The organism is Parvimonas sp. M20 (assembly GCF_035282425.1).
GTDB lineage: Bacteria > Bacillota > Clostridia > Tissierellales > Peptoniphilaceae > Parvimonas.
The window spans coordinates 1-57,671 of the sequence record NZ_JAYKBQ010000006.1 but is presented as its reverse complement, the minus strand read 5'-3'; the positions used below and the strand labels follow the sequence as shown (position 1 = coordinate 57,671).

The 57,671-nt window shown below is 27.5% G+C and carries 51 protein-coding genes and 1 riboswitch; of the genes, 6 read left to right on the top strand and 45 right to left on the bottom strand.

Annotated elements, in window-relative coordinates:
- Nucleotides 1-194: 194 nt before the first annotated feature.
- From VJI93_RS04225 to secA, 9 genes are all read right to left on the bottom strand, one after another.
- A complete protein-coding gene (locus VJI93_RS04225; protein WP_323999700.1) occupies nucleotides 195-1,682 on the bottom strand; it encodes an InlB B-repeat-containing protein in 1,488 nt (495 codons plus the stop codon).
- A gap of 174 nt (nucleotides 1,683-1,856) precedes the next feature.
- The gene (locus tag VJI93_RS04220) at nucleotides 1,857-1,994 is read right to left on the bottom strand and encodes a hypothetical protein (protein WP_323999699.1); all 138 of its coding nucleotides are present in this window, start codon (nucleotides 1,992-1,994) and stop codon (nucleotides 1,857-1,859) included.
- A gap of 449 nt (nucleotides 1,995-2,443) precedes the next feature.
- Nucleotides 2,444-5,590 carry a DEAD/DEAH box helicase gene (locus VJI93_RS04215; RefSeq protein ID WP_323999698.1) on the bottom strand — a complete coding sequence of 1,049 codons (3,147 nt, stop codon included), beginning with the start codon at nucleotides 5,588-5,590 and terminating at the stop codon, nucleotides 2,444-2,446.
- Between the two features lie 453 nt (nucleotides 5,591-6,043).
- A complete protein-coding gene (locus VJI93_RS04210; protein ID WP_323999697.1) occupies nucleotides 6,044-7,159 on the bottom strand; it encodes a hypothetical protein in 1,116 nt (371 codons plus the stop codon).
- A 104-nt stretch (nucleotides 7,160-7,263) separates the two neighbouring features.
- Nucleotides 7,264-7,647 carry a hypothetical protein gene (locus tag VJI93_RS04205; RefSeq protein WP_323999696.1) on the bottom strand — a complete coding sequence of 128 codons (384 nt, stop codon included), beginning with the start codon at nucleotides 7,645-7,647 and terminating at the stop codon, nucleotides 7,264-7,266.
- Between the two features lie 232 nt (nucleotides 7,648-7,879).
- Nucleotides 7,880-8,188: a nucleotidyltransferase domain-containing protein gene (locus VJI93_RS04200; RefSeq protein ID WP_323999695.1), complete on the bottom strand. Its 309-nt coding sequence runs from the start codon at nucleotides 8,186-8,188 to the stop codon at nucleotides 7,880-7,882.
- Nucleotides 8,169-9,305 (bottom strand): HNH endonuclease signature motif containing protein, encoded by a 1,137-nt coding sequence (locus VJI93_RS04195; protein WP_323999694.1) that lies wholly within the window; start codon nucleotides 9,303-9,305, stop codon nucleotides 8,169-8,171. Before VJI93_RS04195 ends, VJI93_RS04200 begins: the two co-directional genes overlap by 20 nt.
- 306 nt (nucleotides 9,306-9,611) lie before the next feature.
- Nucleotides 9,612-10,967 (bottom strand): 23S rRNA (uracil(1939)-C(5))-methyltransferase RlmD, encoded by a 1,356-nt coding sequence (gene rlmD / locus VJI93_RS04190; RefSeq protein ID WP_323999693.1) that lies wholly within the window; start codon nucleotides 10,965-10,967, stop codon nucleotides 9,612-9,614.
- A gap of 59 nt (nucleotides 10,968-11,026) precedes the next feature.
- Nucleotides 11,027-13,747 (bottom strand): preprotein translocase subunit SecA, encoded by a 2,721-nt coding sequence (secA, locus tag VJI93_RS04185; RefSeq protein ID WP_323999692.1) that lies wholly within the window; start codon nucleotides 13,745-13,747, stop codon nucleotides 11,027-11,029.
- A 192-nt stretch (nucleotides 13,748-13,939) separates the two neighbouring features.
- Nucleotides 13,940-14,031: riboswitch (THF riboswitch) on the top strand.
- A gap of 25 nt (nucleotides 14,032-14,056) precedes the next feature.
- Here secA and VJI93_RS04180 point away from each other — a divergent pair.
- Nucleotides 14,057-14,587, top strand: a complete 531-nt coding sequence (locus VJI93_RS04180; protein WP_323999691.1) for a folate family ECF transporter S component — start codon at nucleotides 14,057-14,059, stop codon at nucleotides 14,585-14,587.
- A 671-nt stretch (nucleotides 14,588-15,258) separates the two neighbouring features.
- Nucleotides 15,259-16,470, top strand: a complete 1,212-nt coding sequence (locus VJI93_RS04175) for an arginine deiminase (protein WP_323999690.1) — start codon at nucleotides 15,259-15,261, stop codon at nucleotides 16,468-16,470.
- 288 nt (nucleotides 16,471-16,758) lie between these two features.
- Here the strand turns inward: VJI93_RS04175 and ileS are convergent, their stop codons facing one another.
- Nucleotides 16,759-19,854: an isoleucine--tRNA ligase gene (gene ileS, locus VJI93_RS04170; RefSeq protein ID WP_323999689.1), complete on the bottom strand. Its 3,096-nt coding sequence runs from the start codon at nucleotides 19,852-19,854 to the stop codon at nucleotides 16,759-16,761.
- 524 nt (nucleotides 19,855-20,378) lie between these two features.
- On the opposite strand from ileS, the gene VJI93_RS04165 reads away from it, so the two are divergent.
- The gene (locus VJI93_RS04165) at nucleotides 20,379-20,855 is read left to right on the top strand and encodes a glutathione peroxidase (RefSeq protein ID WP_323999688.1); all 477 of its coding nucleotides are present in this window, start codon (nucleotides 20,379-20,381) and stop codon (nucleotides 20,853-20,855) included.
- 42 nt (nucleotides 20,856-20,897) lie between these two features.
- On the opposite strand, the gene VJI93_RS04160 is transcribed toward VJI93_RS04165, so the two are convergent.
- The 9 genes from VJI93_RS04160 to VJI93_RS04120 all read right to left on the bottom strand — a co-directional run bounded on the left by VJI93_RS04160 (nucleotide 20,898) and on the right by VJI93_RS04120 (nucleotide 27,943).
- Nucleotides 20,898-21,665, bottom strand: coding sequence for a hypothetical protein (locus tag VJI93_RS04160; protein ID WP_323999687.1), 768 nt, complete (start codon nucleotides 21,663-21,665; stop codon nucleotides 20,898-20,900).
- A complete protein-coding gene (locus tag VJI93_RS04155; protein WP_323999686.1) occupies nucleotides 21,662-22,576 on the bottom strand; it encodes an ABC transporter ATP-binding protein in 915 nt (304 codons plus the stop codon). Before VJI93_RS04155 ends, VJI93_RS04160 begins: the two co-directional genes overlap by 4 nt.
- Nucleotides 22,576-22,773 carry a PLD nuclease N-terminal domain-containing protein gene (locus tag VJI93_RS04150; protein WP_009448946.1) on the bottom strand — a complete coding sequence of 66 codons (198 nt, stop codon included), beginning with the start codon at nucleotides 22,771-22,773 and terminating at the stop codon, nucleotides 22,576-22,578. Before VJI93_RS04150 ends, VJI93_RS04155 begins: the two co-directional genes overlap by 1 nt.
- A gap of 9 nt (nucleotides 22,774-22,782) precedes the next feature.
- Complete coding sequence (locus VJI93_RS04145; RefSeq protein WP_323999685.1) at nucleotides 22,783-24,138, bottom strand: PH domain-containing protein; 1,356 nt, start codon at nucleotides 24,136-24,138, stop codon at nucleotides 22,783-22,785.
- A 1-nt stretch (nucleotide 24,139) separates the two neighbouring features.
- The gene (locus tag VJI93_RS04140) at nucleotides 24,140-24,490 is read right to left on the bottom strand and encodes a GntR family transcriptional regulator (RefSeq protein WP_323999684.1); all 351 of its coding nucleotides are present in this window, start codon (nucleotides 24,488-24,490) and stop codon (nucleotides 24,140-24,142) included.
- Nucleotides 24,491-24,602: 112 nt separating this feature from the next.
- Complete coding sequence (locus tag VJI93_RS04135; protein WP_323999683.1) at nucleotides 24,603-25,493, bottom strand: CPBP family intramembrane glutamic endopeptidase; 891 nt, start codon at nucleotides 25,491-25,493, stop codon at nucleotides 24,603-24,605.
- Between the two features lie 24 nt (nucleotides 25,494-25,517).
- Nucleotides 25,518-26,132, bottom strand: a complete 615-nt coding sequence (locus tag VJI93_RS04130) for a CPBP family intramembrane glutamic endopeptidase (protein ID WP_323999682.1) — start codon at nucleotides 26,130-26,132, stop codon at nucleotides 25,518-25,520.
- A 286-nt stretch (nucleotides 26,133-26,418) separates the two neighbouring features.
- A complete protein-coding gene (locus VJI93_RS04125; RefSeq protein ID WP_323999681.1) occupies nucleotides 26,419-27,816 on the bottom strand; it encodes a L,D-transpeptidase family protein in 1,398 nt (465 codons plus the stop codon).
- Nucleotides 27,806-27,943 (bottom strand): hypothetical protein, encoded by a 138-nt coding sequence (locus VJI93_RS04120; protein ID WP_324009211.1) that lies wholly within the window; start codon nucleotides 27,941-27,943, stop codon nucleotides 27,806-27,808. Before VJI93_RS04120 ends, VJI93_RS04125 begins: the two co-directional genes overlap by 11 nt.
- A gap of 97 nt (nucleotides 27,944-28,040) precedes the next feature.
- Here VJI93_RS04120 and VJI93_RS04115 point away from each other — a divergent pair, with 97 nt between their 5' ends.
- Nucleotides 28,041-28,847 carry a pyruvate, water dikinase regulatory protein gene (locus VJI93_RS04115; RefSeq protein WP_323999680.1) on the top strand — a complete coding sequence of 269 codons (807 nt, stop codon included), beginning with the start codon at nucleotides 28,041-28,043 and terminating at the stop codon, nucleotides 28,845-28,847.
- A 12-nt stretch (nucleotides 28,848-28,859) separates the two neighbouring features.
- Nucleotides 28,860-31,484 (top strand): pyruvate, phosphate dikinase, encoded by a 2,625-nt coding sequence (ppdK, locus tag VJI93_RS04110; RefSeq protein ID WP_323999679.1) that lies wholly within the window; start codon nucleotides 28,860-28,862, stop codon nucleotides 31,482-31,484.
- Between the two features lie 77 nt (nucleotides 31,485-31,561).
- On the opposite strand, the gene VJI93_RS04105 is transcribed toward ppdK, so the two are convergent.
- The 20 genes from VJI93_RS04105 to VJI93_RS04010 all read right to left on the bottom strand — a co-directional run bounded on the left by VJI93_RS04105 (nucleotide 31,562) and on the right by VJI93_RS04010 (nucleotide 50,228).
- Nucleotides 31,562-32,572 (bottom strand): hypothetical protein, encoded by a 1,011-nt coding sequence (locus VJI93_RS04105; protein WP_323999678.1) that lies wholly within the window; start codon nucleotides 32,570-32,572, stop codon nucleotides 31,562-31,564.
- Between the two features lie 50 nt (nucleotides 32,573-32,622).
- Nucleotides 32,623-32,877: a TfoX/Sxy family protein gene (locus VJI93_RS04100; RefSeq protein WP_442953994.1), complete on the bottom strand. Its 255-nt coding sequence runs from the start codon at nucleotides 32,875-32,877 to the stop codon at nucleotides 32,623-32,625.
- Between the two features lie 15 nt (nucleotides 32,878-32,892).
- Nucleotides 32,893-33,576: an HAD family hydrolase gene (locus VJI93_RS04095; RefSeq protein ID WP_029949239.1), complete on the bottom strand. Its 684-nt coding sequence runs from the start codon at nucleotides 33,574-33,576 to the stop codon at nucleotides 32,893-32,895.
- 208 nt (nucleotides 33,577-33,784) lie between these two features.
- The gene (locus tag VJI93_RS04090; protein ID WP_324009210.1) at nucleotides 33,785-33,961 is read right to left on the bottom strand and encodes a hypothetical protein; all 177 of its coding nucleotides are present in this window, start codon (nucleotides 33,959-33,961) and stop codon (nucleotides 33,785-33,787) included.
- A gap of 84 nt (nucleotides 33,962-34,045) precedes the next feature.
- Complete coding sequence (locus VJI93_RS04085; protein WP_323999677.1) at nucleotides 34,046-34,966, bottom strand: pseudouridine-5'-phosphate glycosidase; 921 nt, start codon at nucleotides 34,964-34,966, stop codon at nucleotides 34,046-34,048.
- A complete protein-coding gene (locus VJI93_RS04080; protein ID WP_323999676.1) occupies nucleotides 34,938-36,056 on the bottom strand; it encodes a carbohydrate kinase in 1,119 nt (372 codons plus the stop codon). The genes VJI93_RS04085 and VJI93_RS04080 overlap by 29 nt, the downstream gene beginning before the upstream one ends.
- A gap of 679 nt (nucleotides 36,057-36,735) precedes the next feature.
- Nucleotides 36,736-36,915, bottom strand: a complete 180-nt coding sequence (gene rpsU / locus VJI93_RS04075) for a 30S ribosomal protein S21 (RefSeq protein WP_004832359.1) — start codon at nucleotides 36,913-36,915, stop codon at nucleotides 36,736-36,738.
- A 147-nt stretch (nucleotides 36,916-37,062) separates the two neighbouring features.
- Nucleotides 37,063-37,404 (bottom strand): histidine triad nucleotide-binding protein, encoded by a 342-nt coding sequence (locus tag VJI93_RS04070; RefSeq protein ID WP_323999675.1) that lies wholly within the window; start codon nucleotides 37,402-37,404, stop codon nucleotides 37,063-37,065.
- Nucleotides 37,405-37,547: 143 nt separating this feature from the next.
- Nucleotides 37,548-38,927, bottom strand: a complete 1,380-nt coding sequence (locus VJI93_RS04065; protein WP_323999674.1) for an ATP-binding protein — start codon at nucleotides 38,925-38,927, stop codon at nucleotides 37,548-37,550.
- A gap of 104 nt (nucleotides 38,928-39,031) precedes the next feature.
- On the bottom strand, nucleotides 39,032-39,544 hold the full coding sequence (locus tag VJI93_RS04060) for a cysteine hydrolase family protein (RefSeq protein WP_323999673.1): 513 nt from the start codon (nucleotides 39,542-39,544) through the stop codon (nucleotides 39,032-39,034).
- A 67-nt stretch (nucleotides 39,545-39,611) separates the two neighbouring features.
- Nucleotides 39,612-40,943, bottom strand: coding sequence for an MATE family efflux transporter (locus VJI93_RS04055; protein WP_323999672.1), 1,332 nt, complete (start codon nucleotides 40,941-40,943; stop codon nucleotides 39,612-39,614).
- A complete protein-coding gene (topA, locus tag VJI93_RS04050; protein WP_323999671.1) occupies nucleotides 40,933-43,026 on the bottom strand; it encodes a type I DNA topoisomerase in 2,094 nt (697 codons plus the stop codon). Before topA ends, VJI93_RS04055 begins: the two co-directional genes overlap by 11 nt.
- A gap of 10 nt (nucleotides 43,027-43,036) precedes the next feature.
- Entirely contained in the window at nucleotides 43,037-43,480 is a 444-nt protein-coding gene (locus VJI93_RS04045) for a GNAT family N-acetyltransferase (protein WP_323999670.1), read from the bottom strand.
- Nucleotides 43,481-43,608: 128 nt separating this feature from the next.
- On the bottom strand, nucleotides 43,609-44,145 hold the full coding sequence (locus tag VJI93_RS04040) for a flavin reductase family protein (protein ID WP_323999669.1): 537 nt from the start codon (nucleotides 44,143-44,145) through the stop codon (nucleotides 43,609-43,611).
- 9 nt (nucleotides 44,146-44,154) lie between these two features.
- The gene (thyA, locus tag VJI93_RS04035; RefSeq protein WP_323999668.1) at nucleotides 44,155-44,985 is read right to left on the bottom strand and encodes a thymidylate synthase; all 831 of its coding nucleotides are present in this window, start codon (nucleotides 44,983-44,985) and stop codon (nucleotides 44,155-44,157) included.
- 126 nt (nucleotides 44,986-45,111) lie between these two features.
- A complete protein-coding gene (locus tag VJI93_RS04030) occupies nucleotides 45,112-46,209 on the bottom strand; it encodes an ABC transporter permease (RefSeq protein WP_323999667.1) in 1,098 nt (365 codons plus the stop codon).
- 1 nt (nucleotide 46,210) lies between these two features.
- Complete coding sequence (locus tag VJI93_RS04025; protein WP_323999665.1) at nucleotides 46,211-47,368, bottom strand: ABC transporter permease; 1,158 nt, start codon at nucleotides 47,366-47,368, stop codon at nucleotides 46,211-46,213.
- Between the two features lie 9 nt (nucleotides 47,369-47,377).
- On the bottom strand, nucleotides 47,378-48,316 hold the full coding sequence (locus tag VJI93_RS04020; RefSeq protein ID WP_323999664.1) for an ABC transporter ATP-binding protein: 939 nt from the start codon (nucleotides 48,314-48,316) through the stop codon (nucleotides 47,378-47,380).
- 149 nt (nucleotides 48,317-48,465) lie between these two features.
- Nucleotides 48,466-49,104, bottom strand: coding sequence for a response regulator transcription factor (locus tag VJI93_RS04015; RefSeq protein WP_323999663.1), 639 nt, complete (start codon nucleotides 49,102-49,104; stop codon nucleotides 48,466-48,468).
- Nucleotides 49,104-50,228 (bottom strand): sensor histidine kinase, encoded by a 1,125-nt coding sequence (locus VJI93_RS04010; protein WP_323999662.1) that lies wholly within the window; start codon nucleotides 50,226-50,228, stop codon nucleotides 49,104-49,106. Before VJI93_RS04010 ends, VJI93_RS04015 begins: the two co-directional genes overlap by 1 nt.
- A gap of 190 nt (nucleotides 50,229-50,418) precedes the next feature.
- On the opposite strand from VJI93_RS04010, the gene VJI93_RS04005 reads away from it, so the two are divergent.
- Nucleotides 50,419-50,664, top strand: coding sequence for a type B 50S ribosomal protein L31 (locus tag VJI93_RS04005; protein WP_323999660.1), 246 nt, complete (start codon nucleotides 50,419-50,421; stop codon nucleotides 50,662-50,664).
- An 893-nt stretch (nucleotides 50,665-51,557) separates the two neighbouring features.
- Here the strand turns inward: VJI93_RS04005 and VJI93_RS04000 are convergent.
- The 6 genes from VJI93_RS04000 to VJI93_RS03975 all read right to left on the bottom strand — a co-directional run bounded on the left by VJI93_RS04000 (nucleotide 51,558) and on the right by VJI93_RS03975 (nucleotide 57,441).
- Nucleotides 51,558-51,788: a hypothetical protein gene (locus tag VJI93_RS04000; RefSeq protein WP_323999658.1), complete on the bottom strand. Its 231-nt coding sequence runs from the start codon at nucleotides 51,786-51,788 to the stop codon at nucleotides 51,558-51,560.
- Nucleotides 51,769-53,523 (bottom strand): ABC transporter ATP-binding protein, encoded by a 1,755-nt coding sequence (locus VJI93_RS03995; RefSeq protein ID WP_323999656.1) that lies wholly within the window; start codon nucleotides 53,521-53,523, stop codon nucleotides 51,769-51,771. Before VJI93_RS03995 ends, VJI93_RS04000 begins: the two co-directional genes overlap by 20 nt.
- The gene (locus tag VJI93_RS03990) at nucleotides 53,513-55,273 is read right to left on the bottom strand and encodes an ABC transporter ATP-binding protein (RefSeq protein ID WP_324009209.1); all 1,761 of its coding nucleotides are present in this window, start codon (nucleotides 55,271-55,273) and stop codon (nucleotides 53,513-53,515) included. Before VJI93_RS03990 ends, VJI93_RS03995 begins: the two co-directional genes overlap by 11 nt.
- 44 nt (nucleotides 55,274-55,317) lie before the next feature.
- Complete coding sequence (locus tag VJI93_RS03985; RefSeq protein ID WP_323999652.1) at nucleotides 55,318-56,337, bottom strand: LacI family DNA-binding transcriptional regulator; 1,020 nt, start codon at nucleotides 56,335-56,337, stop codon at nucleotides 55,318-55,320.
- Between the two features lie 228 nt (nucleotides 56,338-56,565).
- Nucleotides 56,566-57,129, bottom strand: coding sequence for a hypothetical protein (locus tag VJI93_RS03980; protein WP_323999649.1), 564 nt, complete (start codon nucleotides 57,127-57,129; stop codon nucleotides 56,566-56,568).
- A 60-nt stretch (nucleotides 57,130-57,189) separates the two neighbouring features.
- Entirely contained in the window at nucleotides 57,190-57,441 is a 252-nt protein-coding gene (locus tag VJI93_RS03975) for a hypothetical protein (RefSeq protein ID WP_323999646.1), read from the bottom strand.
- Nucleotides 57,442-57,671: the final 230 nt, after the last annotated feature.

The window sequence follows — 57,671 nt, the reverse complement described above, 5'->3', positions numbered from 1 at the left end:
AATTTACATCCCAACTTTCATATTTCCAAAATAAACATTATTTTTATTAATTTCTACAGCAAAATTATAATAACTATAACCTGAAATAGGTATTTTTTAGAAAATTTTTATGTATAAAAAAGTTAGGGATTACTTTTTAAATTTTACTCCCCAAACCTTAATTAATGAACCATATATTTAGGTTATATCTAAAATTAATTTTCTTTTTTTCTTCTAGTACCTACTGCAATAAGTGCCATTCCTGATAATGTTGCATATAGGATTATATTTGAATTATTACCTGTTTTTGGTAATTTTTTCTCAAAATTGTTATCAGGTTTGGGAGTAGGTTTGTTTTTTTCAACAACTGTAACAACAGCTTTCTTTGTTACACTGGCTCCATCTTTATCAATTACTTTAAACGTAACAGTATATTTACCTATTTTATCCTTATTAAAACCACCATTATCAATAAGTTTTACATTTTTAGTTAAATCACCATCTTCTTTATCTTTAGCGGATACAACAAGGCTCATTAAATCAATTTTTTCACCTTTTTTGATAGTTTTATCTTTAACTTCAAGTGTAGGTGATTCATTCATAGGAGATATACTCTTATCGTAAATAGCATACACAGTTGTATCTTCATTTACAACAGTTGTACCTGTAAATTTCATACCTTTTCCATCAGCAGATGTATTCCATTCTTTAAATGTATATCCTGCTTTACTTGGATTTTCAGGCATAGACTGATCAGTTAAATTATCCATATCAATCGATTTGCCATTTTCTACATTGATTGTTGCATGTGTTGCACTCTCGTTCATGAAAGTTACCTTATTATGATTTACTCTGAATGTATAAGTAATCAAATTAGGTTTATTAACATCGCCTGCTTCATCTTTTCCATCTACAGATTGTTTAGCTGCATAAACAATAGCTTGACGAAAGAAATAATGCTTATTATCCTTTTGAATAGCTGAATCATCTTTATTAAAAATAACATTATTATCAGTAGTAAAGATATTTTCGTGTGCACCATAAGCATATCCTGTAACTGTATTATTTTTGTTGATTTCAACATCAGAAGTTACTTGTAATCCGTCTACACTTAGTGTTGCTGATTTAACTTTTTGAATCTTTTTGTATAATTCCTTTAATGTCTCATAAGTATGTGGTGCCTTTAGTCTTGCCTTTACAACAATTCTTCTGCCACCATTTTCTTTTGTAACAGATAAATCATCAAAACTATCAATACCTGACAATTTATATTTAGTTGTATCCAGAGATTCTAAACCTTTTGGTAAATCTAAAACAAACACTAATTCAGCATCGGATTGTGTAATTGCAGTTTCAGGCATATTATTTTTCATCATATAATACGCTGGAAATTCTGAATTAATTATAGCAATAAGTGAGGTGTTTTTAACCTTTCTAAACATTGATAAATCCACATGAAAATCTAAATTGATTTTATCACCGATGCGATGATTAGAAACAGCTGTACTGGAAAGACCCCTTTCTTTGATATCTGCACGCACATTATAATCAGTTGTTTTTTCTGTTAAGAGATCATTGGCATAATCAAAGTTATATGGATTCCACTGTTTGCCACCCTTCCAACGATTAAGTTCAGGATCTTTGGGCTCCTTATGTGGATAATCTTTAGCATATGTAGCTAAATATTGAGTTATAAATTCCATAATTTCTTTTTCCGCTTCTTTATCTGAAGCAATACCAGCGTTTGGAAAGAAAGGAACTAAAGAATACTCATTTAGTCGATTAGCCCATTTTACACAACTACTTGCAAAATAATCCTTTAAATAAGATGGTATAACCCCTCTATGAGTTGAATCTTTATACCAACTTAACTCAGCTCAATAATTGTCCTTTGTTAGTTTCTTTTCTTTATCAGACATTTCTTCAGCCAATACTTTTGTAGCACCGGCAAATACACTGAATACCATTAGTAGAGCCATCATTAAACCAATGGATTTTTTAACTAACTTTTTCATTGTTTTAATCCTCCTTGTTTTTTATAAAAAATCTGTAAAAATACATACCTATCCATCAGGTAAATACTCTTACTAAATTATGTATAATATTTATTATAATATTTGAAATTTCTACTATTTGTCAATTATTTTTACATGCCTTTACAAATGTAGTATAACAAATAAATACTTCTATTACCAGTGATAAATGTCGTGCTTTTTATATAAATTTTTATTTGCTCCAACTATTCTAAACATCAATCATAACTATTGTTATAATACAGAAAAGGGAATTCTGATAAGTCATCTACTTATATAAAATCCCCTATTTTTAAGCTTTTTATGCAGTTTTAAATTTTAAGTTTAAACAATAATGCCACAGTTCTACAACACATCAAGACAACAAATCTGTAATCATAATTATCTTAAGCTATATACTTGTATCTTTTTTTAAAGAGAATTACTTAATTCTAATTAGTTTGATTTTTTGTTTCTACACTATTAAACTTTTTCAGAATACTATAAGTCTGATTAATCACATCACTATTTATATTCATAAACAAACTTAAATCTCCTATAATATAGAATTCTTCTTTTGCTCTCGTTACAGCTACATTCATAATATTTGGATTGGTTGAACTCATCGCCCATCTTGCTGCCCCTCGACTTTTTTCATCACAACCTAATACTAAAAATACTATATCTGCCTCTTTACCTTGAAAAGTGTGAACTGTTCCAATATTAGTAGGCTTTCCGTCATTACCATATCGTGTAAATCCAATTTCTTTTAATTCATGAGATAAATGATATGCTACATTTCTAAAAGGAGAAATTACATAAACAACATCTGTCACAGATTTATTTCTAATATCCGGATTACGCTTTATCATCTCAAGTATTTTTTCTTTAAGAAAATGACCTTGCTCTTTAACATATTTATCTGATGCACTACCAGTAATATCATACCAAAGAGCTTTCCCTAAAACATCCGTACTTTGTACCATATTCCCACCATAAGAAATCGCATTTGATATATCAAACATTGGATTTTTACATCTTCTGTGCACCCAAAGAGGTATTCCAATCCATTCATCGTCATTCTTGTAAAAACCATATTTACTAATATCATCCACAAGAGTCTGAACCGAAGCAGAATCGGATAAATATTTGTTGGATACTCCATAATGTTTTCCTATCATACTTAATATTGATGAATCTAATGTAAGTACTGGTTTAATCTGAGCAGGATCTCCTACTACCATTATTTTCTTACTTCTGAAAATTGAGCCGACAATGGATTGAGGAAGTGCCTGTCCAGCCTCGTCCACAAACAAATAGCCTAAAGATTCTGTTTCAATATTAGCAAACATCCTTGAAAAACTTGCAAAAGTTGAACCAATAATTGGTATTACCATATTTATCCAATTCCACGCTTCAGTAATAACCTGTTTATTATCTATATATTGCTTTTGCCTATTCCAAATGAGGAAACCAGCTTTAATACTTTTTCGATTTTCATACAAAAATTGTTTTCTAACTTTTAATGAATCAATAAAAAGTTTTGACTGTAATTTTCTATACTCTTCATCAAACCATGGATTACTTGGTTGAAGTGAATCATAATCAATATACATATTAAGTTCATTTATAGAATATTTCTGTAATTCAGATGAAATATTTTTGATTTTATCACCAAGCTCTTGAATTTCTTTTATTTCTAATTGAATAATTTTCTCATTCTCTTTTTTCTTAACAGACACTTTTTGTTCATTTTCTTTAAGTGCTTTTTCTATATTTCTTTTCTCTTTTTCTAAACTAGCTTGTTCTAAATCTAACTCGTTTTTCTTGTTCAATAATTCCATTAATTGCTCAGAAAAAGGATACAATCGCTTTTTATATTCTTTTCTTGCTTTAAATCTAAGAAAAAATGGTTTTTGCAATTCCAACGCTTTGATTGATTGTTCAACATTATCTGTCTCTTTGATATTTTTTTCAATGTCGAAAATACATATACTAATCTGCTCTTCTATTTCAGCTAAATTCTGTTTTAATAAAACTTCATCAGCATCATTTTTCTCAACAATAGTTTTAAGTTCTTCTCCAAATTTTACTTTCTTCTCCTCGTGATTTTTACGCTTGGTTTCAACTTGTTCTCGTAATTTCAAAAGATTTACATATTTATCTGCAATATGCTGTCTTTCATTTTTATATTCACATACTTGCTTATATCTTTTTAAAAAATCATCATAAACTTTGTTATTTGGTTCATATTCCTTATTCAAATAGTCATAAACATGTTTTATTGCAGTAATGATTCCTTCTATATTGTCCTTCTTTCCACCTTCTAGCGAAAGTAGTCCCCAAAACTTTTCATCCGCACATTGTTCAGATTTTAGTATTTCAACTGGCTTACCATCTTTATTTTTTCTCCATTCTGTTGAATTTTTTGAATTTGATATTCTCCAAAAATAATCTGCCTTTCTTAATTCATCAACGAAAGAGTTATCTATCTTGCTAATAAGAGAAAACTCATTTACTATGTTCTGAACTGCACCATTATTAGAACTTGCAACAACAATTTCCTTATCTGCTATTGAACTAGGCATCACACCAATATATGCTTTATCATAGTATTTCAACTTATCATTTTTACTAATCTCTTTATTTGCTAATTTAGTTATTTCATATGCCTGTTCAACAAGTAATTCCGCAAATATATCTTTCAATAATGTAGTTTTTCCAGTTCCCGGAGGTCCGTTTACACTTCTCATTTTCTCATTATCATATCCTTTTGCCAAATTTACAGCAATCTGTTGCATCAATGAGAGTGAATTTTCGATATCACTTGGATAACGTGCAACTGGGTAATTTTTAGGCTGTAAAATATCTTCAAAGGTACTTGGATTAAAAGTTGAAGTATCTGCCTTACTATTAAGATTTACTCTTTCCTTATTCTCACCCAACAAATATGAATCTAAATTTTTTGTTTTAATACTCTTTGCTTTTTCTAAATCGTCAACAAAAAAAGAATGTAAATTAATAGCATCTGTTTCCAAATTGCTCAATACTTTCATCCTGCTATCTTCAATCTGAATCGAATATTTTTTTAAAAGTTTTACAAAAGCTTTGTTAAAAAATTCAATATAATCTTCTTCCTCAGGACAAGCAAAAATACTATTTATATATTCCTTATTTTTCTTTTCAAAATTTAAAAATTCGTTCTCTTTGGGAATACTTCCATTTTTTAAAATGTAATAACTCGCAGTAAAAAAAGTCATCTCTTCTACAAATTTCAGTTCCTTATCAAAATATATTGCAAAAGAGAATTTATCTCCTACTGATATTTCTTCATATGTTTCTGGAAGATTGTATTTATCTCTAAGTAATGTAACGACTTTTTTAAATGGAAAAATATTGAAATACAAAGCAACACCACATTTTTGACAGTTTTGTAATCTTTTTCTTTGTATTTGTATTTCAGAGTAAAACATTGAATAATAGTTGTAATCCTCTGAAATTTCAATTTGTTTTAAATCCTTATCATTAAGCTTAATATCACCCTCGGATAGATGCTCAACCATAATCCATGCTTCTAATATTTTTTCCTTTTTGTCCATTGTCTCTTCCCTCACTATACTCACAATTATCGTTTAGATTATATCCTCCTAAGTAATGTATGATATTTTCCCATTGTTTTCAAACTGCTAAAGTAGAAAAATCAAAAATTCCATCATATTACTCCCAATGATTTAATATATAATGACTATCCCCAAAAACTCACAATATATAACCAATTTAAAGTGAACGTTATTCCACTTTTTAAACTCTTATGTGTTTTTAGTCAACTCCCTTTTAAAAGTTAAGAGTGTAATACTCTGTACGACAATCATTTACAGAAGTTCCATGCCATTCTAATATACCTTTAGATTCAAGATTTTTAAGTAATTTTACGGGATGTACTACCTTTTTCAATAAGCTCTGTAGCTTTTTTAGTTGTTATTTTTTCTTTCAAAAAATTAATTGATTTCTCCATTAATCTCCTCTTTTCTATCCTTACAAACCAAAATTTGTTAAATAAATTTATGTCTAACACAATCAACCATAAAGCAAGAATACTCAGGATATAACTTTAATTTTCCCTCAGGTATTGAAGCTCCACTCTTTATTTTAGAAATCATTTCTTCAAAGTTCCTTTTATCCTCTTCCCAACTAGCAATAGTTTCCTGTTTCTCTTTTTCACTCTCATAATCTTCATCAGCGATAGCTTCATTTATAGCTTCTTCAAAATACTTTCGATTCTTTTCTTCAAGACTAAAAAATCTTTCCTTTTGATTTTTTAACCATAGAACATAAAAATACTCTTCCCACTCTGCGATATAATAGTACTCAACACAATCTCCACAAAGATTTAAAAATATATCATATTCTTCAAGAGCATAATAGACATCAATAATTTGATCTTCTGAAATATCATCTGTATTAAAATCATAATTAACATCTTGTCCAGCTTTTACTTTCTCTACATAAAAAATTGCTTTATTCTTATTTCCAAGATACACTTCACAATAAGCTAAACATAGTAACAGACGCATTCTATCTGGATAAATTTCGAGTAAGTTTAAAAATATTTCCTTTGCTTTTTCATATTGTTTCAGTTCAAATAAAGATACAGCAAAATTGAAAGAAGTTACATAACTTTCTTCCATTTCTCTTGCTGTCTTGAAATAATTATGACTTAATAATAAATTTTTTTCATCTTTAGAATATTCAAACTCACTAAAATAATACAGACCAAGACCCGTATAAGTTTCTACAAATGGAGAATCTAAATCTTTAGATTTGTTCAAATATATTAAACTGTCCTTAGAAAAATCCTCCCAAAAAGCGAGATTGGTATAAATTCTGGCTTTATCATTATCACTTAAAAAACTTTCAAACTCATTTAAAAAGCAAACAAGAAATTCAACATAATCAAAATTTTCATTTCTAAGTTCCACACAAACAGAAGCAAGAGTACAAACAACATCAACATTTGATGGAGATTCACTTTGCTTTTCTAAAAGATAGCTTTTCATTCTTTCAAGATATTCTTTTGAACTTTCAAAATCTGCTAAAAAAGATTTATTATATCTATTTTCATATTCAGTTTTTAATTTGTGCCAGTGTGATTTAATTTCTGTTAACATTTTTAATACCTTTATTTATAATTATATTTACTTTTTAGTTTTACACTTACTAATCATATATCTATTTTAGTATTTATCATTGAAGTTCAACAATAAGAAAATTCTTAATTGTTATTATTACCTTTAGCAACTTCTAACCAATTTTTAAACTTCCAAAGAAGCGGTGGTGTATCTATATCACTTTTTTCTCGTATTTTTTCTCTAATATCATATTGATACTTAAGATACTCATCATAATTGTCCCATCTACTCCAACTAACTTTCGTTGGTCTTTTAATCTTTAGTTCATCTTTAACTGCTTTAAAAATATAATTGTCAATAGGTATATGCAACCACTTAAGAACATTTTCAAATGAATACTCTTCAATCTCAAGCATATATAAGTACTTGATTGTCATATTAAGCCATTTCTGTGCTTGACCATAGGTAAATTGTATTTTTTCTTCGTTATATTCATCAGTTTTTTTAAATATTTTTACTTTTTTCAATTATATTATTACATAATCTGCGATGCAATTTTTGCATTACTCATATTAGCATCTCCTTTTTCTATAAATATTTTTATATAGTCAACTATAGTCAACCTGTACTTAACTGTTTTGTACTGTTGTCACTATTTTTTAATACCTCTTTTACCTCTGGTACTTATTAACCCCTCACTAATAATGCCACTGTTTCAACATGTTAATGTTTTTCCAAACTTACAACTATTACCCACATTCATTTTATGCAAACATATTTTTTATCTAGCTTATTTATAAAACCAATCTCTTTTTCTTCTTCAAAACTTAGTGCAGTTATATCTACAGGGTAGAATGTTTTTTGTTCTATAAACGCTTTAATTATATTAATATTTCTTTGAATATCAAAAGAGAAGTCTGAATATAATAATAAAATGTCAATATCATTTGAGTATTTGTCTTTTCTTAATATGGAGCCAAAAATATAAACTTTTTCAAACTCACAAAATTGCTTAGTATTTTTCTTAATGAAATTAATTACTTCTATTTTATTTAATTTTATTGACATATCTATAAAACTCGTCCATTGTAAGTAATTCAACGTTAAAATCTTCCGATAAATCTAGTGCTTCTTTCGATATACAACATGTTCCATTCCAATTATGCAAATTTACAATTACACATCTAGGCTTGGGCGCCATTCTATATAAAAATTCCTTACTTAAACAGTATTCATATACAAAGACTATGTTAACATCATTTATTTTAATTTCTCTTAATATATTCTGATTACTATATTCAAATGATATATTTCTAGAGTTTAAATATTTTAATGCAAAATTTAAACTTTCAAATCTGACTCCCACTTTCTCAAAGCAATTATAATCATAATACAACTGCCTTACCCTAGGAGTATCATCCATAAATATCTTTTCTCTATTTTTCAGTAATATATATGGTTTGTCTATTCCTAAAACAACTTCTTCTAGTATATCTTTATCTCTAAATGTTTTTAACAGTTTTTCTAAAGATTCAGTAGACGGGAGTATATGATCACTTATCGGCACAATTCCAAAAATAGAATTTATTTTTTGGGGAAAAAGCACTTCTCTAATTTTTTCTTCATCACATCGAGTATTTTTAAATTCTTTAACATGAGTTATGAATTTTTTAATAACTTCTAAATTTGAATATTCTTTAACTGGATGCTCTTGAAATAAATTAAGATTATTATCAAATAACAATTTTAGTTTTTCGTTATTTGATAATATTATAGGTTCAAATTTATTCCATAAATATTTATTATTACCTAAGTAGTAGTTATCATATATACTATGATTTTCCTTTAATATAGGTACAACTTTTTCCCTAAGTTTATCAAAAGAACTAAATTTGATAGAAAAAAATTCTTCTAAATCTTTTCTTCTATCTTTTTTCCATTTTTTAACAGTATCCTCACTAATAAAACCTGTCTTGTCAAACGTTTTATGACAATTCGGGCATAATATTATTAAATTTTCAAATGAATTGTCTTCTGTTTCATAATATGCACCAATATGAGCTTTTTCAATGATATCATTATCGTTTATAAATAATTCTGCTTGACAGTCTGGATTCATACATCGTCCCATGGATTCAGCCCATAATCTACGTTTTACATTTTCAGAAATTGGTTTTCTCCTCATTTTCTAACCTCCAAATTGTTTATATAGAAATTTGTAGCCAAAAATTCTTATTAAATCATCTTAAAATACTTTAATACATCCATCAATTGGACACTGTGAAACTTTCTGATTCTCGTTCTTTGAAATATTATAGTATTCCCTAACTTTTAAATCGAATTTTCTCTTAACCTGTGCAATATACAGTGTAGTCACCTTAAATCTATACTTTTCCAAAACATAATTTTGAATTTGTTTATAAGTAGCCTTACTCTCCACACTTGTTAAGTCCGTCTCATCAATTGGAATCTCTATACTAATGTACCTTCTTCAATCAAGTTTGGAAAGCAACACGATACTCTCGCAATGGACTGTTCTTGGGAATTGATTAAAGATTTTTAATGTTTTTAGTTTGTAGCCATTTTCAAGTAGAATTTGAACGTCTCTTTTTTGTGTTTTTGGATTGCAGGAAATGTAGACCATTGTTTTTGCACCACAGGAGATTATTTTTTCCAATGCTTTTTGGTTTATTCCATCTCTTGGTGGATCTACGATGATTACATCTACCATTTCTTTTCTGTTTTCAATTTCTTCTAGCACATCTCCAGCTATGAAGGTGCAATTTGTTAGTCCGTTTTCTTTGGCTGATTTGTTTGCACTTTCGACTGCCTCTTCTACAATTTCAATTCCATAGACTGCTTTTGCTTTTCTTGCTACAATTTGTCCTATTGTTCCAGTTCCTGAATATAGGTCAAAGACTACTTTGTTTTCTATGTCTCCACAGAGTTCAATTGCTTTTGAGTATAGATTTATTGCTCCGAATACATTTGGTTGGAAAAATGAAAATGGTGTTACTTTAAATTCCAAATCAAATATTTTTTCTGTTATGTATTCTTTTCCAAAAATTATATTTATTTTTTCCGGAACAACTGCATCTGCAAGTGAGTCATTTTCAGTATGCACGATAGATTTTATATTTCCCTCTAGTTTCAATCCTAAAAGCATATCTACAAAACTCTTTCTATCAAATTCACTTTGTGTTGTTGTTACGATATTCACCATTATTTCACCAGTTGTCAATGCATAACGAATGATTAAATGTCTTAACAGCCCTTCGTGAGTTCTCTTTTTTACAAATGGAAGATTTTTTTCTCTTACAAAGTCGATAATTGCATTTCTTATTATTTCAAAATCTCTATGTACTAAATTACATTCTTTCGTATCTATAACTTCGTAAAATCTATTCTTCTTATGCATTCCAAGCATTATTGGACTGTCTTTATACATATCTGCAAAAGTGTATTCCATTTTGTTTCTATATGCTGTTTTTAAAGGGCTTTCAAATATTTCAGGTTCTTCTGAATACACATCTTCAAAAAGTTCCTTTATCTGTCTTTGTTTTAGTTTAAGTTCATATTCATAAGGAACACTTTGATAGCTACAACCTCCACATTCCAAATAGTTTGGACAAGTTGGATTAGTTTCAAGCGGACTTTTTTCTAAGATTTCCAAAAGTTTAGATTCCATATGTTTTTCTCTTTTTCTTCCAACGACTACAGAAACTTTTTGTCCTTCAATTCCACCTTTAAAATTTACTTTCTTATCTTCAAAAGTAAATTCGGACATATTTGGATAATTGACTTTTTCAATTATTCCCTCTATATATTTTTTCTTTCTTCTTCCCATATATTACCTTTCTATTAGCAGAAAAGAGCGAAATAACTTCACTCTTTCCCCTAACTTATCTATTTATTTCTTCCACAACATTTTTTATATTTTTTACCACTTCCACAAGGGCATGGATCATTTCTTCCAACTTCTTTTCCTTTAACATAAGTAGTTTGTTCGTCTTGAACATTTGTTGAAACTTCTACTGCAGCTCTTTCTCTTTCGATTTCAGCTCCGGCAGGTTGGATGTTGAATAATCCCTTTAGAACATCTGCTTTGATTGATTCGTTCATTTCGTTAAACATTTCAAAGCCTTCCGCTCCATATGCTCTTACAGGGTCTTGTTGCCCATAAGATCTTATGCCTATACCTTGTCTTAATTGATCCATAGCATCTATATGATCCATCCATTTTCTGTCAACAACCATAAGCATAATTACTCTTTCGATTTCTCTCATTTGTTCTTCGCCGATTTGTTCTTCTTTTTCAGCATAGAATCTTTGAGAAACATCTATTATATAGCCTTTTAATGCCTCTTTACTTAATCCTTTCATTTCTTCAAAATTCAAAAGATTGTGAGGTAAGTATGCATTTTCAATTTCCAACTTCAAATCATTTAATTCAATATTTTTTCCATTAGAATATTGTTCAACAGTTGAATCTATGAATTCAATCAACATTTCTTGAATGGTATCTTTCATATCTTCGCCGTCAAGAACCGCACGTCTTTCTTTATAAATTACGTTTCTTTGAACATTCATAACGTCATCGTATTTTAATACATTCTTTCTGATACCAAAGTTATTAGCTTCAACTCTTTCTTGAGATCTTTCTATTCCTCTTGTAACAGACTTAAATTCCAATACTTCATCTGGATCATAATTTCTATTCATAGCAAATCTTTGAATAGCTTCTCCACCGAATAGACGCATTAGGTTATCAGAAAGAGAAACGAAAAATCTTGATTCACCAGGGTCTCCTTGACGACCAGAACGTCCTCTTAACTGATTATCGATACGTCTTGATTCATGTCTTTCAGTACCAACGATGAAAAGTCCGCCTGCTTCAATAACTTTTTTAGCATTTTCATCAGTTTGAGCTTTATATTTTTCATATAATTTTTTAAACTCTTCTCTAGCTGTTAAAATTTCTTCATCATCAGTTTCCCAGAAAGCATCTAAATTATCTATAACATATTGAGGTGTTCCCTTTTTCTTCATTTCATGTTTAGCCATAAAGTCAGGATTACCACCTAAAAGAATGTCGGTACCACGGCCTGCCATGTTTGTTGCAATTGTTACCTTACCATAAACCCCTGCTTGAGCTACTATTTCGGCTTCTCTTGCATGGAATTTGGCATTCAATACATCATGTTCTATTCTTTTTTTCTTAAGCATTGCACTTAATAATTCAGAAATTTCAATTGAGATTGTACCAACAAGTACAGGTTGTCCCGTTTCGTGAATTCTTTCAATTTCTTCAACAATTGCTTTAAATTTTGCTTCTTCAGTTAGATAAACTCTATCATGATGATCTATTCTTATAACCGGTCTGTTTGTAGGAATTTCAATAACATCCATATGATAAATTTCATTAAATTCATCTTCTTCAGTCTTTGCTGTTCCTGTCATACCAGAAAGTTTTTCATACATTCTGAAGTAATTTTGGTAAGTAATTGTTGCAAGAGTTCTAGATTCAGACTTGATTTCAACACCTTCTTTGGCTTCAATAGCTTGGTGTAGCCCTTCACTATATCTTCTACCTTCCATAATACGTCCAGTAAATTCATCTACGATTAGGATTTCTCCATCTTCACTTACAACATAATCAACATCTCTTTGCATTGTGTTGTTCGCTTTTAATGCTTGGTTTATATGATGTGCTACTTCCATATTAACTGGGTCTGAAAGATTTACAAGTCCAAAGAATTCTTCAGCCTTATCAGTACCGATTTCAGTTAAGTTTGCAGTTTTGTGTTTTTCATTAACTACAAAATCAACAGTTTCTTCTCTAAGTTCTCTATTGTAAAAATCTTCATTTTCTTCACTTGGATCTGCAATTCTTCCTTCTAAACTTTTTACAAATCTATCTGCAAGTGCATATAAATCAGTTGATTGGTCTCCTTCACCTGAAATAATAAGTGGAGTTCTAGCTTCATCGATTAAGATGGAGTCAACTTCGTCGACGATAGCATAATTAAGTCCTCTTTGAACTAGTTCTTCTTTGTAAACAACCATATTATCTCTTAGGTAGTCGAAACCGAATTCTGAGTTTGTTCCATAAGTTATATCACAACTATAATTTTCACGTCTTTCATCATTTGAAAGTCCATGCAAAATACAACCTACTTTTAAGCCTAAAAATTCGTGGATTTTACCCATCCACTCTTTATCTCTCTTTGCAAGGTAATCATTTACTGTTACTATATGAACACCCTTGCCTGTAAGAGCATTTAAATATGAAGGTAAAGTCGCAACCAAAGTTTTTCCTTCACCTGTTTTCATTTCGGCAATTCTTCCTTCATGAAGAACAACCCCACCGATTAACTGTACTCTATAATGTTTCATACCTAAAACTCTGTGAGCAGCTTCTCTAACTGTTGCAAAAGCTTCAGGTAAAATATCATCTAAAGTTTCTCCATTTGCTAATCTAGTTTTAAATATTTCTGTATTATTTCTAAGTTCATCATCTGTTAATTTTGAATATTTTTCTTCGTAAGACATTATTTTATCTACGATTGGATTTATCTTTTTAACTCTTTTTGTGGAAGAATTAAAAATATTACTTAAAAATCCCATAACTCACCTCTATCTAAAATATATATTTTCTCACGTTTAATATTTTACCATAAATACTCAAAATTTACAAATTATCACAGAAAAAATAAGAAAAAATTTTTTTATCTTTTTAAAGTTAATTCTTGACTTTATTTTAAAAATCTTATAAAATAATTTTGTATTCGTGTGATACCAATAGTAGCCTATTTTTTAGGCAGAGTAGGAAACTTGCATTAAGTGTTACAAGATGGGATGTTGCTTGTAAACGAAGAGATTTCTCGTGGTTAGTTTTCGCATCCACTGTTGGCATTGATTTTTGAAAGGAGAAAAATGAAAAAAAATAGGTTTACAACCACACAATTAGCTATCGCAGGGCTTATGATAGCTTTAACAGTTATTTTGTCTTATCAAAATATTTATTTATTCCCACCTAGAAGTGGAAGAATAACACTTAGATTTATACCAATGCTATTCTCTGGTATATTATTAGGACCTACACTTGGAACTATAATCGGTGGTGCCTCTGATCCATTGATTTATTTTATGACTTTAGGTTCCCCTGGAATGTATTTTCCGGGATATATGTTTACAAATATGATAATGGGATTTTTCCCAGGACTTATACTTGGAAAAAACATTGAAAAAGAAAGTAAACTTTCTATAACTTTAAAAGTTGCACTTATTTGTATTCTTTCTTTTGGTGTTACAATATTTTTAGACAGCTTTTGGTTGTCTGTAACAAGAGGTAAAGGATTTTGGTACTATGTTATTTCAAGATCAGTTCCAAATTTAATTCAAATGGGAATTACATTTGTTGCACTTTTAGTCTTAGCTACAAGAATTAAAAAAACATATAGATAAAAAATTTAATAAAGAAAAATCACATACACGAATTAACAACTGACTGCAGTAGTAGTCAGTTTTTTTGTGAGTAGAAATGTGTCTATGACACATTTTACTTTTGTTTACTTGTAAACAAAAGTATGAGATCTCCATAGTCGATTGTATCCAAATCAAGATTTGGACAATCTTTGCGTCAGACCTACTATAGATTATTTACAAGCAATAGTATTTCTGAAAGAAATTCTAAAATATTTTTTATGTATCTTCGATACATTTACTTTTGCTAAAGCAAAAGTATGAGATCTCTCCACTCCGTTTCACTTTGGTCGAGATGACGTGTAAGGAGCTTTACTATGCTAAGTATTTTGACGTGAATTAGTTAATTCTCTTTACAAGTAAATAATCTAAGTTAGAGCTAGATTCGCTACACTCAGCTTCGCTTCGTTTCGCTATGCTCAACTCCGGTCGAGATGACGTGTTTGGGGAATTACTTTGCTAATTGTTTTCATGCAAAAAAATTTACTTTTATTTGCAAAAAATATATTTGATTTATTCCTGAAATTTATCAAAAAATACAATGTGAAGAAAGTAAAACTTCGTGTTTATATCTGTCAATATATCTATAAAAATGTATTGTCTTTAGATATTTTATTTGTTATAATATAGCTAGTAAGTTTAAGGAGGGAGCTATGAAAATTAATGTAAATTCTGAAATTGGAAAATTAAAATCAGTTTTGCTTCACAGACCTCATAAAGAACTTTTAAACTTAACGCCTTATTTACTTGATGAACTTCTTTTTGATGAAATTCCTTTTTTGGATAATGCACAAAAAGAACATGATATGTTTGCAAACATTTTTAGACAAAATGGATGTGAAGTGTTCTATCTTGAAGATTTGTGTGCTGAAAGTCTTTATGATGATGGTATAAGAACTGCTTTTATTGAAGAATTTTTAGATAATGCGGATGTTCATGTAGAAAATGAAAAAAGATCATTAAAAGAATATTTATTTTCCATCAAAGAGAATAAAGAATTAGTTTTAAAAATGATGGAAGGTGTTAGAAAGAACGAAGTAGATTTGAAAGAACCTTCAACTTTAAGCGAACTTATTTCAAAGAATGATTTTTTCATTTCAAAACCACTTCCTAATTTGTACTTCACAAGAGATCCTTTTTCATTCATTAAAGACGGAGTAAGTCTTCATACAATGTGGTCCGTTACAAGAAGAAGAGAAACTCTTTTTGGAAAACAAATATTTGAACATCATAAAGAATTTAAAGGAATTAAAAAATGGTATGATAGAACAGATATTCCTTCAATTGAAGGCGGAGATATTTTAGTTTTATCTGAAGATGTTGTTGCCATCGGTGTTTCTCAACGTTCAACACCAATGGCTATTGAAACTATTGCAAAAAGGCTTCTTGAAGATGAAAATGGAGTAAAAACCGTACTAGCTTTGGTAATTCCAAACAACAGAGCTTTTATGCATCTTGATACTGTTTTAACTTCAGTTGATAGAGATTTATTCACTCTACACCCTGAAATTGAAAAGACATTAGAAATTTATTCACTAAAATTAGTTGGTGGAAAAGTAAAAGTTGAAGCTGAATCAACTGATATAGAAGTTGTATTGAAAAAATATCTACATGTTGATAAAATTGACTTTATCCGCGAAGGAAAAGGTGGACTTTTAGATACGCATAGAGAACAATGGTCTGACGGATATAATACTTTAGCTATCGCACCTAGAGAAGCTATCGTTTATGATAGAAATACTATTACAAATCAATTACTTGAAGAAAAAGGAGTAAAACTTCATAAGATTGATTCAGGTGAATTGTCTAGAGGACGTGGAGGTCCAAGATGTATGAGTATGCCTCTATTTAGAGAAAACTTATAAGATTATAAAAGATTTTAATTAAAGCACAGAATTTCTGTGCTTCAGACTGATGACAAAGTGTCAATGAGCAATTGTTGACACTTTTTTAACGGAGAAAAAGAAAATAAGTAGTATAATAATTAGACTATAGTCAAATAATTTAATAAAAACAAAAATACATAAAAAAAGCACAGACAAAAGTTATAGTTTGTCTATGCTCTGAAGCACAGAATTTCTGTGCTTTTTCTATGCCATATTTTAGTACAAAAAAACAACGGATTTTTACCCGTTGTTTTTCAATGTTTTTTATTAAACTCTTTCTACAAATAATTTTCCAACTTCTCCGTTGAAATCAACTTCTTCCGTATCCAAATTGTCAACAAAAGCCAATTCAACACCTAAAGTTTCTTTCATTATAAATTGTTTGTAGTTTTCAACCGCTTTTTTCAATCTTTCTGAACAAGCACATTTTATTCTAATTTCATCAAGAACATCAAAATCAGCGGATTTTCTCATTTGTTGTATCTTTGAAATTACTTCTCTTGCAAAACCTTCGTCTAGCAATTCGTCAGTTAAAGTTGTATCTAAAATTACGAAAAGATTATTTTCCATTGTAACGTCAAAGCCTTCTTTTGCACTAACTTTTACGTCAACATATTCTTTTAAGATTTCAGTTTCTTCTCCATTTAGATTTACAAATACGGAACCTTTTTCAAGTTTTTCTATAAATTCTTTTGGATTTGTTTCATTTAAGAATTTTCCAAATTCTTTAATTTTAGCTCCTAAAATTTTACCACAAACTTTAAAATCCGGTTTTAACATATAGTTCATAAATCCTGATAAATCTTTTTCGAATACAACATTTTTAACATTAAGTTCTTCCATAATCAATTCTTCCAAGTCGCCTATTTTTTCTTTTAAAGCAAAATCAACAACTATTTCAGAAAGTGGTTGTCTAACTTTAATCTTAACTTTTTCACGACTTGCACGACCTATTGTTACAAGATTTCTAACAATTTCCATTTTTTCTTCCAACGCTTCATCAATTAGACTTTCATCACATTCTGGAATGAAATCTAAATGAACACTTTTTTTGTCAGTTAAATTATGATACATTTCTTCTGCAACAAAAGGAGTTATTGGAGCAATAATCTTTGAAATTCCAAGTAAAATTTCATAAGTTGTATTGTAAACAGCTTTTTTATCGTCATCAACTTCTGTATTCCAAAATCTTCTTCTATTTCTTCTGATATACCAATTTGATAAATCTTCAATTACAAAATCGGAAATTGCACGAACAACCTTTGTAACTTCAAATTTATCCATATTTTCACTATACATTTTCAAAAGATTATTGAAACGTGACAATATCCATCTGTCTATTTCAGGTCTCTTATCATAATCTACAAAAAACTCTCTTGGATCTATCTCATCAGTTCCAGAATAAAGTTGGAAGAAATTGTAAGTATTCTTGTAAGATCTAAAGAATTTACTTTCTATTTCTCTTAAACCTTCAACGTCAAATCTAGTTGGAATCCAAGGTGGTGAAACATAAAGTGAATAAAATCTCACCGCGTCTGCTCCGTATTTATCAAATAATTCTATCGGATCAATTGTATTCCCACGAGATTTACTCATTTTCTTGCCGTCTTTATCCAAAATTAAATCATTTACCAAAACATTTTTATATGGAGATTTTCCAGTTATTAATGTTGAAATTGCAAGTAATGAATAGAACCATCCACGAGTTTGGTCAATTCCTTCACTAATGAAATCTGCAGGAAATAATTCTCCAAAGTTTTCCTTGTTTTCAAAAGGATAATGATGTTGTGCAAAAGGCATCGATCCAGAGTCAAACCAAACGTCAATAACGTCTTTTTCTCTTGTCATTGTGCCACCACATTTTTCACATTTCAAATGAACATTATCTACATATGGTCTGTGTAATTCTATATTTTCGTCAATTTCTTCAATACTTCTTTCAGCCAATTCTTTTCTTGAGCCTACACTTGTGCAATGACCACAATCACATTTCCAAACATTGAAAGGAGTTCCCCAATATCTTGAACGGCTGATTGCCCAGTCATTTAAGTTTTCAAGCCAGTTTCCAAATCTCTTTTCCCCAACAAAATCAGGATAGAAATTTACAGCCTTTGCATTTTCAATTAATTTATCTTTATATTTAGTAACTTCAATATACCAAGATGGCTTTGAATAATAAATTAAAGGTGTATGACATCTCCAACAATGTGGATAATTATGTTCAACCTTTTGTTTTTTCAATGCCTTATTATTTTCAAAAAGATATGTGATAATATCAGCGTCACATTCCATAACTGGTCTACCTTCATATCTTGTAGTGCTGAATTTTCCTTCTTCATTAACAGGATTAATCAAAGGAAGATTGTATCTTCTTCCTGTTTGATAGTCATCTTCTCCAAAGGCTGGAGCAGTATGAACAATACCAGTACCGTCTTCTACTGTTACATAATCAGCAAGAGTTACAAAAAAGGCTTTTTGTTTTGTTTCAATTTCAGGAATAAGTTGTTCATATTCCCAATATTCCATATCTTTTCCTAAGAATTTTTCAACAACTTCATAATCTTCACCTAAAACTTTAGTGGCTAGATTTTCAGCTAAATAGAAAACTTCATCTTTATATTTTACCTTTACATAAGTTACATTAGGATTAACAGTCAAGGCAACATTTGAAGGAAGAGTCCAAGGTGTTGTTGTCCAAGCAATAAAATAAGCATCTTCATCTTTCTTCTTAAATTTTGCATAAACTGTTGTAGTCTTAATCATTTCATAACCTTGAGCCACTTCGTGAGATGCAAGCCCTGTTCCACAACGTGGACAATATGGTAAAATTTTTGCTCCTTCATACATTAAACCTTTTTTGAAAATCTCATCCAAAAGATTCCAAACAGATTCAATATAATTGTTGTCAAGAGTGATATAAGGATTGTTCATATCTGCCAAGAAAGCCATTCTTTCAGACATTTCTCTCCATTTACTTTCATAAACGAAAACTGATTCTCTACATTCCTTACAGAATTTTTCTACTCCATAATTTTCAATATCTTTTTTACTTGTAAGTCCTAATTTCTTTTCAACTTCAATTTCAACAGGTAGTCCATGAGTATCCCAACCTGCTTTTCTCTTTACTTTAAAACCTTTCATAGTTTTATATCTACAAGTCATATCCTTTAAAGTACGACTTATAACATGGTGAATACCGGGTTTACCATTTGCTGTTGGAGGACCATCAAAAAATATATAATTTTTTTGTCCCTCTCTTGCATTTACAGATTCATGCAACAAATCTATCTCATTCCAATATTCAGATATTTTCATTTCTCTATCCTTAACGGATTCTTTTGAAAGTTCTCTAAACTTTGCCATATATACCTCCATTTTTTCTATAAAAAAAGCCCTAAGATAAAATCTTAGGGACGAAATTTTTCCGTGTTACCACCCAAATTATTTAAGATTAAAAAAATCTTAAATCACTCAAAAATCTTTAACGAGATTAACCAAAAAACTCCAAGTTGATACGAGTTTGCTTCATAAAATAGTTTGCACCAGACACTATCTCTCTGAGTTAATTCACAAGCTCCGTCCTCTTCATCGTTTACTATAAAATACGAGTATTATTGTACTATAAAAGCATAAAAAAGTCAAATATTTTATTCAATTTATATACTAAAAAATCAAAATAAATTTCTATGTCATTTAATTTTAAACATTTCATAAAAGCAGATTATTTTTCGATATTTTTCAACTTAAAATCATAAAATTATTAATATGATTAATAATAAATTACTAAACAAAATTTATCCTTTAAAATTTAAACTGTTAAATGTTTGTTATTATTATTTTAAGGGTATTAAAATAAATATATCTTATACATATTTTTGGAGGTAGAAATGAATATTTATGATTTTAAAGTAAATGACATTGACGGAAACGAAGTTTCCATGCAACAATTTAAAAACAAAGTTTTGCTTATAGTAAATACAGCTAGTAGTTGTGGTTTTACTCCTCAATTCGAAGGATTACAAAAGTTGTATGACGACCATAAAAATAAAGATTTTGTAGTTTTAGGATTTCCTTGTAATCAATTTAAAAATCAAGATTCTGGAACTAATGAAGAAATAAAAACTTTTTGTAGTTTAAACTACGGTGTAACTTTTCCTATGTTTGAGAAAATAGAAGTGAATGGACAAAATACTCATCCATTATATAAGTTTTTAAAGGCAAAAAAATCCGGTCTCTTGGGAAATAAAATTAAATGGAATTTTACAAAATTTCTTGTAGATAAAAATGGAAATGTCGTTTCAAGATTTGCTCCAACAACAGAGCCTAAAGATATTGAAAAACATATATTAGAACTTTTAAAATAATTTAAAGAAAGCAAAAATGCATTGTCGAATGACAATGCATTTTTAAATTTCTTTTCTATTTAGTACAAATATTGATGTAAAAATCATCAAAATTGTAAGTAATATTGTCGTTAAAATCGAATATTTATAATCTGTAAATGACACAATTTCTTTAATGACATTAATATTGTCTGATAATAGAAACATTGGTAAAAACTTAGCTATTTTATCATACATTCCAATTAAAAATTGTAAAGCAATAGTTATAACTAAAGTTGATAAAGCACCTATAGTATTTCTAAACACAAAACCTGCAAAACATTCTAATGTTAGTAAAAATATTCCAAATATCAAAATTGGAATTGATGCTTTTATTGCAAGTAATATCTCAACATTTTCTTTAAATATATAATTTGTATATAAATTAAAGATTAAACAGTAAATAATGAAAGAGACTGTCCAAAGTATCGATGCAAAAAATATTTTAGAAATTACAATTTGAAATCTAGGTAATCCCTTTGCAACTAAATTTACTAATGTTTTTTTAGAAAACTCATTTACTATATAGTTACTGAAAATTATAGCTATAAATATAAAGCCAAGTTGAGTTACATTTTTAAAAAACTGTGCCCATGAATCTATAAAAGTAGGCTCTTGAAGTCCTTTAGCTAGTTCTTCTCCCAAAAATGATTTTAAAATTTCAGGAGAAATTTTCGCTGTAACAGGACCTAGAATTCCAAGAAATAGAAATATAAAAAACATTATAAATAATTTTTTATTCCTAATACTTTCAAGATATTCTTTCTTTAACAATGCTATAAATACTTTCATTTTATCACCTCTATAAATAAATCTTCTAATGAAGGCTTAATTATATTATAGCTACCAATAAGCAAATCATTATCCAAAACAGTTTTAAATATTCTATTCTCGATATATTTCAAATTTTCAAAAGAAGAAAATATTGCGGAGCAATCATTTAATTCAACTTTAATATTATTAGTTTCAAATTTATTTAAAAATAAATCCCTATCTTCAATATTAAAAAATTCTACTGAAATTCTATCTTTTAATCCCATATTTTTGATGTCGGATATATTTCCATTTAAGCTATTAACACCGTCATTTAATATCAAAAACTCATCACAAACTCTTTCAACATCTTGTAGGATATGAGTTGAGAATAAGACCGTTGTATGCTCCTTAATCTTTAATAGTATATCCAAAATTTCTTTTCTACCGATTGGATCTAAAGCTGAAGTCGGCTCATCGCAGATTAGTAATTTAGGTCTATTAAACAAAGCCTGGGCAATTCCAAGACGTTGCTTCATTCCTCTGGAAAATTTTCCTATTCTCTTATTTTCATCTTTTAACCCAACTAAATTTAACATTTCTTCTGTTCTTTCTTTAATTTCTGATTTTGATAATCCCGTAATTTCTCCACATAAATTAAGGTATTCTTTTGAAGTCATATAATCATAGAATTCCGGAACATCAGGCAAATATCCAATAAATCTATTTGTTTTCGTATTTCCAAAATGAACTTTTTCATCAAAAACTAAAATTTCTCCACAATCAGCCTTTAAAAAGCCTAAAATGATTTTCATAGTGGTTGTTTTTCCAGCACCATTTTTCCCTAGAAATCCAAAAATCTGTTTTTCTTTGATACTAAAAGTCAAATCTTTGATAACATCATTTCCATTAAAAGTTTTTCTTAAACTATTTACAGTTAAAATATTCATTATTCTTCACTTCCAAATACAAAATATGAAATAGGTCCAATAGTTTGAATAAGAATTATCACACAAATCCATATCAATCTATTTCCACATCTATAATTTTGATGTTTTAAACAATGTCTTAGTGCAACTACTAATAATGTTATATTTATAATAATAATTGGCAATAAAATTAAAAAATGTTCTCTTAAAAAGTCCATAATTTCCTCCTATTTATCCACAAAATTTTTCAATTTTTCATAAAGTTGTTCAGTTTCCTCATTAGTTCTCATATTAATATAAACTGTTTTTTCATTTTTTCTGCTTATCTTTATGACCTTATCTGTTTTGTTGAAAACATAAAGCCTAACATTTCCTTCTCCCTCTAAAGAGAAATTACCATATGCCTTTTCTTTAGTAGCTCCACCATTCATCCTAATAGCTCTTTTTTCAGGAAATTTATCAAGCAATTCTAAATTCTCAATATCACTTTGTTTTATATTATCTTTATAAAGTATTGTGGAAATTTTAACAGTATCTGAAATTTCAACTTTCCAATCTTTTTCAAAAGTTAAAGCCAATGCAATTATAATAACAAATGCTACAAGTATATTCGAGAAGGCAAATAAAATTTTTCCTTTTTTATTTCCACGATTAATAACGGTATTACCTGTATTCATAGGATCAGGCACTAAAAGTCTTGGGTCATTTGGATTTTTATATCCAAAAATATCATAGTATTCGTCTTGATCCTCAATGAATTTATCATCTTCAATATTACTACTTATTTCCATATCAATTTTATTAATGGTATATATAATATAAACTACAAAAAATGTAATAGAAATAATATATCCCACAAATGGAAGGAAAGAATATTTATACATTTTTTGTAAATATATCAAAACTAAAAATAAAACAGAATAAAAATTTACCAAAGTAAAAATTTTATTTTGAAGTTTTATAATTTTCATTTTATTTATATATAAATTTTTTTCTTTATTTTCGCTTATAACTGATATTTTAGACCTTCTCCAGAAAAGTCCCATAAATATCATTGCTATTAAAGTTGTTGCTAAGCATATAAACAAAATAAGCTCCATATCGAAAAAAGTTCCAAAAATAGAGAAACCACCGATAAAAACCACCAAAGGAATTAACCATAAAAAAATTGGAAGTTTCTGTTTATCTATTTCTTTTGAAACTGTAAAATCTACATATTTTCTCGTAAAACTTGCAAAGTTCTTTTCCTTTTTTAGTTTTCTCATTTGTTTTATATATTTATTTGCTAAAACTCCAAGAGAAATTACATAAGCAAATATTATTCCAATATAAAGCAAAATTTCTATATCAGTTTTAGTAAGTAGTGGTAAAAATGAAATTATAAAAAACACTAAATGAAGTAATTTAAAACTCTTTAAACCATTTTTTCTAATCTCTTGAACTTCCTCACTATCTACCTCATTTATAGGAATTGTAGTAAGTAAAATTTTCCCATTATTATAAGAAAATCCTTTCTTTTGAGAAAAATAACTTATAGCAAAAATCATCCATAGACATCCAATCAAAATAAAATCGTAAATCATATTAAAAACTCCTTTCTATAAGCTGAAGCAAGAACTCTTTTCCAAGCTTTCTCATCTTAACCTCATTAATTAAATTTTGTAAATTCTCTTTTATGTTTTCAATATTTTTTTCTGTACATCTAACATATACAATCGAACCCACACGTCTGTCAATCTCAATTACATTTTCACTTTTTAAAATTCCATAAGCCTTATTTACAGTCATAGGATTTATTCCAAAATCTTTTGCAAGCTGTCTAACAGATGGTAATTCATCTCCATTTTTTAAATTTCCCTCTGCAATTTCTTTAATAATTCCATTACAAATCTGAGTGTAAATAGGAACTTCCGACAAAGTATCAATAAAAAACATTTTTCTCATCTCCTTGTATTATATATTATAATACAGATAATACAAAAAGTCAACAAAAAAGTTCAGCTTTTAAGAAATTTTTTTAATCTTAATTGCTAAACTTTATTAATTGTTAATTTAAAACTGTTTCTTCTTTATTTTTCTTTGATTTCCAAAGATATAATACCAAGCAACAAATAGTCATCAAAACACAAGATAAAATTGTTCCCTCTAGTCCAAATATTGGATCATAAGCGAAACTTCCTTTTACTGAGCCACCTATTTTGAAAATGGAATACGGAACATTTGTTCCACTATTTGGTAGTCCAAATAATATACTTTGAGTAAAATTCCACATTGCATGTAATCCCATTGCCATCCACAAACTGTCAAAGTAATATACGAGCATTGAAAAGAAAACTCCAACAATAAATATACAGTAAAATGGCAAAATAGACATTCCACTATTGAACAAATGCAAAACAGCAAAGAATAGTGAATTAAATATGATAACAAAAGCAGGACTATTAGTAGATTTCATTAATCTTTGATACATAAATCCTCTGCATAATAGTTCTTCAGCCGAGGATTGAACAAAAACAGCAAATAGCAAACCAATAAAAGGAAATGTTTCAAATTGACTAAATCGTAAAATAAAATCTCCATTTATCATAGCAATTAAAGCACAAAATCCATTTAATATAAATCCTATCAATAGCCCTAAAAATAGATATGCTATGTTATTTCCTTTAGTCTTAGTTGTTATTTTATCTATGATATAATGATTATTTTTAAAAACGAATAGTACAAGAAGAACTCCAATCCATACATAAATTGGTTGAATATACATAAGAAATGTATAGATATATGCACTACCTCTAATTAATCCAGAAGCAAACAATCCCTTAACTAATCTAGATGTAAGTAATGCCCCTATTATTTCACATATGAATAGAATTGCATAACTTATTATACAAATCCATAAGACATTATCACACCATTTTTTATCCTGTATATTTTCCATAATTAAAGTAAGTCCTCCTTAAAATTATGCTATCAATTGAAAAGCATAACATATTCCTGAAAAAGTATTGGTAAATGCATGAATTCCCCAACCTGTAAGTATTGATCCATTTGCTTTTTTTTCATTTATGTAACCAATTATCCAACCAATCATTCCTGTAAACAAAGTTATTACAATGCTTTTTAAAATTCCAACAGCAGAGAAAAACATAATTCCGTGAATACAACCAAATAATAGTGCTTGGATTAGATTTCCTACTGTAAATCCAAATTTATTTCCAATTCTTTTTAAAAGAAAACCTCTAAATAGTATTTCTTCAGGAAAAGAAGTATTAAATACTGCATAAATTAATATTGAAGGCAAAGCCTTAATTCCTAATCCTGTAAAATCAGAATATGCAACTCTCACATTATTAAGTGAGTATAAGACAAAAACAGAGAGAATAAAAAATAAAACTAATACTGAAAAAACCCAAGTAAAAAGTTTATTTTCTTTTACATTATTTACTTTTTTAAATCCAATCCATTCAAAGAAATTTATCTTTTTTCTTGAAGTGATTAACCACCACAAAAACGGTATTAATGAAAATATTATAATTTGAATAATACTGTTAGTCAATTTTTTTATTAGTAAATCCATAACTAAATCTCCCCTCTATTTATTCTTATATTATATATAATACAATTAAGGTAAAAAGTCAACAGTTGAAAAATTAATAATTTTGACTATGAAAATCTAATTTGATACAAGGAAGCTTTATGAGATCTCCCCATTTCACTCAGCTTCGCTTCGTTTCGGTAAATATGACGTGTTAGGAGATTTGCTTTGTGTAATACTATGACGTGAAATTTTTTATTTAATTCACAAAAAAAGTTTAGTAACTAAAACTGAAAAATCAGCCTTAATCACTAAACTAAATTCATTTTTAATTACTCTTATAAATTATAACCGGAGTATTTATCTCAACATTTTCGTAAATTTGCTTTACTTTATCCAATGGTGTATTTATACAACCATGGCTTCCAGATGTTTTATAAATATCTCCACCGAATTTCCCATTTCTCCAACTTGCATCATGAATTCCTACACCTTTCCAATTTATTGGCATCCAATAGTCAACATGAGAAACATAGTCATAACCATGAGAAGATAAACCCTTAAGATTTCTATCTTTTTCTCTGCTCCAAACTTTCATAACTCCGACTGGTGTCTCAGCATTTTTTCTTACATCTCCAGTAACTATATCTGTTTCTAAAATAAGTTCTCCTTCTTTGTAAAGCCACATATGTTGTCTAGTTAGGTCGATTTCTATATAAGTTTTACCTATATCATCATCTTTATCGTAATACAATCCCTTGTGTAAAAATACAGGTTCAATAGAATCGGATTCAAAATTCAACAGTTTTTCAACCAAAAGATCTTTTGTCTTGTTAACATCAATCTGCCAACCGTATATTCCATCTTTTCCAGGAACAACAATTTCTCCTTTACCAGTAGTTTGAAATTTTCTATCCATCCCAAAAGTATCATATTTAATTGCAAGTCTTCTAACATAGTCTCTCGCCTTTTGTTCATCGGGTTTCAATTCTCCATCAACAAATGTAAAAATATTTGCTAAAATTTCACCATCTAAAATTTCTTTATTTGAGCCAATATTAATTTCATACTTTAATTTTGAAATTTTTTCATATTTTGAAAGAGCATCTTGTAAAGATTTATCATTTTTTTTCAGCTTTGGATGTTCTGAAATTGTACTCATATCAATACTCTCTTTTCTTTCAGAAAGGGCAATCAAAATCGCCTCTTTCAACTTTTCTTTAGTTGTATAAGTTCCCATAACTTCATCTTGGATGCTATACTTACCATCTTTATAGACAATTTTTGCATCTTCAGGATGCTTTAGACCTTTTAAAATTAAAGTATTTTTTAAAAACTCTTCAAACTTTTCATTATCATAACTAATATTTACTTCCAACTTAAAATTACGACTTGTGAAAAATGCCAAAGGCCAAGCAAATTGATTTTGTAAAATCTTTTTATTAGCCGAATATTCTTCCTTGTAATTTATCTTTTCAGGTTTAAAAAAATCACTCTTTCCATCAGAACGATTTAACTTAATAGAAACATCTGTCCAATCTTTATTAAAAACATCATCTATCATTACATAACTTACATCATTTCCATTTATTTTAGTATTAGGTAAAGTTATAAAAGAAAATATTATAACACCAAATAAATAAATTGATATAAATAGCGCTCCGAAAAATATGCATAATTTTTTAATTAATTTTTTTCCTGAATCTGCTTTTTTGCTATCTTCCATCAAAAAATACACCTCCATTTTGTGATAATATAATTAATAATCCTATATATACCATAAAATCAAACATAATAATCATTTTACTGACCACTATTAGTATATTGCTAAGCTTATTAATTAATAATATCATCTAATTTTATCATATTTAATTTTAAAAGTAAAATCTTTAAAAAACTTGTATTTCCTTAGTTAAAAGTTTATAATATATTTAGTAAGGAGGAAGATAAATGCTTAACATTTTTTTAATTTCCGACTCTACGGGGGAAACAGCGGAACAACTTGCACGTGCCGCTCTTGCTCAGTTTAATAACATTAAGTATGCTCTTAAAAGATTTTCTCATATAAGAGAGTTTTCAGATCTTTCTGAGATACTGAACAAATGTAAAGAAACTGAAAATTCTATTTTATTTTATTCTTTAGTTGATGCTCCACTTTTGGATTATGTTAAAAAGTTTTCAGAATTACATTCTATAACTAATGTAGATTTGCTTTCTGCGTCCATTTTAGCTATCCAAAGAGTGAGCAATATTACTCCTGGAAATACACCAGGTGCTCTTAGAAAGCTGAATGAAGAATATTTTAAAAGAATTGACTCTATCGAATTTGCAGTTCGTTACGATGATGGCAAAGATCCTAGAGGAGTTTTGATTGCAGACCTTGTAATAATTGGAATTTCTCGAACATCTAAGACTCCTTTGTCAATGTATCTTGCAAATAAAAATATTAGAGTTGCAAATATTCCTCTGGTACCAGAAACACCTGTACCTGAAGAATTATTCCAAGTTTCGCCCAAAAAAGTTATAGGCTTAACTAACACACCCGAAAAGTTGGAAAGTATAAGAAAGGAAAGACTGAAATCTTTAGGTCTTCCTGATAATAGTATTTATTCAAATTCAAATAGAATACTTGAAGAACTTGAATATTCTAGCCGAATAATGAAAAAAATAGGCTGTCCTGTAATAGATGTATCAGCAAAAGCTATAGAAGAAACAGCTGACATTATCTTGAAACATCTATTAAAAATTAATAAGTAATTGGAGGAAAAAATGAGCAAATTTGTTTACAATTTTGATGAAGGCAATAAAGACATGAGAGCTTTATTGGGAGGTAAAGGTGCCAACCTTGCCGAAATGACTAATATTGGACTAAATGTTCCTTTTGGTTTTACTATTACTACTGAGGCTTGTAATAATTTTTACAAAAATGACGAAAAAATTTCTGAAAGTCTAATTGAAGAAATTAAAACTCACATAAAAGACTGTGAAAACAAGCTACAAAAAAGTTTTTCAAGCACAGAAAATCCTCTATTATTTTCTGTAAGAAGTGGTGCCGTTATATCAATGCCTGGTATGATGGATACTATTCTTAACTTAGGTCTTAATGATAAATCAGTTATCGGTCTAGCAAACTCTACAAATAATGAAAGATTTGCATTTGATAGTTACAGAAGATTTATCCAAATGTTCAGCGATGTTGCTATGGAAATTCCAAAAATTTATTTTGAAAACGAACTTGATAAAATCAAGGAAGAAAAAAATGTAAAAATGGATACTGAATTAACTGCTGAAGATTTAAAAATTTTAGTTGAAAAATTTAAGAAAATTTTCAAACAAGAAACAGGCAAAGAATTCCCACAAGATCCAATTGAACAATTAATCATTGCTATTAAAGCAGTTTTCAAATCTTGGATGAATCCTAGAGCTATCGTTTATAGAAAATTAAATGGTATTGACGATTCACTTGGAACTGCTGTAAATGTTCAAGCTATGGTTTTCGGTAATATGGGTAACACAAGTGGTACTGGTGTAGCTTTCTCTCGTAACCCAAGTACAGGAGAAAATAAATTATTCGGAGAATTTTTAATGAATGCACAAGGCGAAGATGTTGTTGCAGGTATTAGAACTCCAGAATCAATTGAAAAACTAAAAGAAATTATGCCTGAAGTTTATGATGAATTCTTAAGAATTGCAAAAACTTTGGAAAAACATTATAAAGATATGCAAGACTTGGAATTTACAATTGAAAAAGGTAAATTATACTTATTACAAACAAGAAACGGAAAAAGAACTACAGATGCTGCAATCAATGTAGCAGTAGATTTAGTTAATGAAGGATTAATTTCAAAAGAAGAAGCTATTTTAAGAGTTGAACCAAAGAGTTTAGACCAACTTCTTCACCCTATCTTCAATGCTGAAATGATGAAAAATACTCCTATCTTGGCAAGAGGACTAGCTGCTTCTCCAGGAGCTGCAAGTGGTAAAGTTTATTTCCACTCAAAAGATATAGTTGATGCAGTTAAATCAGGAGAAAAAGTAATCTTAGTTCGTCAAGAAACTTCACCGGAAGATATCGAAGGAATGGTTGAAGCTGAAGGTATCTTGACTGCAAGAGGTGGTATGACTTCTCATGCTGCCGTAGTTGCAAGAGGTATGGGTAAATGTTGTATCGCAGGAGCAAGTGAAATTAAAGTTGATGAAATTGAAAAAGTTATAAAAACTCAAAACGAGGTTATCAAAGAAGGCGATATAATTTCTCTTGACGGAACAACAGGAATTATTTACAAAGGTGCAATTGAAAAATTAAATCCACAATTAACTGGAAACTTTAAAATCTTTATGGATTGGGTAAATGAAATAAAAGTTTTAGGAGTTAGAGCAAATGCAGATAACCCTAGAGATGCAAAACAAGCTGTTGAATTTGGAGCAGAAGGAATTGGACTTTGTAGAACTGAACATATGTTCTTTGACAAAGATAGAATCCCTGTTGTAAGACAAATGATTCTTTCAGAAAATACTGAACAAAGAGTTGAAGCATTAGAAAAAATCAGACCAATGCAAGAAAAAGATTTCTATGATATCTACTCTGTATTAAAAGAAAAATCAGTAACAATCAGATTACTTGATCCACCTCTACATGAATTCTTACCTTATGAAGACGAAGATATTAAAAACTTGGCAAAAGAAATGAATATCGACGAGTCTCATCTAAGAGATGTAATTACAGATTTGGAAGAAGTAAATCCAATGCTTGGACACAGAGGTTGTAGACTAGCAGTTACTTATCCTGAAATATATAGAATGCAAGCAAAAGCTATAATAAATGCTGCAATAAAAGCACAAAAAGATTTGAATATCTCAATTACTCCTGAAATAATGATTCCATTAGTTGGAGAACTTGAAGAATTAAAATATGTAAAAAGAGAAATCGTTGAAGAAATCAAAATAACTTTAAAAGAATTGAATGAAAACATTAAGTACAAAATTGGAACAATGATTGAAATTCCAAGAGCTGCCCTACTTGCTGATGAAATCGCAACAGAAGCTGAATTCTTTAGTTATGGTACAAATGACTTAACACAAATGACTTTCGGTTTTTCAAGAGATGATGCTGGAAAATTCTTAAATGAATATGAAAATAAAAAAATATTCGACTTTAATCCATTTGCAAAATTGGATCAAAAAGGTGTTGGTAAATTAGTAAAAATGTCTTTCAAACTTGGAAGAGAAACTAACCCTCATCTTCATGTAGGAATTTGTGGTGAACATGGTGGCGATCCTGATACAATTGAATTCTTAAATTCTGTAGGAATCGACTATGTATCATGTTCTCCTTTCAGAGTTCCAATCGCAAGACTTGCAGCAGCACAAGCAAAAATAAAACAAAGTAAATAAACTTTAACTAAGAGAAATAAAAGACAAAATGGATAGCGAAATGCTATCCATTTTAATTTATACATAATTATTACTTATTACTTGGTTCTTATTATATATTTTTGCAAAAATTTTATTAAATTATCTTCAAATTTTTGTTTAAATTTAATCATTTCTTCTTTTATTGACTTCTTTTTTACTTTCAAACATATTGCATAAATAATTACTATAATTTCAATTATAATAACTCTATTACATCCTCTATTAAAAATTAATAATAGTTTAGAAGTATCTTTTCCTTTAGAGATTAAGTTTATATAAATGAATTCAAAAAACTTAAAATCTTCCGTTAAAGCTATATAAATATACAAAAAAACAATAAATATATTAAAATATAATTTATTAAATGCAAGTTGTTGTTTAGTTTTGTTTATATTTATTAGTCTATAATGAATATTGGATTTCAATTTTCCATACATATTAATAACATCTTCATAAGACATAAATTGATTAACAACTATTAATATTAAAGAAATAAAAGCATAATTTTGTATACTAATCCAACCAGCTAAAAAAATCAAAAAAGTAGCTAAAATAGTAACTAAATAACTAATTCTCAAAATATTTTTTAACATGCTATTAAAAATATAAATAATTACTATTGTTGTAAAAAATATAACAATTACATTTTTCCATTCGGCTAAATTAATAGCAAATAAATATCTATAAATCATTTTTAATAACAAAACTATATTATATATACTTAAAATTAATAATTCAAATATAAATATTAAATCAACTATAAATCGGTATTCTGTTCCTATTTTACTATTATTATTTTTTATTTTATATATAAAACCTAAAAAAGTAATAAATATTGCAACTACTAGACATATAAAAAAAATTAATACAAACATTTTATTAGAATAATCAAAAAAGACACTTGTTATCCATACTAAAAATTTTAGCAGATAATCAAAAATAAAAAAATCAACTAACACACTAGAAAAAATTAAAAATAAGCAAAGACCAAATTTATTCTGCTGTATTTTTATATATTTTTTCTTACAATTTTCAAAACAAGGTTTTTTATAATTACTTTTTCCCATAAATCCTCCTATTTTTTTCATTTTATTTTAATATATAGTTATTGAATAATTTATTTGTTATATTTTTTCTTCTTAACTTTTGGGAAAGGTAATTCATCATACATTGTATCAAATAATCCTTTTAGATACATTTTATCTTCCACATCATCAACTAATAGCATTTCTTTTGCTCCTTCATAAAGCAGTTGAAATTGTACCTCAGAAACACAGTCAATAGCTATCTTTGTAGCTTTTACTAAAAATCTGTCATCATATATTCCACCAATAACTTTTTCTTTATAATAGATAATATATTCTCCCATCATCGTCCTATAATGAATTTAAATATTATCTAATTCAAAAAAATTTTTTATTTGATTATTATAATTAATATTTTTATTAAATCTATTAACTAATATAGCACTCATTCCAACTGATTTTGCACCAAAAATATCTTCTTTAATATTATCTCCAAACATAACAGATTCCTTAGGTAAAGCACCTAAATCATGCATTGCAAAATTAAATATAACTTTTGAAGGTTTTGCAGCTCCAACTTCTTCACTAATATAAATATGATCTATATAATCTAATAGCCCTGTGACTTTTAATTTACTCATTTGACCATCAGTAGGACCATTTGTAATAATTGCTATTTTCTTCTTAGCTTTTTTAATTTTTTTCATAAAAGGAATAACATCATCAAATATTTTAATTTTAATATTCCCTTCTTCCATAAATATTAAATTAAGTTCTTTAGCTTTTTCATCTACATTATTTACTCCAAAAAAATTTAAAATATCAGAATATCTTCTTGTTCGATATTCTATTTTATTAAGTTTTCCTTCAAGAAAAGAGTTCATTAATTTAACTTCATTTGAAATGTATTTTTCCTTAAAAAGATGAATATCAATTCCATAATTCATTAATTGTCTATTGATTCTAATATTAGCTTTTTCCTTTGCTGATTTATAATTACATAACGTATCATCTAAATCAAAAAAATAGTATTGATAATCATTCATATAACACTCCTTTATCAATTAATAATATAAAATACTTGTTTTATTTTAATATTTACCTATTTTATACTTAATATTTTTTATTGCTTTTATTAATTCATCTAATTGTTCTTCTTCAAAAATACTAGGTACCATTTTTGTGATTGACTTGGCACTTTGTAAATTTTTTTCTTATCAATTTCCCACTTACTACCTTCATCTAATATTTTTATCATTTTACACAACTTTTTACTATAATAAACCCATATATATCTTTATTTTCACCTAGATAAACAATATCAATATCTTTTGATATATTATTAATTATATTAGATATCCACACACTATCATTAACATTGTCCTTTATTAAAATAATATCATCAACAACATTTAAAATATGCTTTTGCACTTTAATTATATCATACTAAAAAGCTTTTTCAAAATAGTAAATTTTAATGCGTAAATTCATAAAAAAGTCGGAATTCTCCGACTTTTATGCTAATTTTGAATATTCTATTGCTATTTTACTTGCAAGTTTTGCGTTATTGAATACTAATCTGATGTTAGCTTCTAAGCTCTTTCCTTGTGTAAGTTTTTGAACTTTGTCAAGTAAGAATGGTGTTGTATCTTTTCCTTTTATTCCATTTTCATCTGCTTCTTTTAAGGCATCTAAAATTGTCTTGTCAATTGCTTTCCTATCCATTGAAAATTCTTCCGGAATAGGATTAGCAATTACAACTCCACCATTAAGCTCTAAATCCCATTTAGCTTTTAAAACTTTTGCAATTTCTTCTTCTGAATTTATTTTACTAACTTTAAAATCACTTTCTCTTGTGTAAAATGCTGGTAATATATTAGTTTGGTATCCATAAACAGGGACTCCCTTTGTTTCTAAATATTCTAAAGTAAGACCCATATCTAAAATTGATTTACATCCTGCACAAATAACTGCAACATTTGTATTTCCTAATTCTTCAAGATCTGCCGAAATATCCATCGTAGTTTCTGCTCCTCTGTGAACTCCACCGATTCCACCAGTTGCAAAAACTTTAATTCCTGCCATTTCTGCACAAATCATTGTTGCAGCAACAGTTGTTGCTCCATTTAATTTATTAGCAACAACATAAGCTAAATCTCTTCTTGAAGTTTTTGTTACACTAAGTCCAGCTTTCCCGATTACTTCAATTTCTTCTTTTGTTAGCCCAACTTTAATTTCTCCATTTATAATAGCTATTGTAGCAGGAATTGCTCCATTTTCTCTAACAACTTTTTCAACTTCAAGAGCTGTTTCAACATTTTTAGGATAAGGCATACCATGTGATATTATTGTTGATTCCAAAGCTACAACCGGTTTATTTTCTTTAATTGCATTTTTTACTTCTTCACTAACTGTTAAATATTTTTCTAATTTCATAACTTCCTCCAAAATTTAATAGATTTTTTTCGCTTATATTTTCACTTACTGTATCCACAGATTGTGCAGTTATAAATCCTGCAACATTTCCAAGTTTTGCACATTCTAAAATATCTTTTTCATTAACAACCCCAAAAATTATTCCACTCATAGCTGCATCTCCACAACCAGAAGTATTTTCAATCTTTGGTTTTTCATTTATCCTTACAATTCCGTTCTCATTTTTATCGGCATATAAAATTCCCTTTTCGCCCATCGAAATAAAAACTTTTTGAACACCTTTTTCTAAAAATACATTCACAATCTTTTCTAAATCACTTTCATTTTCATAAGGAATGTCAGTTAATTCTTCTGCTTCATAAATATTCGGTTTTAAAAGATAGATGTACTTTAATAATTTCTTTATTTTTAAAGCCTTTTTTCTAGAAACACAATCTACAATTATCTTTGAATTAGGGCAATTTTTACAGATGTATTCAAGAACATCTTCTCTTAAATTCGTATCCATAACTATATACTTATAACTCTTGATTAAATCAATAAGTTTAGAAATAAATTCAATATTGATTTCATCCAAAACTTCCATTGAAGAAATGGCAGTAAATAAATCATTGTTTTCATCCAAAATAGAAATATAATTTGACATACCTCTATTGGTTAAAAATTTACTGTTTGAAAAATCCAATCCGATTTTTTTCAAATAATCTTTGATTTCTTTTGAATAAACATCATCGCCAAATACAGAAATAAATTTATTTTCTATTCCCATTTTTAGTAAATTTTCAGCAATATTTTTTGCAACTCCTCCAAAAGAATATTCCAAAGTTCCCGGATTTGAGTCTTTCATATTTATTTTTTCAAAACTTTTTGCAATAAAATCAATATTACATCCACCAATAACACAAACTTCTTTTGATAAATTAGAGTTAATCACATAGGCTCTTCCGACCAAATATCCCTTTTTAATCAAATTTGAAATATGAACTGCAACAGACGATCTCTTTATATTAAGTAAATCAGCCAGTTCATTTTGAGAGATATAAGGATTTTCTTTTATTATATCTAAAAGTTCTTGTTCTCTTTTTGTCATAATACCTCCTTAAACAACAGTTTATTATATTATATCAAGTGTTTATATAAAAATCAATATTTTAAATAAAAAAATAAACTATCTTATGATTTAATTTTCACTTCACTTTTAAAGATTATCCAATCCCAAAGTTTACTTATACTTAAGTAATTCTTCTAGAAATCTCATAAAGCTCCGTTACGTAGAACTAGATTTATGTAATTGATTATTCCAAAATTAACTATTTATAAAAGTTCTTTAAAACTTATTTTTACTTGTAACAAGCAACAATATTTCTGAAAAAAATTATAAAATAATTTTTGTATGTATCTTCGATACATTTACTTTTGCTAAAGCAAAAGTATGAGATCTCTCCATTTCGCTCTGCTCCAGTCAAGATGACGTGTTAGGAATTTTTCTTTGCAAAGTATTGTGACGTGAACCTGTTTATTTTCTATAAAGTTTAAAAATTATTATTAATTTTTATTAACTTTTTATGTTGGGCTATTAATCGAAATATTATACTTTATATGCAATAAGAACCTCAGCATACCCGAGAACCTTGTTGTTTCACAATAAGAACATCACCCTTCCTCGATGCTTTGCATCGGGCGGGTGCCCCAGAACCTTGTTACTTCGTAATAAAAAAAGTCCTTAAAAAAGGACTTTAGTTAATTCAAACAATTAAATTTTAAACAGCTTAGAATTTTTTCTTTTTTCTTCTTGCTGCCTCTGATTTTTTCTTTCTCTTTACACTTGGCTTTTCGTAATGTTCTCTTTTTCTATATTCTGAAAGCACTCCAGCACGTGCACATTGTCTTTTAAATCTTTTCAACGCATTATCCAAAGATTCGTTTTCGCCAACTCTGATCTCTGCCATGATATCCCCCCTCTCTTATATAGACAAACTGTCTTGAGAAATAACATAAATATTATACAACAAAAATGATATAAATTCAAGTAAATTCACTATATTTTTTTAGTATAATTGATAAAATTTATAAAAAATTTTAAGATAATTTTAATTTTAGCCCGGTGGCCAATTTAAACTACGTCCTGCAAGAACGTGAAAATGTAAATGCTTAACAGTTTGTCCGCCGTCTTCATTACAATTATTTATAATTCTATAACCTGATTCATCAAATCCCATTTCTTTAGCAAGTTCGGAAATTTTTAAAAATATCTTTCCAACCACTTCAGAATTTTCCTTATCTATGAAATTACAAGATTCAATATGTTTTTTAGGGATTACTAAAAAATGAATCGGAGCTTGAGGGGATAAATCATTAAATGCAACTATATCATCATCTTCATAAATTTTATTTGATGGAATTTCTCCATTAACAATTTTGCAAAATATACAATCCATTATCTCACCTCCATATAATAAATATATCAAAATCAAAATAGAGAAGCTCTATTTTAATTATTGTCTATTATACCATATACCAATTATCTTTACAACAAAACAATGCTCATATAAACACAAAATCTCTCCATTTTTTATAGAAGTTATATTTTATACATGCTTCCAATATCTACAAGCTCAACATTGTTTTCAATTTTAAATTTTTCAAATCCAGATAAACTTGTAATCCAATAAGTAGCTTTTTTATATCTAAAATTATAAGACTTATTAATCAAATTGTCTAAAACATCTTGTTTAACTTTGCTATTATTCCACTTAGCTTCGACAAATAAAAATTCATTTTCATTATTATAAGCCAACATATCAATTTCTGACTCTTTTTTTAACTCTTTATCTGTTCCCCACCAATTACCATAATCAGTTGGAATAAATGAAACTTTTGACTTTTTTAATCTCTCTTCAAAATATTCAATAGAGATTTTTTCAAAAACATCTCCCATATAATCATTCAAATTTTTTTCTATGCTTTCATATAAAACTTCTCCCAGTCCTATATTTATCATATTTAAGTTGGTTTGAACAAATTTATACCAAAATAGAAACATAGTATCTTTTATAACATAAATAGGTCTTTTTGTTTTTCTATTGAGTACAGGCGTCTTTTTTTCTATAATTCCAAGCTCTATAAGAGAATTTAGATAATGAGCTAAACCACCACTAACTACATTTAATTTTGTGGATATTTCATTTAGTTTACTAGCTCCTGCGGAAATCGAAAATAAAATATCATTATAAAACTTTGGCTGTCTTAATTCTTGTTTTAATAGATTAAGAGGTTCTTCATACAAACGACCACTTGGTTTTAAAAAAATATTTATTATATTTTCTTTTAAAGACAGATTTTCGTCAAAAAATGTTAAATATTCAGCAACCCCATTAGTTAATCCAAAAACTATTGATTTTTCTTTATCTGAATATGAATTGACAAACTCTCCGGATTCCAAATAATTAAAAGCATTTATTTTAAATTGACTTGTTCTTCTTCCATACAAAGGACTCTTGTACCCTAAAACCTGTTCCTCCATAAAACTCATAGATGAACCGCAAAGTATAAGAAATAATTTACTTTTTTCTCTATATTCATCTATCAAATTTTGTATTAATGATGAAATATATGGTGCTGATTCAGCTAAATAAGGAAATTCATCAATAACAAAAATTATCCTTTTGTCTATACTATATTGAAATAAATATCTTAATGCACTTTCGAAATTACTGAAATCAGGTAATCCTTCTAAATTTCCACAAGCCTTATATATCGCTTTTGAAATTAAACTAAGATTTATTAGTTCGTTTGATTCAGTAGCAACAAAATAATAGCCCTCTTTTTCTTTTATAAATTCTTGAATTAAATAGGTTTTTCCAACTCTTCGTCTTCCATATATTACAGATAAGGCAAATTTTCCATTTTCATATTCTAAATTTAACTCTTTTAGTTCATATTTTCTTCCAATAAATTTCATAAAATCACCTCAATATAATTATAATATAAAAAAACACGATATGCAATGGTATATTATTGCATATCGTGTTATTGCATTTTTTACTTAATTAAATAATTTATTTTTTATAAAATATCAACTTGACACATTTTCATGGCTTCCAATGCTGTATTATGACTTTGTGGAGTAACTCCCGCACAACATTTACTATCTACGATTAATTCAATTTCAGGTAAAAATCCTTTAATCATTAAAGTATTTACAATCACACAAATATCTGTACAAATTCCAACAAATTCTATGCTTTCAATTTGCTCTTTTTCGTTTACGCTTTTTAAATACTCAACTAAGTCGCTGGATCCAAAACCTGCTTTTTCAAAAATTTTACAATTTTCTTTATAAATACCTTCTCTGATTTTCCAAGCATCAGTCCCCTTTATACAATGTTTTATAGGAAGTTTTCTACCCTCTTGAGTATTTAAGTAATTATCATCATGAGTATCCATTGTATAAATAATTTCTCCGTCAAAGTTTTTAATTTTTTCCTTTAAATTTGGTATCATATTTATAGCTTCTTGAGTCCCCAATCTACCATCAACAAAATCATTTTGAACATCAATAACAACTAATATTTTCATAACCAGCCTCCAAAAGTTTTTTATAAAAAAATCTAAATATTTTAACCAAATAAATTATATACATTAATTACTCTTTTGTCAAATTATAAAATTCATCAGTTACAATATATCTATAATATTTCAAAAATATTACACTCAAGATACATTCATTTACGAATTGTGCAAATGCAACTCCAAATAGAGATAAATCAAAAACTTGTGTTAATATCAACATTAAAATAAGACTTAAGATATTTACCCCTGCAGTTGTTTTTAATAAAAACATATTTTTATTCAAACCCTGTAAAGCACATTTATATATGTATGAATATGAACTACAAATATTTGCAATTAAGAAAAATATCAAAAATTTTGTAGCGATATTTTGTACAGAAACGTCATCTGTAATAAGTTTAGGTAAATATTCTCTAAAAATAAAGAATAATGCACTTCCAAAGATAAATAATACAGTTGTAATCTTAACAGAAATTTTAGGATAATCTATCAAATTTCTAAAGTTTTTCTCTCCGGAACTTATGCTTATTAAACTCAAAGTCGCAGAGCCATAGATATGTTTAAAAGTAAATAAAAACATAATTAAATTTGTAATTATTGAATATCCAGCAAATTCGTTATTCCCTATTCTAATAACAATCATATTGAAAATAATAACAAAAATAGTTCCGTCAAAAATTTCCTGTATCATAATAGGAAAAGCTAATTTAAAATGATTAATTCCATTTATAAAATAGCTTTTTATTAATTCAAAATTTAAATTTAATTTATTTTTCAATACAAAAATGTAAATAAGAAGATTTACAAACATTGAAAAAACTGTACTAAATCCGACCATAGTAATTCCAAGTTTTGGAAAACCGAATTTTCCAAGAACAAACAAATAATCTAAACCCAAATTTAAAACTGAAGAAACAGTAGATCCTATTAAAATCCACTTTGTCATATTTGAAATTCTAAAATATGCCCCAAATGTAAATAAACATAGTTGTAACAAGACACAAAAACTCATAGGATATGAGAACAAAATCCCCTGTTCCAAAGTTTCTCCAGACAAATTATAGAATATTTTTAAAAAATATGTATTTACGAGCAACATCAATAATAAGAATAAAATTCCCATAAAAATATTAATAGCAAGAGATGAAAAGAATTCATAATTTAGACCTTTTTCATCTCCCTGTCCCAGTTTTTCTCCAAGTTTTGTATTTATAATTATTGCAGTCGCTCCCAAAACTCCACTTATAGTATATAATGTTGAAGAAATCAAATTTACTGCATTAAATGCAGGTGTTGAAACTCTTGCAACAATAGCAATATCGGATAACTCCAAAATATAACTTAGGATAAAATTTACCATAAGTGGAAAAGCAAATTTGTTAAGTTCTAATCTTTTATTTTTCATTTTTCTTTTTCTTTAAATCAATTTCAAAATCGCAATTTTCATCGGAACATTTTAGTGCATGTTTAAATCTGTTTTTAACTTCCACTAAGAATTTTCCACATTTTTCGCATTTTTTATCAACTATCGGCTTGTCCCAAATTGCATAATCACATTCAGGATAATTTTCACAGCCGTAAAAAACTTTTCTCTTTTTTGAAATTTTTTCGATTATTCTTCCGCCACATTTAGGGCATTTTACCCCAGTATCTTTAACTTCCTTTTTTATATAATTACAATCAGGAAATCCGCTACAACCGATAAATCTACCGAATTTTGTCTTTTTGATAACCAAATTTTTACCACATTGTGGACATTTTTCATCAAGGACTTCATCTTTTATTTTATAATCTTCTGAATCTCCTTCAGACTTTTTCAAAAATGTTTCAAATACAGCATAGAAGTCTGAAATAACTTTTTTCCAATCCTTTTTATTTTCAGCTATTTCATCGAGCTTTTCTTCCATTTCCATAGTGAATTTTTCGTTTATAATTGTTTCAAAGTTGGAAACTAAAAACTTATTTACATTTTTTCCTAAATCTGTCGGAATAATTTTTTTATTCTCAATTAAAATATAAAATCTGCTTGTCAAACTATTTATAATACTTGCATAGGTACTTGGCCTTCCAATTCCATTTTCTTCAAGTTTTTTAACCAAAGTAGCCTCTGTAAAATTGGCAACCGGTTTTGTAAAATGTTGGCTTTTTTCTATTTTTTCAGCATTTATTACATCTTTTACTTCTAATTTAGGCAAAGGTTCATCCTTAATATCACTTGAAGTATATATTTTTGAAAATCCGTCAAATAAAGTGTATCTTCCATTTAATTTATAGATACAATTATTAGAATTTAAAACTATTTGTGTACTTTCATAACTTTCTGCCTTCATTTGAGAAGCGACTGTTCTTTCCCAAATCAATTTATATAGTTTATATTGATTTGCAGTTAAATAGCTTTTTATTTTTTCAGGACTTCTAAAAATACTACTTGGTCTAACACCCTCATGAGCATCTTGTGAATTTTTTTTCTTTAAATTGTACTCATTACCTTTACTTGCATAATTTTTCCCATAATTTTCGGTAATGTACTCGATAGTCTCTGCAACTATTTCTGATGAAATTCTAGTTGAGTCAGTTCTCATATATGAAATTAAACCGACAGAGCCTTCTTTACCAACATTAATCCCTTCATAAAGTTGTTGAGCAATACTCATTGTCATTGAGCTTGAAAAACCTAATTTTCTTCCCGCTTCTTGTTGTAATGTACTTGTAGTAAAAGGTGGTTGTGGTTTTCTCTCTTTTTTTACCTTTTTTACATCTTCCACGATAAAATTATCTTTATCTGTTTTTTCTACAACTTTTAAAGCCTCTTTTTCATTTTTTATCTCTTTTTTTACTATTTTTTTATTTTCATATTCTCCATAATATAGTGATTTAAACTCTATATTTTGGACATTATGTATCCCTTCAATCTTCCAAAATTCTTCCGGAACAAAATTATCTATCTCTTCTTGACGTTCACAGATAATTTTTAAAGTTGCAGATTGAACACGTCCTGCTGAAAGTCCACTCTTTATTTTTTTCCAAAGAATTGGAGATAGTTTATATCCTACAAGTCTATCTAAAACTCTTCTGGCTTGTTGTGAATTTACTAAATTCATATCTATTTTTCTTGAATTTTTTATAGATTCTTTGATACTCTTTTTAGTAATTTCATGAAATTCTATTCTGTTATTATCATTAATATCAAGACCCAAAAGGTAGGCAATATGCCAAGAAATTGCTTCTCCCTCTCTGTCGGGGTCTGTTGCAAGATATATATTTTCAGAATTTTTGTAAAGCTCTTTTAATTCTTTAATCTTAGATGCTTTTCCTCTTACATTTATATATTCAGGTTCAAAATTATTTTCTATATCTATCCCCATTTTACTTTTAGGTAAATCTCTTATATGTCCAACACTTGCTACAACTTTGTAATTACTTCCAAGCATTTTGCTAACTGTTTTAGCCTTTGTTGGAGATTCTACTATAACTAAATTTTTATACAAAACTAACTCCTTACACAATCTTACTCATCGAAATATGTTCTATTCCCACTTCAACAAAAATATCATCATTATCTTTTGTATAACCTAACATTTCATAAAAGGTCATTGCATGATATTGTGCTGAAAATCTAATTATCTTTTTTTCATTTTCTTTCTTAAATTTTTTTACGGTTTCTTCCATACTTATAAATAAAAACTTTCCTACTCCTTTTCCTCTGCAAGATTTCTTTACACAGGCTCTTCCAAAATAGACAATGTCTTTATTTATATTCATAATCCTTGCAGTTGCAAGAAGCTCATCTCCTTCAAAAACTCCCACATGAATTGTATCTTCTAAACTATCTCTGTCATCAACTTCATATTCAAGTGGAACTTTTTGTTCATCTACGAAAACTTCCTCTCGCAAAGCGAATGCCTTTTCCATTTCTTCGCTTTTTAAAATTCTATATTCCATAAAAACAACTCCGTATAATCTTTAAACTCTCTATATGTTATATAATTTAATTAATTTTGTCAATATATTTTTATAATTTCACAATTAAAAAAGTGTCAATTTTATAAAATTGACACAAAATTTTAATTTTATTCTATTATATATGCACTTACAATTTCTCCATAATAAGCTGTGTGGTAATCCCTGTTTGCTCCATAAAATTCTCCTGACACATTTTCAGGATAATTTTTTTCTTTTATTTCCTTAGGAATTGCATTTTCATCCTGTTTTTGTTTATAAATAACCTTACATTCCAAAGTTAAAGGCAATTCCTTTATCACGGGAACATCCACAATTTCAGGTTCAATCAAAGTTAAATTCAAATCTTTAATTTTATCAGTATCTCTTCCTGACTTAGTTCCACAAACTCCAATAATATTTTTATCAAAATTATTTAAAAAAATATTTACAGTAAATTCTCCACTTTCATCAAGTAATTTTTTTGTAAAACGACTTTCTCTAACAAATGCTGTAAAAATCGGTCTATTCCATTCTATTCCCAAAGTTCCCCAAGCAATTGACATTGTACTTACCTTTTCTTTTGACTTTGTAGTAAGTAAAACTCCTTTTTCAACTGCAAACATTATTTCTTTGGCATAATCAAAAACATTAATTTTTCTTTTCATAATTTTCTCCTAAATTGCAATCGGAATATCTTTTATTTGTTCTCCACATTTATAATTTTCTATTATAACATCATCTGATGTAAAATCGTAAAAGTTTTTAACATCAGGATTTAAAGTAACCTTTGGAGCAGGAAATTTTTCTCTTGTAATAAGTTCTTTTATAATCGGAACATGTCTATCATAGATATGAGCATCAGCTATTACATGAACAAGCTCTCCAACTTCCAAATTACATTCTCTTGCAAGCATATGAATCAAAATTGCATATTGACAAACATTCCAATTATTTGCTGCCAAAATATCTTGACTCCTTTGATTTAAAATAGCATTTAATTTTTTACCTGTAACATTAAAAGTCATACTATATGCACAAGGATATAAATTCATTTCGGATAAATCTTCATGAACATAAATATTTGTAATTATTCTTCTACTATAAGGATTATTTTTTAAATCATAAATAACTCTGTCAACTTGATCAAACATTCCTTCCTTATATTTATGTTTAACTCCGAGTTGATAACCATAAGCCTTTCCGATACTTCCATTTTCATCAGCCCACTCATCCCAAACATGACTCTTTAAATTCTTAATATTATTGGACTTCTTTTGCCATATCCAAAGCATTTCATCTGTACACAATTTAATTGCTGTTTTTCTAAGTGTCAAAGCCGGAAATTCTTCGGCTAAATTGTATCTATTTACAACTCCGAATTTTTTTATCGTATATGCCTTTGTTCCATCTTCCCAAACAGGACGAACTTTTTCTCCCTTTGTATCTACTCCATTTTCAAGTATATCCTTACACATTGAAATAAATATATCATCTGCTCTACTCATAATTATCTCCTAAACTTAAAAAATATTTTTAAACTAATATGAATTTAATTATATCATAATTTCTATTAAAATTAAATTCTAAGAAAAATAGGAACATTATTTTACAATAACATTCCTATTAAAAATTTAATTTTTTACATATTTTTCTAATCTATAGCTTCCCATAGTTAAAAGTACTAAGGACATTAAAATTACTATAAAAATATTTGGAAACAAAACTTGTTTAGTTATTATTTCAAAAACCCATGTAAGTGGAGATAAATATGATATTTTCTTTACAATAGCATTTTCCATTACATCACCTGCTAATGTCATTCCAATTATTAACATTGGTATAACAACCCCTGCTATTCCTAAGAATATTTTATTTTTAAAAATTCTAAAAATAGAAATACCGAGTGATATTGTAAATAATGTCATCAATAAAATTGAAATTATAAAGGAAACAAGTTCTGTTTGATTAAATCCATATATTTTCTTATACATTAGAATCACTAATATATTTAAAGTAGATAGTACTAAAAAGTGGCTAAGTAAAAATGAACTTGTTATTGATAAAGACTTATTTGGTGATAACAACATTCTTTTTATCATTTTATTTTCCCTACTAAGCGATAAATCTCCTGATACTGATGATGTATTAAGCAATATATATATTATCATCAAATTCATTATTGTTAAAGAAGAAAATGAGGTATTTTTTTCGTTTTCTTGTAAATCAAAATAATTAACATAGTCTAATTTTAATTTATTTTCTTCATAGATTCCATTACTTTTTAATGTTTCTTTTTCTACTTCTTTATTTACAACTTCAGAAAATTCCGTTTCAAAAAGCTGTGATCTATTATTAGCCTTTCTTACATATATTTTTATTTCCTCTTTTTGACCTTTAACTAATTTTTGCACATAAGAATCAGGTATTTCATATATAATTGAAATATCTCCAGTGTCCAATCTATCTTTTGCTTTATCTAAACTAGTTTCAAAAGAAGGTTTGTAATTTTTTTCAATCAATGAACTTTTTAAAGCCTCATTATTTTCCCCCCAAACTATAGCTTTGTTAGTATGTGTTTCACTTATATTATTATCAGATTTTTTAATCGGAGAATTATAAAGGAATACAAAAGCCATTCCAATAAAAGTAAAAGCTACCATACTAACAATAACTTCCTTAGTTCTTAGAATTCTATTTATCTGTGCAATTAATAATTTAAAAAAATTCATTCTAATACTCCTCTCTCTTCTTACTTATATTCAAGGATAACGCTAAAAATACAAGAGATATAAAAACTATTGTTGCAAAACCAACAATGTGTTCAGAAATAGATTTTCCTTTTATTAAATTGATATATGGATTTATAAAATAATCTTTATAATAATTGTGATAAATTAATTTTGTGAGAATACTATTTTCCCCAAATATTCTTTCAAAAGGTATCATACCTGATAATAAAATTGGGAGCATATTAAACAAACTTCCTACTAGAGATATATATTCTTCTTTTATTATAGTAGCTATAAATTGAGCTACCGACATAACTAAAAATAACAATACCATATTTAATAAAGCAAATAATAGTATATTTCCAGAAAAATTAGAACTATCTATTAATTTAAACAAAACTATATAAATAATAGATATTCCAAAAAATGAAATATAATTATCAAAAAACGAATATAACTCTCTCTTAATGGTAGAAATTGGAATTAATGATAACCTTTTGTTTATAGCACTAAGTTCTTTCTTTTTAGTATTTATAATAGAACTTAAAATTGTCATAAACAAAAAAGATAAACCAATTACAGAATAGTATTGAGTTCCTGTTAAAGCATTTTCTCCATTGTGTATATTTTCTTTATAATCAACAATAGACTTACTTTCTATTTCTTTTATTAGCTCACCGGCTAAATTTTTATCTTTGTTGTTATTAGCCAATAATTCACTGTAATTTTTTATTTTTAAATCATTTTTAATCAAAGAATTGCAAATAGCTTTAATAATTTCAAATTCTACTGCTGCTGTATTTTTTTCTCTTTTTATTTGTAATTTTTTAGAATTATCTCCATTTTTTATAGACTCAAAAAATCCTTTTGGAATCTTAATTGAAAAATCTGATTTCCCCTTTTCTACTAATTTCAAAACTTTTCCTTCTTCTAAATTTTTAAAATAAGTATCCAAATTTTCTTTTATAAAACCTTCTTCCTCAATTACAACTTCAGTTTTAATTTTTAGAGCATGTACACTAGGATTAAATTTATTTCCAGCAGTATATCCTAAAAACAAACTTAATAATAACGGCAAAAACAAAATAGATATTAATAACAAGCCCATTTGAGAAAAATTAACTCTTTGATTTGCTATAAAATATTTTTTAAAATTCATTTCTTCCTCCTAATCTCTAAGGCTTTTTCCAGTTAGTTGTATAAAAGTTTCTTCTAAAGTAATCTCATCAACTGAAACTGATTTTATAATAGAATCTGTTTTTTCAATCTCTTGAATTAATCTCATCATAGAAAAATCATTATTAGATATTGTTAAAATCAATTCCTTATCTTTAATTTCAGCATTAATTACGCCGTTTACCTTGACATTAATATTATCAATTAATTCATTTGGTAGTCTATCGAAAAGAACATTAACTTTGGAATTATGAGAAACCATTGACTTAATTTGATTTTTGCTTCCTGAAGCTACCTCTACGCCTAAATCCATTAATAAAATTTGATTACATAAAATTTCAATTTCCTCCATATAATGGGAGATATATAGAATAGTTGTTCCTTCTTGATTCATTCTTTTCAAAAAATCAAATACAAAATTTCTAGATTGAGGATCTACCCCGACAGTTGGTTCATCTAAAATTAATATCTCCGGTTTATGCAAAATAGCTGCTGCTATATTTAATCTTCTCTTCATACCACCTGAAAAGTTTTTAACTTTTTCCTTACTTCTATCAGAAAGACCTGTCATAATTAATGCTTCATTTACTCTTTCTTTTAATAATTTTCCAGTTAATCCGTATAGAGAACCAAAATAAATTAAATTATCTTTTGCACTTATATTTTCCATTAGCGCTAAATCTTGAGGAACTACGCCAAGTTTACTCTTTATCTTAACAATATCTTTTTTTACTGAAAGACCATCTATAAAAACTTCTCCGGAATCTGCTTTAATTAATCCTGTCATTATATCTATTAAAGTAGTCTTTCCCGCTCCATTTGGTCCTATAAGTCCAAAAATTTCTCCTTTTTCTATGTCGAAACTCAAATCTTTTAACACTCTATTTTCATTATATGATTTAAATAAATTTTTTACTTCAATATATGCCATAATTTTATCCTCATTTCTTAAATATTGTATAATTATTATAAACTTTTCAAACTCAAAATTCTAATACATAAAGTAACTTTTTACCATTACTTTAGTCACTAAAAAACAGTTACTAATTATTTCTAATTAATAACTGTTTTAAATAAAAACTATTTAATGCCATGCTCATGACCAAAAATCGCAAGTTGAGTTCTATCTCTAAGATTTAATTTTAATAAGATTGCACTTATATTATTTTTAACAGTTCCTTCTGATAAAAATAATATATTGGATATTTCTTTATTATTATATCCTTTTGAAACCAGTTTTATATAATCTTTTTCTCTTTCTGTCAAATTAATATCTAAATTTTTTTCAAAAGTACTCTTCTCTTGATTAATTAAAAGCAAATTTGATATTTCTGAATCTAAAATTACCTTTCCTGAATAAGCTAAATTTATAGCATCATATATTTCTTTATCCGAAGAATCCTTTAACAAATATCCCGATGCTCCTAAGTTCATAGCTTCTACAATATAATCAACATCTCTAAAAGTTGTTAAAACTAAAATTTTAGTTTCCAATCCAGCATTTTTTATAAATCTAATCCCATCAAGTCCACTATATTCAGGCATTCTAATATCCATCAATACCATATCCGCCTTATATTCTTTGACTAATTCATAGCCCTCTTTTCCATCTTTTGCTTGAGCCACTATTTCTAAATTGTCATAACCCTCAAGCATCATCTTCAATCCACTTCTTATTAATTTTTCATCATCTACTATTACTAATTTTATTTTTTCCATTATATAACCCTCGGAATATAAACCTGTAAATAAAATCCTTTATTTTTTACAGATTCTACATTCATTTCTCCATGTAATTCATTTACTCTTTCTCTAATTGAAAGCAAACCGCCTTTTTCTTCAAAATCATCACAACCCTTTCCAAAGTCTTTCATACTTAAGACAAGGGAATCCTCAGAAAAAATTAAACTTAAATTAATCTTATTTGTATTTGCATACTTTTGACTATTCGTTATAAATTCTTGAATAATTCTATAAATAGCTTGTTCTTGTCTTTCATTTAATGTCCAAGTTTCTTCATTAACTATAAAATTAACTTTTATCCCTGAATTATTTATCAGTTTTTCAATATCATCTTTCCAACTATTTTTATTTTCACCTTTCATATCATGAATAATTTTTCTTACTTCTCTAAGCCCGTCTTGTGTAAAAACTTTTAGTTCTCCAATATTTTCACTTATTTCCAAATCTCTGCTCTTCGTAATTTTTTCTAAAGCTGTTAACTGAATAGATAAAGTTGACAATAAATGACCCACCGAATCATGTAAATCTCTGGCTATTCGATTTCTCTCTTTTGTCTTACTCTCTCCTAATAAATCTATTTGATTTTTCTTTAATTCCTGCATTTTTAAAGCTAAATCATTATATTTACTTTCAAAAACCTTTTTCTCATATTCCAAAGAAACAACTTTTCTATTAATGTAAAAATAAGCTACTATAAAAATATTTACTATCAGATAAAATATTAAATATATTTCTAAATTACTAATACCCTCTAACTTTATAGAAACTAAAATAATATAAACGAAAAAATTAATAATTAATGCCAATTTAATTTCTAAATATCTATATAATTGAAAAATTAAACTTATAATTAATATATAAAAACTTTCTAATTTATAAACAGACATAAATATAAAAAATATAAAATCTATAACCAAACTATATTTTTTATAATTTAAATTTTGTACTTGGTAAGTTCTAATATTTATAAAAAAAACATATAAAAGTAAAAAAATCAAATTATATTCTGAATTACTACTTTTAAAATCATATATAATATATTCCACAAATAATAAGCATATAATAAAAATACTTAAATACCTAGTTGATTTATCCTCCATTATTTTCTCCATTACGTAATTCTATATTCCATTTAAAAAATGTACTATTAGAATAACATTTATAAAAATATTTTGCAATCATAGATAGATATTTTTTTAATTTATTCGATGAAACTACTTGATTTATATTTTATGATATGGTATAATATGCGAAGTGATTAATTTACAATATTTAAGTGAGGTGAATACAATGAAAAAAGGAATACATCCAGAATATAATAAAGTAGTTTTTATGGATACAACAAGTGGATATAAATTCATCTGTGGTTCAACAAAAACTTCAAATGAAACAATAGAAATGGAAGATGGTAACACTTATCCATTAGTTAAAATTGAAATCAGTTCTGACTCACATCCATTCTACACAGGTCGTCAAAGATTTGTTGAAAAAGGTGGTAGAATTGAAAAATTCAAGAAAAGATATAATATTGACTAGTAAAAAGCAGAGCAATCTGCTTTTTTTGTTGCAAAAAATCAGGGGATTTAGGAAATTTCTCGACTATTGCTTGTTTACAAAAAATAGTATTTATGAAAGAAACTCTATAATAATTTTAGTATGTATCTTCGATACATTTACTTTTGCTAAAGCAAAAGTATGAGATTTCCGCAGTCGATTGTATCCAAATCAAGATTTGGACAATCTTTGCGTCAGACCTACTATTGATTATTTACAAGTAAATAATCTAAGTTAGGGCTAGATTCACTTCACTTATTTTGCCCCAGATTAAGCGTTGGGAGCTTTTTTTGATAAGTTTTATGACGTGAATTTTTTTATAATTTTTATATTAATCGAAAGCTGATTTGCATTTAACGGTAAGCTATCTAACAAAGGTACTTCTTTATCCGTCATCTCGACCGAAGTTGAGCAAAGCGAAACGAAGCGGAGAGATCTCATAAAGCTCCATTATGTAGAATTAAATTTATGTAAATGATTATTACAAAATTAACTATTTAGAAAAGTTTTTACTTATTTTTGCTAATAACAAGAAATAGTATTTATGAAAGAAATTCTAAAATAATTTTTGTATGTATCTTCGATACATTTACTTTTGCTAAAGCAAAAGTATGAGATTTCCGCAGTCGATTGTACCCAAATCAAGATTTGGACAATCTTTGCGTCAGACCTACTATTGATTATTTACAAGTAAATAATCTAAGTTAGGGCTAGATTCACTTCACTTATTTTGCCCTAAATGAAGTGTTCTGGATTTTTCTTTGATAAGTATTATAACGTAAAAAATTTCGTCTTTTCTATTTATAAAATACCATTTATGTTTTTTACTATATCTTCCCCAACAAAAAAGAGCTGTTTTTTACAGCCCTTTTGAATTAACAACCACCCTTTAATTTTTTACTCCTTATATAAATCTTCGGGAATTTATCGTGTTGATTAAAATATCCCATAAGTTCAAAAAATTGAAATGCTCTTTTTTGTTGATCAACGGTCATATTTGTTTTTTCTTTAATAAGTTTTTTAGCCCTTTTTGAATAAACAAAATATCCTTCAGTATTTATATCTTTAATAACTATATCATATAAATCATAATACTCTTGCTTCATTATTGTCCCCTTTTGCAGATTGAATTTCGTACCAAGTTTTATATTTTCCATTCAAAGCAATAAGCTCGTCATGTGTACCTGTTTCTAAAACTTTTCCATTTTCTATCATAACTATTGTATCACAATTTTTTACAGTGGACAATCTATGTGCAATAATCATCGTACTTCTACCCTGTTTTAATACTTCAATTCCATAATTAATTATTTTTTCCGTTTCAGTATCGATGTTTGCAGTTGCTTCATCTAATATTAAAACTTTTGGATTTCTTACGATGGCTCTTGCAAAGCAAATGATTTGTTTTTCTCCAAGAGATAAATCCGAACCACTTATTGCCAGTTCATAATCTAAATTATTATCTCTTTTTTGTAAAAGATTTTTACCACCAACTTTTACAATTGCATCTAAAACTTCACTTTCAGTTATACTTTCATCTTTAAGTGTGATATTATCTCTTATGCTTCCTGTGAAAATATATGGGTCTTGAAGAACTACAGCCATTTGTTTTCTATAAGAAGCTTTGCTTAATGTTTTTATATTTTGCCCGTCAAGTAGAATATCTCCTTTTTGATTTTCATAAAATCCTAAAATCAAATTCATTATAGTTGACTTTCCACTTCCGGTAGCTCCTACAAACGCAATAGATTTTCCTTTGTCAAGTTTAAAATTAACATCCTTTAAAACTGGAACATTTTCTTTGTATTCAAATCCTACGTTTTTAAATTCGATATTTCCTTCAAGTTCAATTGCTCTGTCCGTAGTTTTTTCTTCTTCTATTTCAAAAATTTTAATTATTCTGTCGCAAGAAACAAGTGCTGTTTTATATCTATTTATTTGTGATAAGAAATTCATAAAAAGTTTTAAAATTCTTTTATTATACTCAATTAAAACATACAAAATACCTACACTTAATCCCAAACCATTAATCTTTAAAATTGTAAAGACTAAGATTATCATAGCATTTGTAAAAATCATAACAAAATCAATTAAATTCCAAGAGAATAAAGCATTTAATATAGTTCTTTTTATATAATTCTTTTGAACCTCTTCATTTTCTCTTTCAAAAGATTCAATCATCAAATCTTCATTTCCATAAACTTGAATTACAGGTAATGATTTAATTGTTTCATTATAAATTGAGCTTGTAATCCCCTCATGTTTTCTTATAGTCTTAGTAACTATTGTAAGTTTTTGTCCATAATATTTTGTTACAACATACATCATAGGCAAGTAAATCAAAACAATTAAGAATAAATACGGACTGATATAAAACATAACTATAAGCATAACAAACAAGTTAAGAACGAAAGCTAAAAGCTCATTTAAGAGAGTTTGGTATAACTCTTTAATTGTATTTGTGTCTGTTGTAAATCTTGAAACCAAATCTCCTGCATAAGAGCTGTCAAAATATTGCATTTTAAAGTTTTGCATACGTTTAATTAAATTAAATTGAATTTTATATGCAATATTACAAGCTAGTTTATTAAAAGAAAATCTAATTGCAATAAACAATCCTGAAACGATCAAATTTAAGCCAAAATATAACAATATTTTTTGAATCAAAAACGGATAAAAGTTTTCCATATTGACTAAATCTGAATCTATAATTGAAGAAACTACAATTGGCAAATATACATCTAGAAAAACTCTAAATACAGTACATATTGATCCTGTAAAAAGTAAAAGTTTTTCTTCTAAAAGGTAGGAAGTTAAAAATTTCATCTTACTAGTTTTCATCTTCTTCCTCCTTATCCAAACTTTGATACTCAAATTGTTCCTTATACCAAGAATCTCTTGAAATAAGTTCTTCGTGAGTGCCTCTGTCGATTATTTCTCCATTGTCCATAACTAAAATCAAATCAGAATGTTCAACTGCAGAAATTCTATGAGAAATAATTATATTTGTTCTATTTTTTCTATTTTCTTTAAGAGAATTTACAATTTTACTTTCAGTATTAGCATCAATGGCAGAAAAAGAATCATCTAAAATCAGAATTTCAGGATCTCGATATAAAGCTCTTGCCAGAGAAATTCTTTGCTTTTGTCCTCCAGAAAGTCCAAGTCCACGTTCTCCAACAACTGTATCAAGTCCTTTTTCTAAATTTTGTATATCTTTATAAAAATCTGCCTTTTTTATAACATTTACAATTTTTTCGTCATTTTCTGCAATACTTCCAAATAAAATATTTTCTCTGACAGTTTTAGAAAGTAAAATATTCTCTTGACTTACATATCCGAATTTATTTCTTACTGATGTAATGTCATAGTTTTCATAAGGAATATCATTTATAAAGATTCTATTTTTATCAAAATTATAAAATCGTAAAATCTGTTTAACTAATGTACTCTTTCCACTTCCACTTTTTCCAACTATTCCTAAAGTTTCCCCCTTATTTAACTTAAAGCTAATATCTTTAAGTGAAACTGCTTTTTCTTCGGGGTAACTAAAAGAAAAATTTTTAAATTCCATATTGGAAAAATCTTCTAAAATCTTAGCTCCATTTTCTATTTCCGTCTTATCATCAAGCAAAAGATTTATTCTATTTATCGAAACCAAAGCCCTTTTATAAGTATTTATACAATCTCCAAGTCCCCAAAAAGACCAAGTTAAAATTTCTCCAAGTCCAAAAAATGCCACCAATTTCCCAACTGACATACTTCCATTTCTTACCAAAATTGCCCCATAAAAAAGTCCAATTACCATAGAAATTGTTCTGATAAAAGTATTGGAAAAGAAAGACATTACCCAAAGATTTGCTTCAATATATGCCAACTCAAAATAATATTTAATTACTTTGGAAATATGATTTTGCCTAATTTCCTCATTTACATAACTTTTTATAAGTTTTATTCCCTCAATTATTTCTAAAATTTCTTGACTTGATTTTCCAAAAGTCAAATTCATTTTTTCATTCGCTTTCCCAATCTTTTTACTTATACTATTCGTAATAATGGCTGTAAAAACGAAAGGAAACATAACTGCAATTGTAAGTTTCCAAGAGATAAAAAATACTAAGTAAATTGCACATATCATAGGCATAATAATAGAATCACATGCCATTAAAATTCCAAAAGTAAAATAATCATATATATATTTAGTTTCATTATCTGCAAGTCCAATTATATCCCCTGCAGTATTTTTTTGAAAAAAATCGGGAGATTTTTTTAAGATTTTTCTAAAGATTATATCTTTATAATACATTTTTAGTTTTGCACCCGAGCCATAAGCTACATATGAAAAAGTCATAAAACTAAAAAAGTTAACTACTCCTAAAAATATCATTAAGCCCACATATTTATAAACTTTTATAGCTTCAAAATTTGGACTTTTAAATAAATCTACAACATTTCCAACTAAAAATATTATATAAATTAAAATCCAACTACTTAAAATATCAAAAATAAGACCAAATAAAAATCTGGTTTTTGCCTTTTTAAAGCCATCTCGGACAGCCCAATATATCCCCATTAAATCACCTTCTCTCATTTCAAAAAAAGCTCTTCAAAAAGAAGAGCATTTTTAAAATTTTTTTACTTTTTTTTCTTAGTAAATGTTGCAACCGAACCTCTTTCAATTATTCTTGAAGGTAAGATTGTAACATCTTTTAATTTTTCTTCATTTCTAAGTTCCTTAATCAACTTTCTCATAGAAATTGCTCCCATATCATAATATGGCTCTTCTATGGTTGTAAGTGCAGGTCTGTAAATTGAAGCAATTAAATCATCTCCAAACCCTGCAACTGAAATGTCTTGTGGAACTTTAAGACCATTATCGTAACAATAACTTATAAATCCGATAGCCAAAGCATCTTCACTTGCAAAAACAACAGTTGATTTATTTTCATTGATAAGTTTGAAAATTTCTTTTCCCATATCATACCCTGCTTGAACTGTTATATCTTTTGCATTTATAAGTGCTGATTTTACTTTTCTTTGTGCAATAGCTTCATTAAATCCTGCAAGTTTTTCTCTACCAATTCTACTTGTAACATCTTCACTTATAAAAACGATACTTTCATGACCTTCATCTACAAGATAATTTGTCATTTTGTTACAAGTTGATTTATAATCAATACTTACAGTATGTTCATCTGTATATTCGTAAAATTTATCAAGTCTAACAAAAGGAATTTTTTTACTTTTCAACTTAAACAAGATTTCAGGATTAATCTTTTCACTAATCATAATTATACCTTCAACTTGTTTAGTGCACATAAATTCGATAATCTTATGCTCTACTTCAATATCTCCATACGTACTAGAAAGTAAAATATCGTAATTGTACATTCTACCGATTTCTTCAATTCCTCTAATGATTTGAGCCATATAAGAAATACCAATATCTTTCACAATTACCCCAATCATATTTGATTTTCTCATTACAAGACTTCTTGCCAATTCATTAGGCTTGAAATCCAATTTTTTTATTGCATCTAAAACTTTTCTTCTTGATTCTGGACTAACAGGTTTTGATTCATTCATAACTCTTGAAACAGTAGAGATTGAAACTCCTGCTAATTTAGCTACATCTTTTATAGTAGGTGCTGACATTTTATCACTCCTTTAAAAATAAATTTATAATTATAATTAAATCGTTTACAAACTCCAACATAATTATATCATAGTTTTTAATAAAATAAAACACTTTAAGAATATAAATCTATAAAAATTTCCCTATAAAATACATAATTTTTATTAAAGTTAATATTTATCAACTTAAATTTATAAGTACAAAAAATACTGTAAAATGATTTTCAAACTATTTCACAGTAAAAAAATTTATTTTTTTATTTTAATATATAAACTATACAAAACAGTAGAAATAAGCAATGCAATAAAACATACTGCAATTTCTATTTCAATATAATTAAGTAAAGCCTTTTTTACAGGTAAAAATCCACCTGCCAACTCGTGAAAAACAGGATAATCAAAATCAATTTTCCACTTCCAAAAGTATGAAAAAACTAAACTTAATCCAAACTGACTTATTATTAATACAATATTAATAATAAAAGAAATAATTGCCTTTGAAACTATAAAACTCGTCTTTTTCATCGGAAGAGTAAACAAAAACCCCTTATGATAGTAAAAATCTAAATAGGTAGTTATAAAGAAGTAAGACAGAGTCATCAAAAAAATCACGGCTAGAATATATTTTATATTATTATATTCAAGTAAAACACCATCCAATGGGGCTTCTTCATATTGATAAGTTCCATTTACTTTAATTACTTCTGATAGCCTTTCTTTTTCGTGTTGTGTATAACTTTTTGACATAGAAAAATTTATCCCGTTTTCATGCATCTCAATAATTTTTTCGTACATCACAATTGCACTCTCCATAAAGCCTCTTTCATTTCCACTATATCTAAGTTTTACAGTATTTTCAGCTATATCAAGAGATTACTTTAACAAATCCATTTTATCTTTATCACCAGAATATATACAAGGAGATTTCATATCACTCGGATATAAAATCGATGATATTTTTTCCCTAATCATAAGTAATTCATGTTTTTTATCCACATCTACTTGTTGATAGTTTAAATAATTTTTATAAAATAAAGAAGCTAACAATATAAGTACAACTCCCAAAATTACTACAAATATTCTACTTCTTATAAATTTTTTACATTCTAATATCAAAGTATTCATAACATTCACCTACTCAGCAAATAGTCTTTGATACATCTGTTCAGACGCATTTATATGCTCTCTTATTTTAATTAATTTTATGCCTTTATCCTGTATTGCCTTAATTGCATCGTCAAAATGTTATGATACAATTGATGTGAGACCAAGGGTACAAAAAAAAGAGAATATCCTGTATAATTATTAAAACAAAAAAATTAACTAGAAAGGAACTCTCTTTTATGAATAATATT

Excerpts from the sequence above, each read along its gene's own strand:
- VJI93_RS04225 (WP_323999700.1), bottom strand. The coding sequence starts at position 1,682 with ATGGAATTTATAACTCAATATTTAGCTACATATGCTAAAGATTATCCA.
- VJI93_RS04220 (WP_323999699.1), bottom strand. The coding sequence starts at position 1,994 with ATGAAAAAGTTAGTTAAAAAATCCATTGGTTTAATGATGGCTCTACTA.
- VJI93_RS04215 (WP_323999698.1), bottom strand. The coding sequence starts at position 5,590 with ATGGACAAAAAGGAAAAAATATTAGAAGCATGGATTATGGTTGAGCAT.
- VJI93_RS04210 (WP_323999697.1), bottom strand. The coding sequence starts at position 7,159 with ATGTTAACAGAAATTAAATCACACTGGCACAAATTAAAAACTGAATAT.
- VJI93_RS04200 (WP_323999695.1), bottom strand. The coding sequence starts at position 8,188 with ATGTCAATAAAATTAAATAAAATAGAAGTAATTAATTTCATTAAGAAA.
- VJI93_RS04195 (WP_323999694.1), bottom strand. The coding sequence starts at position 9,305 with ATGAGGAGAAAACCAATTTCTGAAAATGTAAAACGTAGATTATGGGCT.
- rlmD (WP_323999693.1), bottom strand. The coding sequence starts at position 10,967 with ATGGGAAGAAGAAAGAAAAAATATATAGAGGGAATAATTGAAAAAGTC.
- secA (WP_323999692.1), bottom strand. The coding sequence starts at position 13,747 with ATGGGATTTTTAAGTAATATTTTTAATTCTTCCACAAAAAGAGTTAAA.
- VJI93_RS04180 (WP_323999691.1), top strand. The coding sequence starts at position 14,057 with ATGAAAAAAAATAGGTTTACAACCACACAATTAGCTATCGCAGGGCTT.
- VJI93_RS04175 (WP_323999690.1), top strand. The coding sequence starts at position 15,259 with ATGAAAATTAATGTAAATTCTGAAATTGGAAAATTAAAATCAGTTTTG.
- ileS (WP_323999689.1), bottom strand. The coding sequence starts at position 19,854 with ATGGCAAAGTTTAGAGAACTTTCAAAAGAATCCGTTAAGGATAGAGAA.
- VJI93_RS04165 (WP_323999688.1), top strand. The coding sequence starts at position 20,379 with ATGAATATTTATGATTTTAAAGTAAATGACATTGACGGAAACGAAGTT.
- VJI93_RS04160 (WP_323999687.1), bottom strand. The coding sequence starts at position 21,665 with ATGAAAGTATTTATAGCATTGTTAAAGAAAGAATATCTTGAAAGTATT.
- VJI93_RS04155 (WP_323999686.1), bottom strand. The coding sequence starts at position 22,576 with ATGAATATTTTAACTGTAAATAGTTTAAGAAAAACTTTTAATGGAAAT.
- VJI93_RS04150 (WP_009448946.1), bottom strand. The coding sequence starts at position 22,773 with ATGGACTTTTTAAGAGAACATTTTTTAATTTTATTGCCAATTATTATT.
- VJI93_RS04145 (WP_323999685.1), bottom strand. The coding sequence starts at position 24,138 with ATGATTTACGATTTTATTTTGATTGGATGTCTATGGATGATTTTTGCT.
- VJI93_RS04140 (WP_323999684.1), bottom strand. The coding sequence starts at position 24,490 with ATGTTTTTTATTGATACTTTGTCGGAAGTTCCTATTTACACTCAGATT.
- VJI93_RS04135 (WP_323999683.1), bottom strand. The coding sequence starts at position 25,493 with ATGGAAAATATACAGGATAAAAAATGGTGTGATAATGTCTTATGGATT.
- VJI93_RS04130 (WP_323999682.1), bottom strand. The coding sequence starts at position 26,132 with ATGGATTTACTAATAAAAAAATTGACTAACAGTATTATTCAAATTATA.
- VJI93_RS04125 (WP_323999681.1), bottom strand. The coding sequence starts at position 27,816 with ATGGAAGATAGCAAAAAAGCAGATTCAGGAAAAAAATTAATTAAAAAA.
- VJI93_RS04120 (WP_324009211.1), bottom strand. The coding sequence starts at position 27,943 with ATGATATTATTAATTAATAAGCTTAGCAATATACTAATAGTGGTCAGT.
- VJI93_RS04115 (WP_323999680.1), top strand. The coding sequence starts at position 28,041 with ATGCTTAACATTTTTTTAATTTCCGACTCTACGGGGGAAACAGCGGAA.
- ppdK (WP_323999679.1), top strand. The coding sequence starts at position 28,860 with ATGAGCAAATTTGTTTACAATTTTGATGAAGGCAATAAAGACATGAGA.
- VJI93_RS04105 (WP_323999678.1), bottom strand. The coding sequence starts at position 32,572 with ATGGGAAAAAGTAATTATAAAAAACCTTGTTTTGAAAATTGTAAGAAA.
- VJI93_RS04100 (WP_442953994.1), bottom strand. The coding sequence starts at position 32,877 with ATGATGGGAGAATATATTATCTATTATAAAGAAAAAGTTATTGGTGGA.
- VJI93_RS04095 (WP_029949239.1), bottom strand. The coding sequence starts at position 33,576 with ATGAATGATTATCAATACTATTTTTTTGATTTAGATGATACGTTATGT.
- VJI93_RS04085 (WP_323999677.1), bottom strand. The coding sequence starts at position 34,966 with ATGAAATTAGAAAAATATTTAACAGTTAGTGAAGAAGTAAAAAATGCA.
- VJI93_RS04080 (WP_323999676.1), bottom strand. The coding sequence starts at position 36,056 with ATGACAAAAAGAGAACAAGAACTTTTAGATATAATAAAAGAAAATCCT.
- rpsU (WP_004832359.1), bottom strand. The coding sequence starts at position 36,915 with ATGGCAGAGATCAGAGTTGGCGAAAACGAATCTTTGGATAATGCGTTG.
- VJI93_RS04070 (WP_323999675.1), bottom strand. The coding sequence starts at position 37,404 with ATGGATTGTATATTTTGCAAAATTGTTAATGGAGAAATTCCATCAAAT.
- VJI93_RS04065 (WP_323999674.1), bottom strand. The coding sequence starts at position 38,927 with ATGAAATTTATTGGAAGAAAATATGAACTAAAAGAGTTAAATTTAGAA.
- VJI93_RS04060 (WP_323999673.1), bottom strand. The coding sequence starts at position 39,544 with ATGAAAATATTAGTTGTTATTGATGTTCAAAATGATTTTGTTGATGGT.
- VJI93_RS04055 (WP_323999672.1), bottom strand. The coding sequence starts at position 40,943 with ATGAAAAATAAAAGATTAGAACTTAACAAATTTGCTTTTCCACTTATG.
- VJI93_RS04045 (WP_323999670.1), bottom strand. The coding sequence starts at position 43,480 with ATGGAATATAGAATTTTAAAAAGCGAAGAAATGGAAAAGGCATTCGCT.
- VJI93_RS04040 (WP_323999669.1), bottom strand. The coding sequence starts at position 44,145 with ATGAAAAGAAAAATTAATGTTTTTGATTATGCCAAAGAAATAATGTTT.
- thyA (WP_323999668.1), bottom strand. The coding sequence starts at position 44,985 with ATGAGTAGAGCAGATGATATATTTATTTCAATGTGTAAGGATATACTT.
- VJI93_RS04030 (WP_323999667.1), bottom strand. The coding sequence starts at position 46,209 with ATGAATTTTTTTAAATTATTAATTGCACAGATAAATAGAATTCTAAGA.
- VJI93_RS04025 (WP_323999665.1), bottom strand. The coding sequence starts at position 47,368 with ATGAATTTTAAAAAATATTTTATAGCAAATCAAAGAGTTAATTTTTCT.
- VJI93_RS04020 (WP_323999664.1), bottom strand. The coding sequence starts at position 48,316 with ATGGCATATATTGAAGTAAAAAATTTATTTAAATCATATAATGAAAAT.
- VJI93_RS04015 (WP_323999663.1), bottom strand. The coding sequence starts at position 49,104 with ATGGAAAAAATAAAATTAGTAATAGTAGATGATGAAAAATTAATAAGA.
- VJI93_RS04010 (WP_323999662.1), bottom strand. The coding sequence starts at position 50,228 with ATGGAGGATAAATCAACTAGGTATTTAAGTATTTTTATTATATGCTTA.
- VJI93_RS04005 (WP_323999660.1), top strand. The coding sequence starts at position 50,419 with ATGAAAAAAGGAATACATCCAGAATATAATAAAGTAGTTTTTATGGAT.
- VJI93_RS04000 (WP_323999658.1), bottom strand. The coding sequence starts at position 51,788 with ATGAAGCAAGAGTATTATGATTTATATGATATAGTTATTAAAGATATA.
- VJI93_RS03995 (WP_323999656.1), bottom strand. The coding sequence starts at position 53,523 with ATGAAAACTAGTAAGATGAAATTTTTAACTTCCTACCTTTTAGAAGAA.
- VJI93_RS03990 (WP_324009209.1), bottom strand. The coding sequence starts at position 55,273 with ATGAGAGAAGGTGATTTAATGGGGATATATTGGGCTGTCCGAGATGGC.
- VJI93_RS03985 (WP_323999652.1), bottom strand. The coding sequence starts at position 56,337 with ATGTCAGCACCTACTATAAAAGATGTAGCTAAATTAGCAGGAGTTTCA.
- VJI93_RS03980 (WP_323999649.1), bottom strand. The coding sequence starts at position 57,129 with ATGGAGAGTGCAATTGTGATGTACGAAAAAATTATTGAGATGCATGAA.
- VJI93_RS03975 (WP_323999646.1), bottom strand. The coding sequence starts at position 57,441 with ATGAATACTTTGATATTAGAATGTAAAAAATTTATAAGAAGTAGAATA.